The 57,671-nt window shown below is 39.3% G+C and carries 47 protein-coding genes and 3 pseudogenes (2 of these 50 running past the window's edge); 29 read left to right on the top strand and 21 right to left on the bottom strand.

All coding sequences use genetic code 11. The features are described 5' to 3' along the window. The 5 genes from tssK to FY048_RS07440 all read left to right on the top strand — a co-directional run. Window positions 1–873, top strand: the 3' portion of a protein-coding gene (gene tssK, locus FY048_RS07460) for a type VI secretion system baseplate subunit TssK (RefSeq protein ID WP_005041639.1). The gene continues 492 nt to the left of window position 1, outside the view; the window shows 873 of its 1,365 coding nt (coding positions 493–1,365); its start codon lies beyond the left edge, outside the window; the stop codon is at window positions 871–873. Between the two features lie 17 nt (window positions 874–890). After that, a complete protein-coding gene (gene icmH / locus FY048_RS07455; protein WP_446090706.1) occupies window positions 891–1,697 on the top strand; it encodes a type IVB secretion system protein IcmH/DotU in 807 nt (268 codons plus the stop codon). Window positions 1,698–1,709: 12 nt separating this feature from the next. Further along, a complete protein-coding gene (locus tag FY048_RS07450; protein ID WP_446090705.1) occupies window positions 1,710–2,330 on the top strand; it encodes a hypothetical protein in 621 nt (206 codons plus the stop codon). Window positions 2,331–2,337: 7 nt separating this feature from the next. Beyond that, entirely contained in the window at window positions 2,338–3,291 is a 954-nt protein-coding gene (locus FY048_RS07445) for a M15 family metallopeptidase (RefSeq protein ID WP_446090704.1), read from the top strand. Window positions 3,292–3,375: 84 nt separating this feature from the next. Continuing rightward, a complete protein-coding gene (locus FY048_RS07440) occupies window positions 3,376–4,533 on the top strand; it encodes a winged helix-turn-helix domain-containing protein (protein WP_446090703.1) in 1,158 nt (385 codons plus the stop codon). A gap of 38 nt (window positions 4,534–4,571) precedes the next feature. Here FY048_RS07440 and FY048_RS07435 read toward each other — a convergent pair whose 3' ends face one another. Next, window positions 4,572–5,027, bottom strand: coding sequence for a GNAT family N-acetyltransferase (locus tag FY048_RS07435; RefSeq protein WP_446090702.1), 456 nt, complete (start codon window positions 5,025–5,027; stop codon window positions 4,572–4,574). Window positions 5,028–5,138: 111 nt separating this feature from the next. Between FY048_RS07435 and pdxR the strand changes: the two genes are divergently transcribed. After that, window positions 5,139–6,617, top strand: a complete 1,479-nt coding sequence (gene pdxR / locus FY048_RS07430; protein WP_446090701.1) for a MocR-like pyridoxine biosynthesis transcription factor PdxR — start codon at window positions 5,139–5,141, stop codon at window positions 6,615–6,617. 277 nt (window positions 6,618–6,894) lie between these two features. Here pdxR and FY048_RS07425 read toward each other — a convergent pair whose 3' ends face one another. After that, window positions 6,895–7,554 carry an epoxyqueuosine reductase QueH gene (locus FY048_RS07425; RefSeq protein ID WP_446090700.1) on the bottom strand — a complete coding sequence of 220 codons (660 nt, stop codon included), beginning with the start codon at window positions 7,552–7,554 and terminating at the stop codon, window positions 6,895–6,897. Window positions 7,555–7,992: 438 nt separating this feature from the next. Here FY048_RS07425 and FY048_RS07420 point away from each other — a divergent pair, with 438 nt between their 5' ends. The 3 genes from FY048_RS07420 to FY048_RS07410 all read left to right on the top strand — a co-directional run bounded on the left by FY048_RS07420 (window position 7,993) and on the right by FY048_RS07410 (window position 9,546). Beyond that, on the top strand, window positions 7,993–8,286 hold the full coding sequence (locus FY048_RS07420) for a hypothetical protein (protein WP_016138574.1): 294 nt from the start codon (window positions 7,993–7,995) through the stop codon (window positions 8,284–8,286). 198 nt (window positions 8,287–8,484) lie between these two features. Then, a complete protein-coding gene (gene soxR, locus FY048_RS07415) occupies window positions 8,485–8,952 on the top strand; it encodes a redox-sensitive transcriptional activator SoxR (RefSeq protein WP_446090699.1) in 468 nt (155 codons plus the stop codon). Window positions 8,953–9,111: 159 nt separating this feature from the next. Next, the gene (locus FY048_RS07410; RefSeq protein ID WP_446090698.1) at window positions 9,112–9,546 is read left to right on the top strand and encodes an I78 family peptidase inhibitor; all 435 of its coding nucleotides are present in this window, start codon (window positions 9,112–9,114) and stop codon (window positions 9,544–9,546) included. Window positions 9,547–9,615: 69 nt separating this feature from the next. Here the strand turns inward: FY048_RS07410 and FY048_RS07405 are convergent. Then, window positions 9,616–9,723: pseudogene (locus FY048_RS07405) on the bottom strand (hypothetical protein); the annotation flags it as partial. 573 nt (window positions 9,724–10,296) lie between these two features. On the opposite strand from FY048_RS07405, the gene FY048_RS07400 reads away from it, so the two are divergent. After that, the gene (locus FY048_RS07400; protein ID WP_446090697.1) at window positions 10,297–11,676 is read left to right on the top strand and encodes an L-serine ammonia-lyase; all 1,380 of its coding nucleotides are present in this window, start codon (window positions 10,297–10,299) and stop codon (window positions 11,674–11,676) included. Window positions 11,677–11,737: 61 nt separating this feature from the next. Here FY048_RS07400 and pobR read toward each other — a convergent pair whose 3' ends face one another. Then, window positions 11,738–12,553 carry an IclR family transcriptional regulator PobR gene (pobR, locus tag FY048_RS07395; RefSeq protein WP_446090696.1) on the bottom strand — a complete coding sequence of 272 codons (816 nt, stop codon included), beginning with the start codon at window positions 12,551–12,553 and terminating at the stop codon, window positions 11,738–11,740. 141 nt (window positions 12,554–12,694) lie between these two features. On the opposite strand from pobR, the gene pobA reads away from it, so the two are divergent. Continuing rightward, window positions 12,695–13,909, top strand: coding sequence for a 4-hydroxybenzoate 3-monooxygenase (gene pobA / locus FY048_RS07390; protein ID WP_446090695.1), 1,215 nt, complete (start codon window positions 12,695–12,697; stop codon window positions 13,907–13,909). A gap of 147 nt (window positions 13,910–14,056) precedes the next feature. On the opposite strand, the gene alr is transcribed toward pobA, so the two are convergent. Beyond that, a complete protein-coding gene (gene alr, locus FY048_RS07385) occupies window positions 14,057–15,349 on the bottom strand; it encodes an alanine racemase (protein WP_446090694.1) in 1,293 nt (430 codons plus the stop codon). A gap of 920 nt (window positions 15,350–16,269) precedes the next feature. Between alr and FY048_RS07380 the strand changes: the two are divergent. Continuing rightward, window positions 16,270–16,615 (top strand): annotated as a pseudogene (locus tag FY048_RS07380) (phosphonoacetaldehyde hydrolase); the annotation flags it as partial. Window positions 16,616–16,833: 218 nt separating this feature from the next. Here FY048_RS07380 and FY048_RS07375 read toward each other — a convergent pair. Next, window positions 16,834–18,085 (bottom strand): annotated as a pseudogene (locus tag FY048_RS07375) (MFS transporter). Window positions 18,086–18,146: 61 nt separating this feature from the next. After that, window positions 18,147–19,298, bottom strand: coding sequence for an acyl-CoA dehydrogenase family protein (locus FY048_RS07370; RefSeq protein ID WP_446090693.1), 1,152 nt, complete (start codon window positions 19,296–19,298; stop codon window positions 18,147–18,149). A gap of 331 nt (window positions 19,299–19,629) precedes the next feature. Here FY048_RS07370 and FY048_RS07365 point away from each other — a divergent pair, with 331 nt between their 5' ends. Then, window positions 19,630–20,847 (top strand): CaiB/BaiF CoA transferase family protein, encoded by a 1,218-nt coding sequence (locus FY048_RS07365; protein WP_446090692.1) that lies wholly within the window; start codon window positions 19,630–19,632, stop codon window positions 20,845–20,847. Window positions 20,848–21,034: 187 nt separating this feature from the next. Continuing rightward, window positions 21,035–21,880 (top strand): IclR family transcriptional regulator, encoded by an 846-nt coding sequence (locus tag FY048_RS07360; protein ID WP_017389939.1) that lies wholly within the window; start codon window positions 21,035–21,037, stop codon window positions 21,878–21,880. Between the two features lie 71 nt (window positions 21,881–21,951). Here the strand turns inward: FY048_RS07360 and FY048_RS07355 are convergent, their stop codons facing one another. Beyond that, on the bottom strand, window positions 21,952–22,761 hold the full coding sequence (locus FY048_RS07355; RefSeq protein WP_446090691.1) for an enoyl-CoA hydratase: 810 nt from the start codon (window positions 22,759–22,761) through the stop codon (window positions 21,952–21,954). 230 nt (window positions 22,762–22,991) lie between these two features. Between FY048_RS07355 and FY048_RS07350 the strand changes: the two genes are divergently transcribed. Next, window positions 22,992–23,963: an NAD(P)H-dependent flavin oxidoreductase gene (locus tag FY048_RS07350; protein ID WP_000850369.1), complete on the top strand. Its 972-nt coding sequence runs from the start codon at window positions 22,992–22,994 to the stop codon at window positions 23,961–23,963. A 60-nt stretch (window positions 23,964–24,023) separates the two neighbouring features. Here FY048_RS07350 and FY048_RS07345 read toward each other — a convergent pair whose 3' ends face one another. The 6 genes from FY048_RS07345 to FY048_RS07320 form a co-directional block, all read right to left on the bottom strand. Continuing rightward, window positions 24,024–25,196 carry an MFS transporter gene (locus FY048_RS07345; protein WP_446090690.1) on the bottom strand — a complete coding sequence of 391 codons (1,173 nt, stop codon included), beginning with the start codon at window positions 25,194–25,196 and terminating at the stop codon, window positions 24,024–24,026. Between the two features lie 64 nt (window positions 25,197–25,260). After that, window positions 25,261–26,103: an IclR family transcriptional regulator gene (locus tag FY048_RS07340; protein WP_004793097.1), complete on the bottom strand. Its 843-nt coding sequence runs from the start codon at window positions 26,101–26,103 to the stop codon at window positions 25,261–25,263. Window positions 26,104–26,214: 111 nt separating this feature from the next. Continuing rightward, window positions 26,215–27,420 (bottom strand): 3-oxoadipyl-CoA thiolase, encoded by a 1,206-nt coding sequence (locus FY048_RS07335; protein ID WP_446090689.1) that lies wholly within the window; start codon window positions 27,418–27,420, stop codon window positions 26,215–26,217. Window positions 27,421–27,434: 14 nt separating this feature from the next. Continuing rightward, on the bottom strand, window positions 27,435–28,958 hold the full coding sequence (locus FY048_RS07330) for a 3-hydroxyacyl-CoA dehydrogenase (protein ID WP_446090688.1): 1,524 nt from the start codon (window positions 28,956–28,958) through the stop codon (window positions 27,435–27,437). A 58-nt stretch (window positions 28,959–29,016) separates the two neighbouring features. Further along, window positions 29,017–29,778, bottom strand: a complete 762-nt coding sequence (locus tag FY048_RS07325) for an SDR family oxidoreductase (protein WP_446090687.1) — start codon at window positions 29,776–29,778, stop codon at window positions 29,017–29,019. A 29-nt stretch (window positions 29,779–29,807) separates the two neighbouring features. Further along, a complete protein-coding gene (locus tag FY048_RS07320) occupies window positions 29,808–30,596 on the bottom strand; it encodes an enoyl-CoA hydratase (RefSeq protein WP_446090686.1) in 789 nt (262 codons plus the stop codon). 311 nt (window positions 30,597–30,907) lie between these two features. Between FY048_RS07320 and FY048_RS07315 the strand changes: the two genes are divergently transcribed. From FY048_RS07315 to FY048_RS07290, 6 genes are read left to right on the top strand one after another with little or no spacing between them, the layout of a single operon-like run. Then, a complete protein-coding gene (locus tag FY048_RS07315) occupies window positions 30,908–32,062 on the top strand; it encodes an acyl-CoA dehydrogenase family protein (protein WP_446090685.1) in 1,155 nt (384 codons plus the stop codon). Window positions 32,063–32,119: 57 nt separating this feature from the next. After that, window positions 32,120–33,403: an MFS transporter gene (locus FY048_RS07310; protein WP_446090684.1), complete on the top strand. Its 1,284-nt coding sequence runs from the start codon at window positions 32,120–32,122 to the stop codon at window positions 33,401–33,403. Between the two features lie 47 nt (window positions 33,404–33,450). Continuing rightward, window positions 33,451–34,119, top strand: a complete 669-nt coding sequence (locus FY048_RS07305; protein ID WP_446090683.1) for a 3-oxoacid CoA-transferase subunit A — start codon at window positions 33,451–33,453, stop codon at window positions 34,117–34,119. Then, the gene (locus tag FY048_RS07300; RefSeq protein WP_446090682.1) at window positions 34,119–34,772 is read left to right on the top strand and encodes a 3-oxoacid CoA-transferase subunit B; all 654 of its coding nucleotides are present in this window, start codon (window positions 34,119–34,121) and stop codon (window positions 34,770–34,772) included. The genes FY048_RS07305 and FY048_RS07300 overlap by 1 nt, the downstream gene beginning before the upstream one ends. Window positions 34,773–34,809: 37 nt before the next feature. After that, a complete protein-coding gene (dcaP, locus tag FY048_RS07295; protein WP_446090681.1) occupies window positions 34,810–36,126 on the top strand; it encodes an outer membrane trimeric porin-like protein DcaP in 1,317 nt (438 codons plus the stop codon). An 18-nt stretch (window positions 36,127–36,144) separates the two neighbouring features. Further along, the gene (locus FY048_RS07290; protein ID WP_151826537.1) at window positions 36,145–37,362 is read left to right on the top strand and encodes an MFS transporter; all 1,218 of its coding nucleotides are present in this window, start codon (window positions 36,145–36,147) and stop codon (window positions 37,360–37,362) included. Between the two features lie 20 nt (window positions 37,363–37,382). Here FY048_RS07290 and FY048_RS07285 read toward each other — a convergent pair whose 3' ends face one another. Further along, entirely contained in the window at window positions 37,383–37,832 is a 450-nt protein-coding gene (locus FY048_RS07285) for a PaaI family thioesterase (RefSeq protein WP_446090735.1), read from the bottom strand. 305 nt (window positions 37,833–38,137) lie between these two features. On the opposite strand from FY048_RS07285, the gene FY048_RS07280 reads away from it, so the two are divergent. Both FY048_RS07280 and FY048_RS07275 read left to right on the top strand, forming a co-directional pair. Continuing rightward, window positions 38,138–39,940 (top strand): acyl-CoA dehydrogenase C-terminal domain-containing protein, encoded by a 1,803-nt coding sequence (locus FY048_RS07280; RefSeq protein WP_446090680.1) that lies wholly within the window; start codon window positions 38,138–38,140, stop codon window positions 39,938–39,940. A gap of 196 nt (window positions 39,941–40,136) precedes the next feature. Beyond that, window positions 40,137–40,940: a thioesterase family protein gene (locus FY048_RS07275; RefSeq protein WP_446090679.1), complete on the top strand. Its 804-nt coding sequence runs from the start codon at window positions 40,137–40,139 to the stop codon at window positions 40,938–40,940. A gap of 72 nt (window positions 40,941–41,012) precedes the next feature. Here FY048_RS07275 and FY048_RS07270 read toward each other — a convergent pair whose 3' ends face one another. Then, a complete protein-coding gene (locus FY048_RS07270) occupies window positions 41,013–44,495 on the bottom strand; it encodes an indolepyruvate ferredoxin oxidoreductase family protein (protein WP_446090678.1) in 3,483 nt (1,160 codons plus the stop codon). Between the two features lie 205 nt (window positions 44,496–44,700). On the opposite strand from FY048_RS07270, the gene FY048_RS07265 reads away from it, so the two are divergent. After that, window positions 44,701–45,642, top strand: coding sequence for a LysR family transcriptional regulator (locus FY048_RS07265; protein ID WP_446090677.1), 942 nt, complete (start codon window positions 44,701–44,703; stop codon window positions 45,640–45,642). A gap of 251 nt (window positions 45,643–45,893) precedes the next feature. Here the strand turns inward: FY048_RS07265 and FY048_RS07260 are convergent, their stop codons facing one another. From FY048_RS07260 to FY048_RS07240, 5 genes are read right to left on the bottom strand one after another with little or no spacing between them, the layout of a single operon-like run. Continuing rightward, complete coding sequence (locus FY048_RS07260; RefSeq protein ID WP_446090676.1) at window positions 45,894–46,796, bottom strand: hydroxymethylglutaryl-CoA lyase; 903 nt, start codon at window positions 46,794–46,796, stop codon at window positions 45,894–45,896. Next, a complete protein-coding gene (locus FY048_RS07255; RefSeq protein ID WP_446090675.1) occupies window positions 46,793–48,784 on the bottom strand; it encodes an acetyl/propionyl/methylcrotonyl-CoA carboxylase subunit alpha in 1,992 nt (663 codons plus the stop codon). The genes FY048_RS07260 and FY048_RS07255 overlap by 4 nt, the downstream gene beginning before the upstream one ends. A gap of 11 nt (window positions 48,785–48,795) precedes the next feature. Then, window positions 48,796–49,599, bottom strand: coding sequence for an enoyl-CoA hydratase/isomerase family protein (locus tag FY048_RS07250; protein ID WP_045125312.1), 804 nt, complete (start codon window positions 49,597–49,599; stop codon window positions 48,796–48,798). Between the two features lie 9 nt (window positions 49,600–49,608). After that, on the bottom strand, window positions 49,609–51,210 hold the full coding sequence (locus tag FY048_RS07245) for a carboxyl transferase domain-containing protein (RefSeq protein WP_446090674.1): 1,602 nt from the start codon (window positions 51,208–51,210) through the stop codon (window positions 49,609–49,611). A 24-nt stretch (window positions 51,211–51,234) separates the two neighbouring features. Next, window positions 51,235–52,407 (bottom strand): isovaleryl-CoA dehydrogenase, encoded by a 1,173-nt coding sequence (locus FY048_RS07240; protein ID WP_446090673.1) that lies wholly within the window; start codon window positions 52,405–52,407, stop codon window positions 51,235–51,237. A gap of 144 nt (window positions 52,408–52,551) precedes the next feature. On the opposite strand from FY048_RS07240, the gene FY048_RS07235 reads away from it, so the two are divergent. The 5 genes from FY048_RS07235 to FY048_RS07215 form a co-directional block, all read left to right on the top strand. Further along, window positions 52,552–53,178, top strand: a complete 627-nt coding sequence (locus FY048_RS07235) for a TetR/AcrR family transcriptional regulator (RefSeq protein ID WP_446090672.1) — start codon at window positions 52,552–52,554, stop codon at window positions 53,176–53,178. A 100-nt stretch (window positions 53,179–53,278) separates the two neighbouring features. Then, window positions 53,279–54,973, top strand: coding sequence for an AMP-binding protein (locus FY048_RS07230; RefSeq protein WP_446090671.1), 1,695 nt, complete (start codon window positions 53,279–53,281; stop codon window positions 54,971–54,973). 71 nt (window positions 54,974–55,044) lie between these two features. Next, on the top strand, window positions 55,045–55,716 hold the full coding sequence (locus FY048_RS07225) for a class I SAM-dependent methyltransferase (RefSeq protein WP_446090670.1): 672 nt from the start codon (window positions 55,045–55,047) through the stop codon (window positions 55,714–55,716). A 278-nt stretch (window positions 55,717–55,994) separates the two neighbouring features. Then, a complete protein-coding gene (locus FY048_RS07220; RefSeq protein WP_446090734.1) occupies window positions 55,995–57,278 on the top strand; it encodes a DcaP family trimeric outer membrane transporter in 1,284 nt (427 codons plus the stop codon). 100 nt (window positions 57,279–57,378) lie between these two features. Beyond that, on the top strand, window positions 57,379–57,671 hold the 5' portion of the coding sequence (locus tag FY048_RS07215; RefSeq protein ID WP_446090669.1) for an aromatic acid/H+ symport family MFS transporter. The gene runs 1,063 nt beyond the window's last position; 293 of the gene's 1,356 nt are visible here — the first part of the coding sequence; its start codon is at window positions 57,379–57,381; its stop codon lies off the right edge, out of view.

Genomic DNA, 57,671 nt, shown 5'->3' with positions numbered 1-57,671 from the left:
AATCTGGATGGTTTCTTATATCTGCCGATTGGGAAGATTAAACGTCAAAGTTCAGGTGCTTTTGAAATTGACCGAAAGTTTATTCCACCAATTTTACACGTGGATGCATCTGAAACACTTATTTCAAATTTGAAAAGAACACTGAACGTTATTAAGGCAAAAATTAAAACCATTCAAACCAATAACCGAGAAAATGAACAGAAATTAATTGAATTCCGTTCTGGTGATATTGTTTCGTTCTGGTTAGTGAATGCCTTAAATACAGCTCATGCTGGTCTTAATCATTTTGTGCAATATCCACAAATTCATCCAGAGCGTTTGTTCTTCGAATTATTGCGTTTAGCAGGTTCATTATTAACTTTCTCGACGGCGTATGATGTCGACCAGTTGCCTGCCTATAAACACCATAATTTACAAGAAAGTTTCTCGCAGTTAGACACGATTCTACGTGATTTGCTCGATACGATTATTTCAAGTCGTTATATCAGCATTGCTCTTAAAGAGATCCGACCTTCATATTGGGTGGGAAGTCTTGAGACCGATAAGATTACTCGAGATACTCGACTTTATATTGCAGTATCAAGTAGCGCAATGCAGACACATGAATTGATCCAGATTGTGCCTTTACGATTCAAGATCGGTAGCACTTTAGATGTAGAACAACGCGTAGTTGCTGCATTGCCTGCGATTCCATTACATCACTTGATTCAAGTTCCAACTGCGATACCAGTACGTTCTGGTGTGAGCTATTTCGAAATTGAACCGCATCATGAGCTTTATCAGCGCATGTTAGATTCAGAAACGATTTGTATTTATGTTCCGGCTGGTTTCCAAGATATCAGTATTGAACTGATTGCGGTCATGAACGCTTAAGGGTAAAGGAGAGAAAAATGTCACAATCCACAGGTGCTCCTTCTTTATTTGATGATGGGCAGATTGGAACGGGCGGGAACAACAATAGCCAGTCTCAAGCAAAACTACAGGCAATCAATCTTATTGATTTATTGCATGACGGCTTTTATTTAGTTTTCTTGATTCGAAATCAGTATGTGCCAGCAGATGCTCAGCAGTTTCGTGAAAAAATCTTAAATTTACTCAATCAATTTGAGCAACAAGCCAAAAAGTTGCAATTTTCAGCTGATGATATTCATGATGCTAAATATGCATTCTGTGCTTTGATTGATGAAACGATCGTAACGCAACAAGACCCAAGTTATTTTAATTTGCAAAATGCTTGGTTAATTAGCCCATTGCAATTGAGCTTGTTTGGTTCTCAGTTAGCGGGTTATCGTTTCTTTGAAATATTGGAACAATTACGTAGTCGTGGAAAAGAACGCCTAGCTGCTTTAGAGGTATTTCATTACTGTCTTTTATTAGGTTTTCAGGGTAAGTACCGAATTGAATCTACGGAAAGTCTCAACCATTTAGTATCAAGAGTGGGTGATGAAATTGACTACTTAAAAGGAAAAAAAGTTGCCTTTTCGCCGTTCTCGGCTATTCCCGATCAGATACGAAATATTATTCATCGCGAAGTACCTTTCTTCTGGATTTTGATCTTTTTATTGATTTTTGCATTCCTTACCTTTGCAGGGCTAAGATTTATGCTGAATAATCAAAATGATAAAGCATTATCTAATTATCAAAATGTGATTTCTGCTCCTCAAGAGCAAGCACATATTACAATTTATTTACCTTGATGATGGTACGAAATGGCTCAGGAAAAACCAACTTCTATTCGAGTTTTACAGTCGAATAAAAAAAAGCCGAAATCACCAATACTTTATATTGTCATTGGTGTTATTGCCGGGGTGTTTGTAAGCATCTCGCTATTCCTGTTCTTGTCTCAACCGCATTCGTCAGAATCAACAGCAATTGAGAGTAAATCAACAGAAGAACAGATTTTAAATCAAGAAACTGCTCATTCTGCTGATGAACAAAATCAGGTTGCTGTCAGTCAAGACAATGAAACAGATTCAATGAGCCGTGATGGTTTTGAACAACCTAAAGATAATGAATTAAGTAATATCTTTAAACCTGCTCAGCATAAACCTGCTACGACCAATCAACAGCGAGTTTCTCCATTTGATGAACAGCTCACGGGTGAAAAGAAAGTTCAGCCTGTGCCTCAACTACAAACAGGGACGATACCTAAATCAACTCAACCTAAAGTTCAGCCTGCTCAACAAAAAACAGTGAGCAAACCGCAACAAGTAGCGCAGACTAAACCTGTTGTTGAGAATAAAGCTCCAGCCGAACCAGAAGCTGAGGTTGAACCACCTAAGGCATCGGTTGATATTAAAATTACACGAAGTCCTTTTGCTGTGAATTAATGAATAGATGATGATTTTTCTCATTTTCTTTTGCTTTACATGCTTAGCAATTGGTTTAGCGTTTTTAATGTCTTATGAGCTAAGAGTTAGAAGCAAAGATTTTGTTTTGTCATTACTGCCACAAGGCCGTAAACAACTTAATCAGGTTAGACAATTTGCTCAAACAATGAATCAGGCGGCTGCGCCTGAAAAGCTGCAATCCCATTGGCATTTACAGCAGTGGTGGATTGTTATTGCAGGTTTTTTCTTGTTTGCCAGCATTTTAGTGTTTGCTTTTACTCGGCCTATTAGCTCAACTCGAATTGAAGCTGAATATCTCAAAAAAACAGATCCTCAAATCTACGCGCTTTTGAACGGTGAAATATTATCGCCACCACCAGAAGTGGATGAAAGCCTAATTGAAGCCGCAATTGTAGAGGCTACACAATTAGAGCAACAATATTCTGCTCAAAATAGTGGAGCTATTAATTCTTCACCTATTGATAATACGAGTTTTGATGGGCGGGCTATTTTAGATACCAGTTTAGTAGATCGTAAATGGAGCAAAATGAACCCCCGTTATAAGCAGCGTTTACTCATGGTTTTTAAAATCATGAAAGAACAATATGGCTATGAGTTGGTTTTATTAGAGGGATATCGTAGTCCTGTACGTCAGAATATGTTGGCAGGTAATCCGAATACGACAAAAGCAAAAGGGTATCAGAGTTATCATCAATTTGGTCTGGCAGCAGATGTCGCCTTTAAACGAAATGGTAAAGTAGTTATTTCCGAAAGAGACCCTTGGGCTATGCAAGGCTATCGTTTATATGGGCAAGTTGCTGAATCGGTTGGGCTTACCTGGGGTGGACGTTGGAAATCTATTCAAGATTATGGTCATACCGAGTTCCGTATGCCGGGCTTAAGAAAAACACAGGAAATGGCTGAAAAACTGATTGCTGAAAGTTTGAATGATATAAATTAAAAAGAGAAAAATATGTTTACAGAGCCTAAAATAGTTCGAATGAGTAGTAGCCCATATCAATATCATTAGCCAATTGAGCTTTCAATGATTTCATCTTTAAAACGTTTGGCTTTATTTAATCAAGGCTTAGGAAAGGTTAGTCCATTTGCAAAAGGTGTGGAGGGAACTCTACAGGCTATTGAGCATCTGGGTTATGTGCAGATTGATACCATATCGGTCGTCGAGCGTGCTCATCACCATATATTGTGGAGCCGAGTGCCTGACTATGATTTAAATCATTTAAATAGTTTGGTTCGTGAGCGCCAAATTTTTGAATATTGGTATCATGCTGCGTCTTATCTTCCTATGAAAGATTATCGCTATGCGTTGCCTGCCATGATGTCTGTCAGGAACGGAGAAAGTCGTTATTTCAATAGAGGTGATCAGCACCTTATGAATGAAATTTTGGCCCGTATTCGTGCTGAAGGTAAAATTCGACTGCGAGACATTGATAAGAATAATAAGAAAAGTTTGGGAAATTGGTGGAATACAGGTCCAGGTCGCCGTGCTTTTGAGCAGTTATATATGCAGGGTGACTTGATGATCTGTGAGCGTAACGGCATGGAAAAAGTCTATGATTTGACTGAGCGTTGCCTACCTGAAAATATTGATTTAAGAATGCCCCCGCTTTATGAATATGCGCAGTATTTATTTAATAATACGCTTCGAGCACATGGAGCATTTACATGGAAGCAATTAGTTCATTTAAAGAAAAATGATTTAAAAGAGGCTATGCGTGTTGTGCTAAAAGAGCAGATTGATGCTGGTGTTGTATCAGCGGTTAAACTTGCCGATGGTCAAACCCTATATGTGGATGTAGCTGCAATAGAACAAAAAGTGGAGACTGATTTTGGTTTAAAAATACTTTCACCTTTTGATAACTCGCTTATTCATCGTGACCGTTTAACTTCTTTATTTGAATTTGATTATCGGATTGAATGCTATGTACCAGCAGCCAAACGGGTATATGGTTATTTTTGCTTACCTATTCTGTATCAAGATGAGTTAGTAGGCCGACTAGATTGTAAAGCTCATCGGTCTATAAAAGAATTAGAAGTGATTAGCCTACATCTAGAAAAAACAATCAAAGATAAAGAGCTTTTCTTTTTCGAATTGGAACAAGAGCTAAAGCGTTTTGCTGTGTTTAATCAATGCTCAACTATTAATGACAAAGTGATTAAGCTTATTGGTACTAAAATTTAAACACCAAAAGAATTAAAGCTTTTGGTGTTGTCACTTTTTTAGTTCAAAGGCATACGATATTCAATAATCCCTGGTTTTTGTGCAATCCAGTCATAGAGTTTTTGAGCTGTGTGGTTGGTTTCTTGCGTGTGCCAATATAAACGATCACAGTTGTGCTCAATTGCCTTCTTTTGTACATACTCAATGAGTTGCTTACCAATGTGTTGTCCACGAACTTCAGGTGAAACATACAGGTCTTCTAAATAACAATAATTATTTTCTGCCCATGTTGAACGATGAATAACATAATGCACAATTCCCAAAACTTGTTCACCTTGTTTGGCAACAGCACAATAAACGGGTTCATTTTCATCGAAAAAGCGTTCCCAAGTCACTTTAGTGACATGAAGAGGTAAATTTACCTGATAAAAATTTTGATAAGCAAGCCAATATTTTTCCCATTGTGAATAGTCCTGCTGTTGAACTGGGATGATTTGAATATCTTGATTTTGCATAATAATTACACTCTATTTTAAAGTAATGGAAAATGGACAACTAGAGTGTAGTTTTGATAGTGGTATTTTTATAAGATACACTTTTGATATTTTTCACAGTACCAGTTTGTTATGGCAGCTTCGTTTTCGGCATCTTTCCCACATTTGATTTTGCCAAAGGGCCAGATTAAGGATGGGCTATATTCAGCTTTGCGTGATGCTATTTTAGATGGAAGGCTGACTGTCGGAACAAAATTACCCTCAAGTCGTGCCCTAGCAGAGATGATGTCAATTTCAAGAAACTCTGTATTGGCAGCTCTTGAACGATTACTTGATGAGGGATATTTATTTACCAAACCAAGTTCGGGTACCTTTGTTGCTGAGGTTGTGCCAGATCAGTTAATACATGTTCACGAAAATTCAGAAAAAACTACGCTAGCCAATCATCATTCTTTAACTATTAATCCGAACATAGAAACATTATTAACTTCATGGCGAGAGCAGGCGTGGTTAAGTCAAAAGAAAAAAATGTTCCATGTGGGTGTAGGTTGTGTTGATTTATTTCCTCATCAACTTTGGGGAAAGTTATTAAATCAAGCTTGGCGACAGTCGTACTATCAGCTTGGTCAATTTCACGACCCGCGTGGCTATCTGCCTCTACGTCAGGCAATTTGTGAATATGTCCGCTCCACTCGAGGGCTGAACTGCAACGAAGACCAAATTATTATCGTAAATGGGACGCAGCAAGCTATTCATTTAACGGCCTATGCTTTACTTCAAGCAAATGATGAGGTGTGTTTAGATGAACCAGGGTATGACGCTGCTTTTAACATTTTTCGAAGTTTTGGTGCACATGTAAATTTAATTGAAAGTGATGAAGAAGGAATGCAAATTTCGGACATTATTCATCGTTATTCAAAAAGCAAACTGGTCTATACAGCGCCTTCACATCAGTTTCCTGTAGGTGGAACCTTAAGCCTCGCCCGCCGTTTTTCGTTACTCGATTGGGCATCTCAACAAGGAAAATGGATTTTTGAAGATGACTATAATAGTGAGTTTCGCTATGGCACACATCCTATTCAAGCTCTACAAGGTTTAGATCAGCAGCAAAGAGTCATTTACTCTGGTACTTTTACCAAAATGATGTTTCCAGAGTTTCGTTTAGGGTTCATGGTTGTGCCTGAAGCATTGATCGAAACCTTTAGTGCAGCTAAATACTATACCGATGTTCGAAGTTCTTATTTAGAGCAGGTGGCTTTGTTTCAATTTATACAAAAAGGCCACTATGCCCGACATGTACGTAAAGTTCGAAAAGCTTGCTATGAGCGCCAACAAGCATTGATTAAAGCGATTGATGAGCATCTTTCAGATGTGCTTAGTGCTCAACCCACAGATTCAGGTATCCATGCAGTGTGCTGGTTAAAAGGTGAGTGGACAGAGCAAGAATTTATTGATCAGTGTTCAGCTCTAAATTTAGCTGTTCAACCCCTATCAAGATATTGTCAGATGCCAACCAAAAAGGCCGCGGTACTTTTTGGCTACGCAGCCCACACACCTAATGAAATTATTGAAAACATTCAAAAAATTGCACAATCTTTACAAGAAAAATAATAGCCTAAGTTTTGTTATTTAGATAAATTTAATCACTGTTCAAATACTTAAATACGAATTTTTATGATGATTAATTGGTTATATGAAAATAGAGATGTTGTTAAAATTTTTAAAAATTAATTTAATTAATATTATTTTAAGCTAGCCCAATTAATCTAACTACATCAAAGCTTATTTAGTACACCTTTTGGCCATATTCTCCAGATGTGGCCGTTTTTTTTATCAAAAATAAATATAGCTCGGAATAACTTAATTAATTTTTAAAGAGAAATAAAAATTAATCTTCTTCCATGGCATTACTATAAAACTTAACACCCAGTTTAATACGATCACGCCCATTACCCATACGCCAGCGGTTAGTATCTCTTAAAGAATATACACAGCCACAATATTCTTGTTGATAAAACTCTTCTCGTTTACTGATTTCAATCATACGGCTTGAGCCACCGTTTTTACGCCAGTTGTAATCCCAGTACTGAATTTCAGGATAGTGCGCAGCAGCACGAATTCCGCAGTCATTGATTTGCGCCATGTTTTTCCAGCGAGAAATTCCTAGCGAACTACTGATGAGACTAAAGCCGTGTTCATATGCGTAAAGGGCAGTTCGTTCAAATCGCATATCGAAACACATGGTACAACGAATACCACGCTCAGGTTCATCTTCCATACCTTTTGCTCGAGCAAACCAATTCTCAGTGTCATAGTCTGCATCAATAAACGGAATATTATGCTTTTCGGCAAAACGAATATTTTCTTCCTTACGGATGAGATATTCTTTTACTGGATGAATATTAGGATTATAAAAAAATATTGAAAATTTAATATCTGAGTCAATCAATGCTTCCATAACTTCTCCTGAACAAGGAGCGCAACAAGAATGAAGTAATAATTGATCATGTCCTGACGGAAGTTCTATTTTTAAACGTTGAGTTGACATAATAAAAAAATTAAATTGTAATTCGTTTAATTATATATTTATTTTTTATATAATGTGAAATGAATTATTTTCAATTTTACTGTGAAATTAATTTAATATTTTCTATTAATATATTTAATGCCAAGTTAAATATAATGAAATAAATGTGGTATTAAATATTAAAGTCATATGTTCGGCTAAATTTAAAGTTATTGCTAAATATACTATATGATTAAATAAATTATAGGTGAGTTTTATATTTTAAAAAATAATAGACTCTAAAAATTTTTTGATAAGTGATTGATGTATCTAAATATAATTTGATGTTTTTATTGTGATATATGTCACAAATAAACCTTATTTTTTCAATTAAAATATTTCTTTAGATTTATATCTTTAATAAATTTATACTATAAAATTCAGTGTGTTTTTTAATTTAAGCGTGTGATAATTTGAGATATGGAAGATTGGCAATGTAAGTATTGTAATGGTTACATTATGGTTAATCATTCAAAGATCAGCGTAGGAGAAAAAGTTTACTTTTTGGTATATAAATTTGATGCAAAGAATGAAAGGAAAAAATTATATAAAAAGGGAATTGTGATTGCACGTCACGATAATATATTACACATTGAGTCACGTAAAAAAACTTATAAAATCGAGCAAATTAAAGTCTATCCATTAGGCGCCCCAATGCCTTTCGTTTACAACATGTTTTGGATTTGCGGATGTCCTTGTACTCTACAAAACTAATTTCTTAAATTTAACTGACAGCAAGTTATTTTATAGATCAAACTGGATTAAACATCAGATCCATTTTTGCCATTGGCTTTTACAGAGAAGACTTATAACTTGGGAAAAGCGGCTCATAACATATAACAAAATCTCTGTTATTTATTTGACAAAATAAAAGCGCGCTCTTATAAACCTCAAGTAAAGTAGAGGTCAATCATGATGAGTGAAAATAAAAAAGCTGACCCTAGTCGAGTTTTGACTGTGGGTGAAGTTGCAAAAAGGAGCGGAGTTCCTGTTTCGACTCTTCATTTTTATGAAGCGAAAGGGCTTATAAAAAGTATAAGAACAAATGGTAATCAACGTCGCTATCCCTTAATTATTTTAAGATATATTGCGATTATTAAAGTTGCTCAAAGGGTGGGGATTCCTTTAAATGAAATCAAAGAAGCTTTAAGTCAATTTCCTATAGGTAGCAAATTAACAGCTAAGCAATGGAAGGATTTATCGAGTCATTGGCGAGAAAATTTAGATGATCGAATTCAAAAATTAACTCGGTTAAGAGATGAAATGGACTGGTGCATTGGCTGCGGCTGTTTATCATTAGAGCAATGTCCATTAAGAAATCCTGAAGATATTTTAGGACAAGACGGATCAGGCCCACGAATTTTAGAAAGACCTGAATAGAATAGTTCAAAAAATGGCTTTTAATTGGGAATATCTTAATTTCCAATCAATTAAATTTATTTTGCTAGAACATTCAAGTGAGTTTTTTATTGTAAACAAGTCATATGAAACATAAGTTTTTTTGATATCTTTAGTTTTTTTAGTAAGAAGCAAAAAATTATGAAAAAAATTCTTTTTCTTGGCTTGGCACTTGTTTCGTTAACGGCTTGCTCGTCTGTACAACATAAAGATTTAACTCCACCAAAAATTGGTTCACCAAATCCAGCTAGTCAATATTGTGTTGAACAAGGTGGAAAATTAGAAATTAGAAATGAAGCAAATGGTCAGGTTGGGTATTGTCATTTACCAAATGGCCAAGTCGTTGAAGAATGGAAGTTATTTCGTGACAATCAAGCGAACTGTGTAGCAGAAGAAGCTCAGAAATTGGTGGGGCAATCTGGTCTTACTGACGATCAAATTAAACAAAAAACTCAATCGGAGATTGTGCGTAAAGTAGCGCCAGGTCAACCAATGACTATGGATTATCGTACAAACCGAGTTACAGTGACCATTGATCCAGCTTCTAAAAAAATTACTAATGCAACCTGTGGTTAATTTTTTGAATTAAATTTGCTAGTTCAAATTGAAATAAAAGCCTGCTGAAAAGCGGGCTTTTTTATTAATTTAATTTTGGGAATAGTGAATAACTGGATATTCTTTTTGTTGAGGCAGTTGTTGCAAAGCCTGATTAATTTTGATGAGAAAAATATCAACTTTATCTTGGCTTGGGTTAAGGTGAATCATCACGGTTACAACCTGTTGGGTGATAACAGCCAATACAGCCACTCAAGAGTAGAACCAGAAAACTTAAAATGCTCAATCTTAAAATATGATTCATTTTTCTTCTCTTTCATTATTTCTATAAGTTTAATATATCAGGCTTTAAATCAAGAATAAAAAAAGCCTCTAGCGGACTAGAGGCTGAAAAACATCAGATGCGGTAACAGGTGAATTATGCATCTGAGTTAAGTAGGTTGTATCAAACCATGTAAAACACTTTACCAGCAAAAATGAATAAAAATAGAGAGGTGCGACTAATGGCTAATATTTGTGGTTTTTTTATTTATACAAATTGGCGCGCTTATTTAAACACGAGTTTTAAAACATCGATTAGGGGCCATAAAAGCTCCACAATTCATGTTTTTGATTAAACCGACCGATGTTGATTGTTCAACCGTTGTCTTTTTGTGCTACTGCCCAATAGTTATTCGTGATTTGTACCAGACTTAATGATAATTTTAATGTTATCCGAAAGGACACAATAACGACGAACATACGAATAATAATGATTGAAGGTAGGATCCCGTGTTTATTAGTGTATTTGATCTTTTTAAAATTGGTATAGGCCCATCTAGCTCCCATACAGTTGGGCCAATGCGAGCAGCATACAGTTTTGTGGATGATTTATTGAAGCAAAATGATCTACAAAAGACGCTCAGAATTCAGGTTAAGTTATATGGTTCGCTTGCAGCAACAGGTGTTGGTCATGCGACAGACAAGGCTATTCTTTTAGGCTTAATGGGTTTTGATCCTGAACATATCGATACTCAAGTAAGTACAAACTTGATTGAAGATGTTTTAGAAAAGAAAGCCATCCAGCTTAATCAGCAAAAGAGTATTTCTTTTGACTATAAGCGCGATGTACTTTTTTTAGATGAATCTTTGCCTTATCACTCCAATGCAATGGAGCTGATTGCTTATAGTGAGGCTGAAGAAATTTTATATACCGAAACTTACTATTCGGTCGGTGGTGGTTTTATTGTTAGCCAAAAGCAATTAATACAAACCCAATCTGAAACCAGTGATGTTAAGGTTCCATATCCATTTCATAGCGCGGCTGAACTTTTAAGCTTATGTAAAACTCATCATTTATCGATAAGTGAATTAATGCTTGAAAACGAAAAAAGCTGGCGTAGTGAAAGTGAAATTCGTACCAAAATTATGGATATCTGGAAGGTGATGCAGCAATGCATTCACAATGGATTAATTAATGAAGGAATATTACCGGGTGGATTAAACGTAAAACGTCGAGCCAAAAAAATTCATGATAAGTTATTAAATAAAGAAAATTCAAATCTGATTGTGACGACTTTTCACGCCATGGAGTGGGTTAATTTATTTGCTTTAGCGGTAAATGAAGAAAATGCTGCTGGTGGCCGAGTGGTGACCGCCCCAACAAATGGTGCGGCAGGGATTATTCCAGCAGTTTTATATTATTACGTGACTTTTTCTAAAGATTTTTCCGAAGACAAAGTTGTCCGCTTTTTTCTCAGTGCGGCAGCAGTCGGCATTTTATGTAAACTCAATGCATCTATTTCTGGGGCAGAGGTGGGATGTCAGGGTGAAGTTGGCTCAGCGTGTGCAATGGCTTCGGCTGGTTTAGCTGAGATTTTAGGAGCATCACCTGAACAAGTGGAACATGCGGCCGAAATTGGCCTTGAACATAACTTAGGTTTAACGTGTGATCCAATTGGTGGCTTGGTTCAGGTGCCTTGCATTGAGCGAAATGCAATTGCAGCTGTCAAAGCGATTAATGCAGCACAAATGGCACTTCATGACGACGATGAACACTTTGTGACGCTAGATAAAGTCATTCAGACTATGAAGGAAACAGGTAGAGATATGTCTGAGAAATATAAAGAAACTTCAAAAGGTGGCCTCGCTGTTAATGCAATTGAGTGCTAAAAAATGAGATGGGGCGAGATATGCCCCATCTTATTATAAACATTTACTATTTATCTTTTATTCAAATCACATTTCTGAGTTCATTTGCTGTGTTACGCAGCAATGGCAAAATTTGCTGAACCAAATAATCTTCTTGTACACGGTTAGTTTGAGACATGCAGTTAAGCGCTGCTATGGCTTGACCTTGAGCATTAAAAACGGGCACTCCAATCGCAATCACGCCAAGCTCATGTTCTTCTTTGGAAAGACAATAATCTGATAATGAAATGCCCTTAAGCACTTCAAAAAACTTTGACTCATCTACTAGGGTAAATGGCGTTAAGCGTTTTAAACCGTAAGTTTTGACCCACGCATGCTGAGCTTCTTCAGACAGTGCTGCTAGCAATACTTTACCTGTAGACGTTGCATGGGCAGGGAGTCGGTTTCCTAAGTGCATGCCATAAGGACTAACACGCAAATTATCTTGCTGCGGTAAATAGCTACGGGCAATCGGCACCACTTCGTTATCATCCAGCACCACAATCGAAAAAGTCAGAGACGTCTGCGCGCACAAAAGATTTAAAAATGACTGAGCAACTTTAGGCAAGTGGGCAGAGCTTAAATAAGAACTCGAAAAGCGCAGCACACGATGCGTTAGCCAAAAGTAATGTTCATCGGTTTCTAAATAGCCTAAGTATTTTAAAGTTTTCAAATACCGCCTTGCCGCGGTACGGCTAATACCGGTTCGCTCGGCTACTTGAGTGACATTAAGCCGTTGCCGATCTGTTCCAAAAGCTTCGAGTAAAGCTAAGCCTTTTGCTAACCCTGCAATGTAGTCATCTTGACGAATTTTCTCATGCGAGTTCGGGTGCTCTAAAAAAGCATCGAGAGAAGGCATCCTTTCATTCCTGTTATTTTGATTGTTTTTGTCCGCTATTCGGACAAACTAAATGATAAACGGTTATTTTCGTCTTGCATACATAGTGAACAAAACTTAAAGCCAGTAATTTAAAAGTCAGGATGAAACAAGGATGAAGTTATGGATATTTTAAAAACACAGGTTGCAATTATTGGTTCTGGGCCAGCAGGGTTATTGCTTGGACAACTTCTATATAAAGCTGGAATCGATCATATTATTGTTGAGCAACGTAGTGCTCAATATGTGGCTTCACGGATTCGTGCAGGAATTTTAGAGCAAGTTTCGGTCGACTTACTGAAACAAGCAGGCGTTGACCAAAACTTAAAAGAAAAAGGCTTACCGCATTCGGGCATTGAAATTTTGACCAATGGTGAATTGCATCGAGTTGATTTAGCCGCACTAACGGGCGGAAAACAAGTGACCGTATATGGTCAGACCGAAGTGACTAAAGATTTAATGACTGCGCGTGAAGCAGCACAGCTCACTTCATTTTATGAAGCTCAAAATGTACAGGTTAAAGATTTCTACACAGCACCAAAAGTTGAGTTTGATTACCAAGGTAAAGCCTTTCAAATTGAGTGTGACTTTATTGCAGGTTGCGATGGTTACCATGGTGTCTGCCGTGCCAGCGTGCCTGAAGACAAAATTAAGACGTTTGAAAAAGTTTATCCGTTTGGCTGGTTAGGGGTGTTGGCAGATGTTCCACCTGTAGCCGATGAACTCATTTACGTACAGTCAGAACGTGGATTTGCTTTATGCAGTATGCGTTCAGAAACACGTAGCCGTTATTATCTACAAGTTCCTTTAACAGATCACGTAGAAGACTGGTCGGATGAAAAGTTCTGGGATGAGTTAAAAAAACGCCTAGACCCTGAAAGCCGTGAAAAGCTAGTGACGGGAGCTTCTATTGAAAAAAGTATCGCGCCGTTACGTAGCTTTGTGACTGAACCAATGCGCTTCGGAAAACTATTTTTAGCAGGTGATGCAGCACATATTGTTCCGCCGACTGGAGCAAAAGGCCTGAATCTAGCAGCATCTGATATTGCTTATTTATCAAGCGCAATTATTGAATATTATGTGGAAGGTTCAGAGCAAGGAATTGATGAATATTCTGAAAAATGTTTACAACGTGTGTGGAAAGCAGAGCGTTTTTCTTGGTGGATGACTCATTTATTACATCGCTTTGAAACAGAAAGTGAGTTTGATCATAAGATTAAACAAGCCGAATTAAATTACGTACTTGGGTCTATTGCAGGTAGAACGACATTGGCCGAAAACTATGTTGGTTTACCTTATGAAATTAAGCAGATTGATAGTTTTAAGCATGCAAGTTAAAGACTAGATAAAAATAAAAAGGGCATGAAAATGTCCTTTTTTTATCTAAAAACTTAAGTGGGATAAAATAGCTTAAGAGATGTGGTCATGCTAAAAGTAGCCCGATATTTTTAGAAATATAGGGCTACCTATCAATTAACCAAAAGTTTACTCAGCGGTTGCTGTAACTTTACTATTAGTTAATATCACTTGTTGCTGAGATTGAAGAGGTTTAATCACTTGTGGGTTAGAGTTACTCCACGGGATATAGGCTTCTGTCAAAATATGGCCTGTAAGACTCGTTAAATCACTAGATTTAACCTCAGCATCCCCTTGACGACCATATAATACAACTTCATCGCCTGCTTTGGCTTGAGGAATATCTGTTACATCCACCATAACAGTATTCATTGATACTCGACCAACCACTGGCGCTTTTTGCCCATTTATTAAAACAAAAGCTTTATTACTAAAACTGCGACGGTAGCCATCCGAATAACCTACAGGTAAGTTTGCGAGTCTAGAGTCACGTGTCAACGTATAAGTTTGGTCATAACCTACAGTTGAATCTTTAAGGTAATTATTAACTGCAGCAATTTGTGTTTTAAATGCCATCATGCGTTTATATTCTGGGTGATTAGGAAAATCCCCATATATAATTGCACCTGCACGGACCATATCTAAATGTGATTCAGGAACATTTACCGTAGCAAATGAATTAGCTGTGTGTAATGTTAATTCTTTACGATTCAGTTTGGCTTTTTTAATCAACCATGCTGTTTGTTCATTAAATTGAGCCAGACGCTCACGGACATATTTTTCATCTTCTACAGCATAATGGGTCATAATGCCGTCAATTTTAAGATGGGGAAGCTTGGTGATTGCAACAGCTTGTTCTTTACCTTGAGCTGTAGACATTTCAAGACCATTACGATCCATACCGCCTGAATTTAAAGCTAAACTATAATGTACAGTTGTATTATTAGCTGCTGCCCACTGTGAAAGACGAGAGGCTTGATCATAGTTGCCCAAAAGCTCTTCAATATTTAACGCTTGTGCGTTGATGATTTCACTATCAGTTGCTGTACGTAAACGTGTAATTTTGCCTTTATAGCCATGCTTACGGACCATCGCCGCTTCAGCATTACTAGTAATACCAATACAAGATACATTTAACTTCATCACACTCGGCATCAGTAGATCAATACTATGACCATATGCATTCGCTTTCATAACCACACAAAGCTGTGTTTTGTCACTAAGTAACTGATTTGCCTTTTTAATATTATCTTCAAACGCTTGAGTATCAATTTCAATCCATGCATTGGCTGTAGGTGCAGGACTGACTTCATTTGTGATGTGTGATGTGAGTAAAGGTGCGGCATGAGCAAATTGCATTGAACCGAATAATACGAATGCACAGCTATAAGCGAGATGAGTAAATTTTGTTTTAAGTTTCATAAGTTTTTTAATCTTTCCTGGCTGAATACGATTTAACGCTGGGTGGATTTTTATGGTTAAGTACAGAAATATAATTGATTTAAAATGTTACATGATTTTATCGTAATAATACTTTCTCCTTAAAATATTATAGTCAGTGTTAAGTAAAATTTAATTTTGCTTAAGATGTATTAAGAAAATGCAAATGTGATTTTAAATAATCTTAATTAAATCTAAATATACATTCATGAAAAAACAAGAAGAAAAGTTATTATATTTTTTTGAATGTTATTTTTTTAATCTATTTGTTGGTGCTATTTTTAATAAAAATTTTTAAAATATAACATTTGATAAATAATTAACTTTATTATTACAAGAGTTTTTTTATTTTTATTATCTATTTGATAGTATTTTTTTATCATTCGGTAAAATATGGAAAATATATAGGGAGAAATATCTGTAAATTTATTTTATAGTAGGGGTAACTTTAAAATTATTATATTTTTCATATATTTATAAATTGTTTATTAAAGTTGTTTAGAAATTTTTGGTTATATCATGACAAATTTTTAAGCATCTAACGTCATATTTAATAGTTTTTAATAAATTAATTTAAATTTTATAAATGAAATATTAATTAGATTGAGTAAATGGTTGAGTAGAATTTAACCTTAGGGTGGTGGTTGTGATTTTTGTTTAATAAATCGACGAATGTTCCTTATCTTATTTTTTTTAATTAAATTTGTTGTTTGGAATTTTAGCTAAATTAAAATGTTATGTTTATTTTTAAATCAAGAAATTTTCTTAATATATTAGTTTTTATTAAATTGGTGGTTTTATATTAAGAGTTTTTAAATATAAGATGGTGGTGGTGTTTTTTAATTACTCAAGAAGGTTTGGGGTTTTATTGACCGTACTATTCTAATTCTACAAGGCAGTAATATAGCCGTCCATATCCTGAAATGCTATGGAAAAACGTAATTCAATTCGATGTGTCTGACATTAAAACTGTTGTAAAAGTGGATGATACCGTTGTAGGTATAGATGAAGGTTTAAATGCTGGATGCTGGATGCTGGATTGTGGGTCTTGCAGTTAGCGGTAACGAAGTCGGTTTAAGCTTTGAGGAGCGGAGTGCATTATCGGCAGATAAACAAATTGTGCTAAAAGATAAGGTCTATCGAAAAATGAATGCTTCGGGTGCTCACTATGAGATTGATAGAGTCGCTGATTTGCCAAATGTTTTAGATGATATTGAACGCCATTTGAAACAGGGTGAAAGACCTTAAACAAAGTTTAGGTCAATATCTTTTTAAGCGTAGCTCCCTTGGGAGTTACGCTTACCTAAAAAATTAAAATGAAGAGTAATAAACTCTACATATGTGGAAATAAGGAATAACTTACGTTGAGTAGTAGATTCCTTATTTCCTACTAACCCTCTAAAACACTTGTTTAGAGGGTTAGAACCATTACCACAGATAGGTCTATAACCTATGCGATAATCTGTTTACGACTTTTGTGGGTCGTATAATTTCTCTTTAATGAATAGGGCTGGTATCACACCACAAATCAGATAAGCTGCACCCATTACGACAAAACCTAAACCAATAGACCCGCCAGAGGCTAAGAAACCAATCGTTGCAGGGGCTAATGCAGCACCTAAACGTCCGACGTTATAAGCTCCACCAATGGCTGTACCGCGAATTGCTGTTGCAAAGCTTTCGGTCATATAAGTTGCATTTACGCCATAAGGGATGCCGTATAGAAAACCGAAGGTGACCAGTAAATATAGAATGTTGCTTGGTGAGTTATAAAAGACGATGAGTGGTAGAAAAATAGCAGTACCGATTGCTCCAAAGGCGTAGGTAAAACGACGCCCTAATTTATCTGCCATCATACCTGCAAGAACTTTACCTAAAATCATGGCGGTATATGTACCTACCATATAGGCAGTCATTTCCTTAAACTTCATACCCAGTTCACTTTCAAGGTATGACGGCATCCAGTTATTTACGCCATAGTAACCAAACTGTAAAAAGCCTGCTGTTAAAGCCCACAAGATAAACATCTTGCGGTTTCGTTTATCTTGGAAAATAAGTTTAAATGCCGAAGTTTTCGATGCGTTTTGATCCACAACTGGTTGTTGTAGTCGAGATTTTTGCCATGCTTCTGGTTCGGGTACCAAAATATGCATGAGAACAGCAATAATGACTGGAATAATCGCAACATAAAACAGCATGCGCCAGCCATGGTCAGGAATAATCCAGCCTGCAAGTAAAGTCGCAACAATATAACCTACGGTCCAGCCCGCTTGTAGCGTGCCTAGTACCGTGGTGCGGAAACGAGTGGGTACATATTCAGCCATGAGGGTATTACAGGCAATATAAAGTGAGCCCAAACCCAGTGAGGCAAAAAATCTTAAAATACCAAATTGAAGAAAGCTCTGAGTAAAACCTAAGCCACAGGTGAGGAGTGAGAAAATTAAAATAGAAATAACAACAATGCGGACGCGACCAAATTTATCGCATGCCCATCCCCCCAAAAATTCCTCCAACAGCCATACCTGCTAATGTAAAACTGCCCAGCATACCTGCTTGTACTGAACTTAATCCAAAATCTGCCTTAATACTATTTAAGCTATAAGACAGCATCATCAAATCTGCACCATCTACTAATAGTGCTAGAAATGCAAAAATAAATGCTATTTTCCACGTATGAGGCTGTATACGAGAAAGACCTTCTTTGTAATTTGTAGCCATAATCCATTACCTACATTTGATTGAAAGCACTTCAAGTCGTTTTAAAGTGCTTAAAATTTGATTAAGACGCAGCGCGAATCATGTTTCGGGCAATAATCACTTGTTGAATTTGAGTAGTCCCTTCATAGAGACGGAACAAGCGAACATCTCGATAAAAACGTTCAATTGCATATTCACTGATGTAGCCTGCGCCGCCATGAATTTGTACGCAGCGATCAGCGACTCGACCACACATTTCGGTTGCAAACATTTTTGCGCAGGAAGCTTCAGTGCTGACGTTTTGTCCTGCATCACGTAGGCGTGCAGCATCTAAAACCATGCATCTGGCTGCATAAATCTCGGCTTTTGAGTCAGCAAGCATGGCTTGAATAAGTTGAAACTCGGCAATCGGTTGCCCAAATTGCTTGCGTTCGATGGCGTACTTTAAAGAATCGTCTAGCATTCTTGTCGCGGCTCCAACACTTAACGCAGCGATATGCAATCGACCCTTATCAAGCACTTTCATGGCAGTTTTAAAGCCAACGCCTTCAACTCCACCAATGAGTGCTGAAGCAGGAATACGGCAATTTTCAAAAATCACATCACAAGTGTGAGCGCCTTTTTGTCCCATTTTTTTATCGCGTTTGCCAAGAGAAATACCCGGTGTTTGACTGTCGACAATAAAAGCAGAAATACCACCAGCACCCTTAATATCAGAGCTTGTGCGTGCCATTACTGTAAATACGCCAGCATGAGGGGCATTGGTAATAAAGCGTTTGGTGCCATTTAAAATATAAAAGTCGCCATCTTTTACTGCACTAGTCTTTAAAGATGCAGCATCAGAACCCGCATCTGGTTCAGTTAAGCAAAAAGAGCTAATCACTTCACCACGTGCTAAACGTGGCAAGAAAAATGATTTTTGACTTTCAGTACCGTCAATAATGAGACCACTTGAACCAATGCCATTATTGGTACCAATAAGCGAACGAAAAGCAGGAGAGGTCCGTCCTAATTCAAAAGCCACATAGACTTCTTCTTCCATTGTAAGTCCAAGGCCTTCGTACTCTTCAGGAATGGTTAAACCAAATAAGCCCAGCGTTTTCATTTGCTCAATAATATCTTGAGGAATCTCATCCGTTTCAGCGACTTCATTCTCATGAGGAATTAATACACCTTCAACAAATTGTCGAATCATATCAACAAGTTGATTTAGTGTTTCCTGATCTCGAATCATAGTCTCATCCTTTTACGACATGCTAAGAACATCAATGTGATGTTCGTAAAATCATCAATATTTGAAGCGATAGTAATCAAAGGATGAATGCAAAACAATATATTTTGAAAATTAATTTCGCAATGCGATATATTGTTATTGATTTTTAGTAAGCTAATTTATTGATTTATTTAAGCTATATTTTCTTATAAAAATTCATCATTTTTAGTGGAAAATTAAAGTTTGATTTTTAAAATGAGGTGTGTATATTAAAAATATATATCGCTATGCGAAATTTTAAATGGATAAATTTTCCTATAGGAAATGAATCACCAGATAGAGTGGGATGAAGATGGGTGCTTTAAATGGAATTCGGGTGCTTGACTTAAGTCGGGTATTGGCTGGGCCTTGGTGTGGACAGACGCTGGCCGATTTAGGTGCAGAGGTCATCAAAATTGAAAGACCCAAAGTAGGTGACGATACTCGTTCGTGGGGACCACCTTGGATGAAGGATGACTCAGGGTTTGATACTCAAGAGGCTGCTTATTATCAGTCTACAAACCGCAATAAACTATCGGTTGCCATCGATATTGCCAGTCCCGATGGTCAAGAATTGATTAAAGCTTTAATTCAAGATACAGATGTGGTGATTGAGAACTATAAAGCGGGTTCTTTGAAAAAATATGGTTTGGATTACGAGTCTTTATCTGCAATTAACCCGAAATTGGTGTATTGCTCGATTACAGGTTTTGGTCAAACTGGCCCAAGAGCAGAAGAACCTGGTTACGACTTTATTATTCAGGGAATGGGCGGACTGATGTCAGTCACAGGTGAGCGTGATGATTTACCGGGCGGTGGCCCCCAAAAAGTAGGGGTGGCTTTTTCTGATTTAGCTACAGGACTTTATTCTACGATAGCCATTCAAGCTGCTTTACTTAACCGTCATGTGACGGGTTTAGGACAATACATTGATATGGCTTTGCTTGATGTCCAAATTGCCACAATGGCAAATCAGGGAATGAATTATCTTTCATCGGATAATATCCCTAAGCGTTATGGCAATGCACACGCCAATATTGTGCCTTACCAAGTATTTAAAGCTTCTGATCGTGATTTTATTATTGCATGTGGAAATGACACTCAGTTTATTCAGCTCTGTAGAAGTATTGGCTTACCCGATTTACCTAATGATGTTCGATTTACCCGAAATGCAGACCGAATCAAACACCGTGATGAAATTATCGAAATTTTATCAAACCATTTCTTAACTAAAACTGCAGATAAATGGGTAGATGCGATTTATGCTGCTAAAGTTCCAGTAGGTGTAATCAATAACTTGGAACAAGCTTTTCAAGAGCCACAAGTGATTGCCCGAGAAATGTTGGTCGAGATGAATCACCCGCAACGTGAAAAATTGAAGGTAATTGGTTCGCCAATCAAACTTTCAAGAACACCTGTTGAGTACAAAACAGCTCCTCCTTTATTGGGTGAACATACGCAAGTGGTTTTAGGTCGAATCGTTTCTCTGGAAAAATTAGATGAGCTTAAGAAAAAAGGCGTGATTGCATAAGCTGGCCTGAAAGCGAAGGGTTAAAATTATTTTTAAAATTAGAAAATAAAGTATTTAGCCTTTCGCTTGAATGGTTTAAATCAAGTTATATTTTAGATGCAGACTCGGACGTTTGCTTTTTTGCTATTTATAGAAAAAATAGATTATAATTTTCGCAGTGCGAAACAAAATGTGGATTGGTATAGATATGAATGATGCAGTAGATGCAGAGCAAACAGAAAAATTATTAGCGCCTTTAAGACATGAATTATTACATCCGATTCAAGACATGCAGGATGAAAATGATCGCCAATTTATTACTGCATTAGCCCGTGGTTTAGAGCTATTACGTTGTTTTACCCCCAAACATCAGCATTTAGGAAACCAAGAACTCGCACAAATGACGGGTTTACCTAAGCCAACCATTACTCGTCTAACGCACACTTTGTCTCGTTTGGGTTATATCAAACAAGTCCCAAATTCGAGCAAATTTCAACTTTCAGTTGGGGTTCTTGCTTTTGGTTACTCGATGCTTTCTAACGTGTCAATTCGTTCTATTGCTCATCCATATATGAAAAATCTGGCAGACTATGCTGGCGCTGCGGTTGCAATGGCAACACGTGATCGACTCAATATGATTTATCTTGACGTGGTACAAGGTAAAGGAAATATGACCATGCGCCGTCAGGTCGGAACTTATTTACCCATTCATTTAAGTTCGATGGGACGTGCATGTTTAGCTGCAATGCCTGAAGATGAAAGAGAGTTTTTGCTTGACGCGATTCGTACCAAGCACAAAGAAGACTGGATCAAAATTAATCGTGATTTAGACAAAGCTTTTAAAGACTACCAAGATTTTGGATATTGTTTTTCAATTGGCGAATGGCATAAAGATGTGAACTCAGTTGCAGTTCCATTGATTCATGAACAACATGGTTTGCTGGTGTTCAACTGTGGCGGTCCAAGCTTTATTATGAACCGTGAAAAACTTGAAGAAGATATTGCACCACGTCTCTTACATATGGTGAATAACATTCGTACTGAGATTAGTTAATTGTTCTGAATTAAAAAATCAAAAAAGGCCAGCAAAGATATTGATTGCTGGCCTTTTTCATAAGTTATATTTCAAATGACGTGCTTATGAAAGTTCGGTTTTCTTTTTTCTTTGAAGGCGCTTAGGGCTTCTTTAAATTCTTCACCTTGCAAACAATGAGAAAAAATAGTCGACTCATGATCAATACGATTTAATAGATCATCAATAGGCATATCTCTTAATAATTTTTTGCTGAGCTGTAAAGCTTGACTTGGTTTATTTGCGAGTTTGGTTGCCATATCTTCAACAAATTGATCAAGCTCATTTTCTTCGCATATGTTATTTACTAAACCATAATTTTTAGCTTGTTGCGCCGAAAATTTCTCGCCCAGTAAAATAATTTCAGAAGCTCGAGCGAAACCTAATAATCTCGGTAAGATGTAACTAGAACCTGCTTCAGGCACAAGTCCGAGATTCACAAAAGGAAACTGAAAAATAGAGTTTTGACTTACATATACGAGGTCACAATGTAAAAGCATGGTGCTGCCAATGCCAATTGCAACACCATTTACTTTAGCAATAATCGGCTTTGGAAACGTTGCTAAGCTTTTTAGAAACACAATTGAAGAGGGTGGTTCGGTACTGGTTGTATTACGCGTTTCGAATGCATTTACGTCATTGCCGCTGGTAAATGCAGACCCTTCGCCTGTGAGTATAACAACATGAACTTCTTGATTGATTGCTGCCTCATCTAATGCCTGACTTAGGGCCGCATACATTTCATAGTTAATCGCATTCTTTTTGCTAGGGTTGCTCATGGTGAGCGTTAGTATATTTCTATCTAAACGTTGTTGAATTGTGCCTGTTTTAAGCTCGCTTTGGGTTTTATTGTCCTGTTGCATTCTTCATCCCTTTAAATAACTTTCCGTCTAAAATTTAAACTCATTAAAATGATGCTATCGGAAAATAATTCCGTTATCAATTATTTTGTTTTATATTGTGGTATAAGATTTTGTATTGTGAAATTTTTAACTTAAATCACTTTGAAAGGCAACAGGATTTATATGTAAATAATCATCTAGCTCCGTGAAGGAAATAAGAAGCTAGCTATAAAACAGTGAGTGGAAATAATATGAAGACCAAAATTACAGAACTATTTGAAATCGAGCACCCAATTATTCAAGGTGGTATGCATTATGTTGGTTTTGCAGAGCTTGCGGCTGCGGTTTCAAACGCGGGTGGGTTAGGCATTATTACTGGCTTAACTCAGCGTACACCTGAAAATCTGGCAAAAGAAATTGCACGTTGCCGAGAAATGACCGATAAGCCTTTTGGGGTAAATTTAACCTTTTTGCCTACGGTAAATACCCCTGATTATCCAGGTTTTGTAGAAGCAATCATTAAAGGCGGAGTCAAGGTTGTAGAAACAGCAGGGCGTAATCCTGAACAGGTCATGCCATATTTAAAGGCTGCTGGCATTAAAGTAATTCACAAATGTACTTCGGTTCGACATAGCTTAAAAGCACAGCAAATTGGGTGCGATGCGGTTTCTGTAGATGGATTTGAGTGTGGTGGGCACCCCGGTGAGGATGACGTGCCAAATATGATTTTATTACCTTTAGCAGCTGATGCTTTAGAAATTCCATTTGTTGCCTCAGGTGGGATGGCGGATGGGCGCTCACTCGCTGCTGCTTTAGCGATGGGAGCCGATGGAATTAATATGGGAACCCGTTTTATTGCGACTCAGGAAGCTCCTGTACATGCAAATGTGAAACAGGCGATTTTGAATGCAACCGAACGAGATACGCGTTTAATTATGCGAGCTTTGCGAAATACTGAACGTGTCATGAATAATGCTGCTGTAGAAAAAATCGTGGCAAAAGAAAAAGCGCTAGGCGATAACATTAAATTTGAAGATATTATTGAAGAAGTTGCTGGCGTCTATCCAAAAGTCATGATTGATGGTGATGTTAATGCAGGTGCATGGTCATGCGGTTTAGTCGCAAGTTTGATTCATGATATTCCGACATGCGATGAGCTGGTCAGCCGGATTGTCAAAGAGGCAGAAGATATTATTCGTGGTCGGTTATTAGGGCTTTTATAGGATTTAGCCTAGCTCCTAAAATTAATTATTAACCAACTTTATATAAGATCAGCACAAGTTTTAATTGTGCTGATTTTTTGTATCACGCATACAATAATAAAGACATAGCACAGCAAAAATTAAGCCTAAAATGCAGACACCTGTCCATCCAAAGTGTTTCCAGGCGTAGCTTCCTGCTGTTGTGCCTAAAGCACCGCCAGCAAAGTAACCTGTCATATAAATCGCGTTAAACCGTGAGCGTAATTCTTGATTAAGTTTAAATACAATACTTTGGTTGGTGACATGTACAGCAGAAAGAGAAGCGTAAAGAATGAGTAAGGCAATAATGTAAAAAGTGAAATGGTAGGGTAAAAGTGAAAATAGTATCCAACTTAAAATTAATCCGATACCGCAATAAATCGAAATTTTATGGATATAGCCTTGGTCAATAAATTTACCTGAAAAATTGGCAACGAAAGTTCCTAGCACGCCAACAAAACCGAAAAGACCAATGGTAAAGTCGCTAAAAAAATAGGGTGCCGGAGCCAGAAGCAGTGACATGGTGGTAAAGGTTAAACTCACACAAGCAAATGTAAAACCACCAATATAAGTTCTGGTTCTTAACCGTCGATTTTGAATAAAAATCTGTAGAAGAGAGCGAATAGTTTTTGCATAGTTTTCAGATTTAGTCGGTGGAAATAATCCGATATTACGATGCAAAATAAAGGCAATAATAAGTAATAGAAAACCACTGACCAGATAAATAATATTCCATGCAAAAAGCGTAGACATCAGCCCAGAAAGGGAACGGGCGAGTAAAACCCCCATCATCAGTCCGCTCAGTAAAAAGCCAACCACACGGCCGCTTTGTTGAATCGGAACCAGACTTGCAGCAAGCGGTAATAACAGTTGGGCTGAACTGGAAAATAGACCAGTAATGACGGTGCCAAGTAGTAAAAGATAAATATTGTGTGAAAAACCGCTAATAATTAAACCGCTTGAAGCCAATAACATAAAGATAAATAGTAGCTTGCGCTTTTCTATTATGTCCCCTAATGGCATTAAGAAGAGTAAGCCACATGCGTAGGTGATTTGGGCTAGAGTCGGCACCCACGCTGTAGTCGTTTCAGTTAAATTTAGGCTTACACTAATTGAATGAATGAGTGGCTGACTAAAATAATTTCCGCCTGTACAAATGCCTGCTGCAATTGCCATTAAAATAATGGTTGGGGTATAGAGTGCGTTTTTCATCATGCCTATAGTCATAATGAAAGTGGAACTTTAATCAACACAACCATGACTTTTTAAAGTATGGTTATTAGTGCGTTTCATTCAATGCATCTTGAATATTGTGCACCATGTGGATTAAACGTGGTCCAATTTCACCTTCAAGTTTTTCTGGATTTAAATGAAAACTTGGCGCACCACAGTTAAAAACATAAAGACCATGTTTGGAGCTGACCAAAGGTACAGCCACCGAGTTCACTTCTTTATGCCACTCGCCTAAAGACAAACAATATCCATAATCTTGATAATCACGGAAAGCGCGTTCTAAAGAGCGTTTTATGGCTGGCCAGTTTTCGGGGTTCTTTTGTTTCAACGCATCAAGTAGAAAATTACGTTCACGTTCAGGAGTTGCAGCCAAACAAGCTCGTCCCATTGAACTACTATGAATTGGCAAAGTCGAACCAATTGGACGGCGCATATTTAATGCAGTTTCAATTTGCACAACATCGATATACACCATATTTAATCGGTCACGTGTTGCCATCGCCACAGGGGCTTGGACGTACTGACTCAATTCTTCCATATATTGATGAGCAATATTACGAATCGAGATATTAGATAATGCTGCGTATCCTAAAGATAAAACACCAATGTCTAATGTGTATTTGGTTGAGTTAGGCAATTGTTTTAAATAACCTAATGACACAAGGGTATTGGTAATACGTGCAATGGTCGGTTTAGGTAAACCCGTCATTTTTGCTAATTCTTGGTTACCAAGCACCTGATTATTTGCAGAAAAGCATCTTAAAAGTTCTAAGCCGCGCGCTAAAGAAGCAATAAATTGCGGGTTATTTTCCCGGTGTATATGCGAAATAGGATCTAAACGTATCTCATCAAAATTTATTGGTTTTTCAGTTTCCGTGTTTTGAGACATTCGATCCTCAAATATAATTAAAGCAAAATAGTTTTGCTATTATATTTCGCTATGCAAAATAAATCCATTCATCACTGCGCTGTTGTGATGAATGGATATCTGGTTCAATGCTTATGAAACGTTTTCAATCACCATCGCAAGACCTTGGCCTACACCAATACATAGGCTCACCACTGCATATTTCTTTTTACGGCGAATTAACTCACGAGCTACTGTTAAGCTAAGACGAGCGCCAGAGGCACCAAGTGGATGACCAACCGCAATCGCACCACCATTTGGATTTACGCGTGGGTCATTAAAATCAACATTTAAACCGTTTAAACAAGATAAAACCTGTGAAGCAAAGGCTTCATTAATTTCAATAATATCCATGTCATCTAAAGTAAGCCCCGCACGCGCAACTGCTTTTTTAATGGCTTCGATCGGGCCTGCACCCATAATGCGTGGCTCAATACCCGCTGCTGCTGCTGACAAGATTTTTGCCATTGGTTTTAGGCCATATTTTTGACCTGCTGCTTCTGAACCAATCAAGAGGGCTGCTGCACCATCATTAATACCTGAGGCATTACCAGCAGTGACCACGCCACCTTCAAAGAGTGGTTTTAACTTTGTAAGTGCTTCAACAGTTGAGCTTGGACGAGGGTGTTCATCTTCAGAAACGAGTTTAGGTGGTAATTTTTTGCCTTGGAAAACTTCAATTGGCGTAATTTCATCGGCAAAGAAACCTTCTTCTTTAGCTTTCTGATATTTGGCTTGTGATTGAGCTGCAAATAAGTCTGCTTGCTCACGGCTAATACCAAAATCAGCTGCAACGTTATCGCCTGTTTCAGGCATTGAATGGCCGCCGTACTGAGCAATAATTTTTTTATTTGGAAAACGAGAGCCAATGGTGGTGTCATAAATTTTTGCATCACGGCTATAAGCACTTTCCGCTTTACCCATTACAAAGGGAGCACGTGACATACTTTCTACACCACCTGCAATATAGAGCTCACCTTCACCACAAGTAATAGCACGTGCTGAGTCAATCACAGCACCTAAACCACTAGCACATAAGCGGTTTACTGTCTGGCCCGGCACAGTGACTGGTAATCCCGCAAGTAACAGCGCGTTGCGTGCCACATTACGACTATCTTCACCCGCTTGGTTGGTGTCGCCTAAAATCACATCTTCAATATCAGCACCCGGAACACCAGTTTTTTCTAGTAGTTTTTGAATGACAGTTGCTGCTAAATCATCAGGGCGAATTGAGGCAAGTTCACCTGCATGACGGCCAAATGGGCTACGTAAACCATCATAGATATATGCATTTAACATTGAGAAATTCCTTTTCAAGACTCGTGAGTAAAAGTAAGAGGTAAATGAAGTGCGACACGACGCTGTAACCACGGGCTAGGGCGGTAACGTGGGTCATGCGTAAGTGCTGTTATACGGTTCAGAATGAGTAAGATTTTTTCGCTGCCGACTTGATCACCCCATTCAATTGGGCCAAATGGATAGCCTAAGCCTAGACGTACTGCGGCATTAATATCATCTACCGTGGCAACATTTTGCTGTGCAATATCACAGCCTAAATTAATGACCATTGCTAAAACGCGCTGCGCAACAAAGCCAATACTTTCATTAATCATGCTCACCAGATTTCCGTCTAGATTGAAAATAGAGTGAGCTGCTTGTCTGTATTCAGATTTGGTAACAAGTGAAGGCATTAAGGTTCGATGCTTTGCAATGCCATAAAGCATGTCTATAGCAACAGCTTGTTCAGGGTTAACCCCTAGACGGGTAGCCGCTTGAGTTGTATCTTCACCATAACAAGCAAGTAAACATAAGCTATCTGTTTGTGGTTCAGGATGAGTGTCTAAGACAATATTTTGCTGAGTTAAATAATCTTCGAGCTGTTTTTTATCGTCTAAGAAATCTGCGGCAATCCAAACTTTTGGATATTGCGCTAAACGCTCTACAAACTGAGCAGGTTGTTCACCTGTTTTTGAACCGGTTTCATAATTATAAAAACCTTGATTAACCTTACGTCCAAGTTGCTTGGCATCTAGCATTTGTTTGGTGAGCGGGTTTGGTTTGTAGCGGGCTTCTTCATAGTACTGGTGATAAATCGACTCCATGACTGGATGAGAAACATCAAGGCCAGTTAAATCGAGAAGTTCAAATGGTCCCATTCTAAAACCAACGCCGTCACGTAAAATTCGGTCAATTTCACTAATGTCACAAACGTTTTCATTTAAAATTTTGAGTGCTTCAGTTCCATAAGCTCGACCCGCATGATTAATAATAAATCCAGGGGTATCTTTTGCCACAACAGGACGATGACCAAATGCACGAGACAGATCGTTTAAGGCATCAATAATAAGTGGATCAGTTTTTAAACCACGAATCACCTCGACCACTTTCATGAGTGGAACTGGGTTAAAGAAGTGATAACCCACAACACGTTCAGGTTTTTTGCAGTTTGCCGCAATGGCTGTAATAGACAGAGAAGAGGTGTTCGAGGCTAAAATGGCATTTTCTGAAACGACGTCTTCAAGCTGCTGCATCAAGCTTTGTTTTATATCTAGACGTTCAACAATTGCTTCTACAATCAGGTCACAATTTTTTAAATCTTCAATTTGATGAGCAATAACTAAATGACTATTTGCTAGAGCTGCTTGCTCAAGTGTAATTTTATTTTTGTCGACTAACTTTTGAAATGTGGCAGCCAGTTTTTCTTTGGCCTGTTCTGCTGCACCTGCTTTGGCATCATATAAATAAGTGGTATGACCTGACTGTGCAGCAATTTGAGCAATGCCGCTGCCCATAATACCGACACCAATCACAGCCATGCTTTTAATATCATAAGTCATGTCGATCATCCTGATGATTAAATATTTGAAATTAGACGGAAAAATAAGGTTTCGTGATTTAGCTTAAGCATTGTTTATCACCATCAATTGGTAAGATTTGCCCTGAAATTGAGCGGCCACTGTCTGACGCTATAAATAGGCATAAATCTGCAATATGCTTTGGATTGACAAAATATTTGAGCGACTGATTTTTTAGTGCGTTTTGAGTCACTTCTTCAAGTGAGGTATGCGCTACATCGGCACGGGCCTGTAATACACGTTGAACCCGATCACCATCTACCGCACCAGGAAGAATAGCGTTAACTCGAATATTGTCTGCACCGAGTTCCATAGAAAGCGTTTTGGTAAAACCGATCAGTCCCCATTTTGAGGTGGAATAGGCCAATCGATATGGATAGCCTAAGCGTCCGGCAATAGATGACATATTAATAATCACGCCTGCTTCTGCTCGCTTTAAATAGGGAATTGCTAACTGGGTAATTAAAAAAGTGCTATTCAAGTTTAAATTAATGACCGTATTCCAATCTTCAAAACTTAGTTCATCTGCGGCAATGGTTGGGCCTGAAATGCCTGTGTTATTGACTAAAATATCAATACCGCCAAGTTTCTGAATTGCATGACTAAACATGAGTTTAATTTGCTCATGATCAGCTAAATCACAGGTATATATATGCAGCTTTGGATAGTCTTTCTGAAACTGCTCTAGGCTTTTAGTATTAATATCACAAACGAAAACTTCATCATGATTATTTAAAAATGCTTCGGCAATGCATCGTCCAATCCCTGAACCACCTGCACTAATCAATACTTTTCTGGCCATTTTCATTCCTTTGTTATTATCTTTTTAAATTATTTACCTTGATACGACGGTTTACGCTTCTCGATAAAAGCTTGAACGCCTTCATTTTTATCTTCGGTCGAAAACAGTAACTGGAATGCTTTTCGTTCTAGGGTTAAGCCTGCATTTAATGGAACATCTTCGCTCATCAGCGCAACTTCTTTAATTTGTTGTAGGGCAATAGGAGGCATTTTGGCTAGGCTTTGCGCCATTTGAATTGCCGTTGGAATAGTCTGGTCATCTTCTGTGACTTGTGAAACAAGACCAATGATATAAGCTTCTTCGGCTTTTACCATGGCACCCGTCATAATCATGCGCATGGCATGAAATTTACCCACAGCACGGAATAAGCGTTGTGTACCGCCAGCACCCGGCATTAAACCGACTTTAATTTCCGGTTGACCAAAAGTCGCACCTTTACCCGCAATAATAATATCGGCATGCATTGCAAGTTCACAGCCACCACCCAGTGCATAACCATTTACAGCAGCAATGACTGGTTTAGGGCATTGAGCAATCACGTTCCAATAACGTTCCGTATGACGCAATAGCATTTCTGTGGAGGTTGCTGTTGCCATTTCCTTTAAATCTGCACCTGCGGCAAAGACTTCTTCGCCACCTGTGAGCACAACTGCATTGATCTCATCGTTAAAACTTAATTCGGTAAAAGCTTGTGCTAGTTGTTTGCGAACCTCTGTATTCAGTGCATTTTTTGCTTCAGGTCGGTTTATTTTTACAATCGCTATTTTTTGAATAGAAAAGTCGACTTCTACGAAATTATTCCCTGTTGATATACTCATTTTTGAATTCCTTGTTTCGCACATCAAAACTATATTCCTTTTATGATGCTTATTTTGGAATTTATTTCAAGTCTTATTTAGCCCATTAGAGCAATTATGATTTATTAAATAAGCTAAGTGTTTGATATTACGTAATGGTGTATTTTTAAATTTCGTTTAACGAAATTAATTTTCAAAAAAGCTTGAAATTTGTATTTTCGTTCTCGTACTATGAAACACATCCGCAGTAAACAAGATTTAAAACATGGTATCCAGACAAGCGGGAGATGGCTGATGGGTACGATGGAAATACATAAAAAGGGAGATCACAGATGATCCGTGATGAAGGGATGTTGGAGCAGTTACTTTCAACAATTCGAGATTTTGTAAAAAAAGAATTGATCCCTCGTGAAAACGAAGTGGTAGAGAAAGACAAAATTCCAGATGACATTGTGCAGCAAATGCGTGAGCTTGGTTTGTTTGGTCTCACCATTCCTGAAGAATATGGTGGCCTAGGCATCACCATGGAAGAGGAAGTCAGAGTTGCATTTGAACTTGGGCAAACTTCACCAGCTTTTCGCTCTTTAATTGGTACTAATAACGGTATTGGCTCAAGTGCAATTTTGATTGATGGTACAGAAGAGCAAAAGCAAAAATATTTACCGCGTTATGCAAGTGGTGAAATTATTGGTTCATTTTGTTTAACCGAGCCTGAATCTGGCTCTGACGCTGCCTCTTTAAAAACCAGTGCCGTAAAAGATGGTGATTTTTATGTATTAAACGGCACCAAACGTTTTATTACCAATGCACCTCATGCTGCAACTTTCACTGTAATGGCTCGGACAAATCCTGAAATTAAAGGGTCAGGCGGTATTTCAGCTTTTTTAGTTGAGGCTAATACACCGGGCATTACATTGGGCAAAATTGACCAAAAAATGGGACAAAAGGGTTCGCACACCTGTGATGTGATTTTTGAAAACTGCCGTGTACCTGCTTCAGCACTCATTGGTGGGGTAGAAGGTGTTGGTTTTAAAACGGCCATGAAAGTGCTTGATAAAGGGCGCTTGCATATTGGTGCATATAGCGTGGGCGTTTCTGAGCGTATGTTAAACGACGCACTGCACTATGCAATTGAGCGCAAACAGTTCGGTCAGCCTATTGCGAACTTCCAGTTGATTCAAGCCATGCTTGCTGACTCAAAAGCCGAAATTTATGCGGCTAAATGTATGGTCCTAGATGCAGCTCGCCGCCGTGATAATGGCGAAAACATTAGTACAGAAGCATCTTGCGCAAAAATGTTTGCAACTGAAATGTGTGGCCGCGTTGCCGACCGCTGTGTACAGATCCATGGTGGCGCAGGCTATATCAGTGAGTATGCCATTGAGCGTTTTTATCGCGATGTCCGTTTGTTCCGTTTGTATGAAGGGACTACGCAAGTTCAACAAATTATTATTGCCAAAAACATGATTAGGGAAGCTACTACCTAATAAAAAACAAATGCCATGAGGCATTGGATGCCTCATGTTCCTTCTGAGGATATGGACATGACAACAGAAACAGTTGCACAAAATACGGCTAGCAGTGAAGCTATCCAGACACCAAAAAAGATTTGGATTACCGCATTTATATTCGCTTTTTTAACATTGTTGTGTGATGGGGCAGACTTAGGTTTTTTGGCATTAAGCTTGACCAGTCTTAAAACAGAATTTCATTTAACGGGTGTACAAGCTGGAACATTAGGCAGTTTAACACTTTTAGGTTCAGCAATTGGTGGCCTGATTGGTGGTTGGGCTTGTGACCGTTTTGGGCGGGTCCGCATTATTGTGTTCTTTATTGCTTATTCTTCAGTTTTAACCAGTGCATTGGGTTTTACAGATTCTTATATGCAATTTGCAGTTTTAAGAACTTTTGGAGCGATGGGTTTAGGTGCGCTTTATATTGCCTGTAATATTTTAATGTCTGAAATGGTGCCAACAAAACATCGCTCGACTGTTTTGGCTACTCTCATGACGGGTTATACCTTAGGTTCGTTGCTAGCGACTTTATTAGCAGGACATATTATTCCTGAACATGGCTGGCGTTTCCTATACTGGATTGCGATTACTCCTTTGGTATTGTCAATTTTAATGCACTTTTGTGTACCTGAACCTGAGTCTTGGAAAAAAGCACGTCAATTAAAAGCGCTAGAAGTCGCTCAAAGTAATCAACCTAAAAAACGTCAAAACCCATATCTTGAAATTTTAAGAGATAAGAAACACGGCACCATGTTTGTACTTTGGATTATTAGTACAGGTGCATTGCAGTTCGGTTATTACGGGGTAAGTAACTGGTTACCAGCTTATTTAGAGTCTGATCTTGGCATTAAGTTTAAAGAAATGGCGATGTATATGGTCGGTACCTTCCTGATCATGATGTTTGCCAAAGTGATTGCAGGGATCGTTGCCGATAAATTAGGGCGCCGCGCTGTATTCGCTTTCGGAACCATTGGTACAGCTTTATTTATTCCGGTCATTGTCTATTTAAATACACCTACTAATATTTTATGGATGATGCTGTTCTTCGGTTTCCTTTACGGTATTCCATACGCAATTAATGCCACCTATATGACGGAAAGTTTCCCGACTTCAATTCGAGGTTCGGCAGTGGGTGGTGCTTATAACATTGGTAAAGTACTTTCTATTTTCTCTCCATTAACAATTGGTTATCTATCGCAAAACGGTTCTATTGGCTTAGGGCTTTTGGTGATGGCTGCGGCTTATTTTATCTGCGGTGTAATTCCATTGTTATTTATTAAAGACCGACTATTTAACCCGCAAAAGGCAGAGTGACAGATCAATCTGTCACCTTAAATTAAGGATGAAAAGGGACAAGTGAGATGATAAATAAAATCACCAGTGACATTGAACCGATTTTAAAAGCTATTCCTGATGGTGCAACCATCATGACAGGCGGGTTTGGTGTGACGGGGCAACCTGCTGAATTAATTGAAGCCTTAATCGATTTAGGAAAAAAAGAACTGATCATTGTAAATAACAATGCGGCTTCTGGTGATCGTGGTTTAACAAATCTGATTATTGCCGGTTGCGTTAAAAAAATGATTTGTTCATTTCCAAAATCTGCTGGATCAACCGTTTTTCAAGACTTATATAGAGCGGGGAAAATTGAGTTGGAACTGGTTCCACAAGGTAATTTGGCTTGTCGTATTCAGGCCGCAGGTGCGGGTCTCGGTGCTATTTTTACTCCAACTGGTTATGGCACCAAAGTTGCCGAGGGCAAAGAAACTCGAACCATTAATGGTAAAAACTATGTACTTGAATATCCCCTCGAAGCTGATTTTGCACTGATTTATGCCGATGAAGCTGACCGCTGGGGCAATTTAACTTACCGCAAAGCAGCCCGTAATTTTGGACCGATCATGGCAAAAGCCGCCAAGACCACCATTGTTCAAGTGAATGACACCGTAGAGCTAGGAACGCTTGACCCTGAGTGCATTATTACACCGGGAATTTTTGTTCAGCACGTTGTAAAAGTAGGAGATATCTAATGTCAGTTCAAAAGCGTTCTCGTGAAGATATTGCCAAACTCATCGCCAATGACATTCCAGAAGGTTCTTATGTCAATTTAGGTATTGGCTTACCGACCAACGTTGCTAAATTTTTGCCTAAAGACAAAGAAATTTTTTTACATTCGGAAAATGGTGTCTTGGCTTTTGGGCCGCCGCCACAACCTGGTGAAGAAGACCAAGATTTAGTCAATGCTGGAAAAGAACTCGTCACTTTATTAGATGGTGGTTGTTTTATGCATCATGGTGACTCGTTTGACATTATGCGCGGCGGTCATCTGGACATTTGTGTAATTGGTGCATTCCAAGTTGCTGTAAATGGAGACTTGGCAAACTGGCATACCGGTAAGGCAGATGATGTACCCGCAGTCGGTGGTGCTATGGATTTGGCGGTCGGCGCAAAAACGATTTATGTCTATATGGAACACGTCACTAAAAAAGGTGAGTCCAAAATTGTAAAAGAACTGAGCTATCCAATGACTGGTGAGCAATGTGTCAATCGTATTTATACCGATTTATGCATTATTGAACTCAAAGACCAAAAAGCTTATGTCACAGAAATGGTGGAAGGTCTTAGTTTTAATGAATTACAAGCAGTCACAGACTGTGAACTAATCGATGCACGTGTAGCTTAAATATACACGGAAAAAACGCTTCTTTAAGGATTAAAAGATGAAAAAATTAATTTTAGCTGCAGCTTGCGCTGCGGCTTCAGGGACTATTTTTGCAAATTCTACAGATACCACAGAACAAAGAATTAATTTGCTAGAAACCGAGCTGCAAAAATTAAAAGCAGAACTTGCCGCTCAGAAACAAACTCAAAATAATTTACAGGTCAAACAGGTAAAAATTGAAGAGAACATCGAAAAAACTAAAGCGACTGTAACAGAGAAGCCTGTTGCTCCTTCGTGGGTCACTTGGACGGATAATGTGAAGGTTTACGGTATCGCCCGTATTGATGCGGCGGTTGATTTTAAATCATCACCTGATTCGGGCGGTAGAACGACCAGCAGTTTGTACAGAACACCTTTTGAAAGTGAAAAACGTTCAAACCATGCACGTTCCGATGCCATGATTAATGCAAGCCGACTCGGTGTTTATTTTAATAGTCCAAATAAAGCTGTGACGGGAAATATTGAAGCCGATTTTTTTGATAGCTCTAACATGGGAACAGGGGACGGTAAATTCCGTATCCGTCATGCTTTTTTCACCTATAAAGACTGGACCTTTGGTCAAACATGGTCACTCATGTCTAACATGGAAACCCGTACCGAAGCTGTTGATTATACCCAATTTGTGGGAACCTCGTATACGCGGACTCCTCAAATTCGCTATGACTGGAAAATCGATGCCAATAATGATTTAAAAGTAGCCTTGGAATATACAGGTTCGAGAGTCTCGGCATTTCCAACTTTAACGGGACGCTATAGCTTTAAACAAGGGCCTTTAACGGCACTTGCTCAAGGCTTTATTAATGAAAAATCCGCAGATGTCGCAACTGCCACGGTTAAGAAAGTAAGCTGGGGCGCTGGAGGCGGCTTAAAATATCAACTCACGCCACAACAATCGGTACAAGCAAATTATCAATATATTGTCGGTGATCAAAAATTTATGCCGTACACCACCCAAAGTGGTTTGGCAAATTCAACAAATTTAAATGCCGCGGGTGATTTTTCTTTAAATGAAGATAAAACAGATTTGGTTATGAATAAGTTGAATAGCATCAATATTGGTTATTCATATAAATTTAATGAGCAATGGCGTGCAAACTTATCGGCTTCAATGTTTGATTATGATGACGACACGGCTTATGCCAAACTCAACCCAGATGCCAACAAACGTCTAACGGACTACGCAGCTAACGTTTTCTATTCACCGATTGAGCAAATGGATATTGGTATGGAATATCATCAAGGCAAAAGAGAAGTATTTGATGGCAGAACCGCGGATGTATCACGCGTAAACTTTGTATCGATGTATAAATTCTAAAATGGGACGTAGTTAAAAATGGAAAAAATAGTTGAGCCCAATGCAGAAAATATACTGTCAAAAAGCTTTATTTTTATCATGGCAATGACATGTGGAATTTGTGCGGGTTCAAACTATTATAACCAGCCCTTAATCTATTCAATTGCAGAAGCATTAAAAGTTAATGCTGATCAAGTTGCTTTAACTATTGTGATTAGCCAACTGTCATATGCAGTTGGTCTTTTTATATTGGTTCCCTTAGGCGATTTTTTTGAAAAACGTAGTTATATTTGCTTGCTCATGTGTTGTACGGGGCTTGCACAAGTAGGGCTATCCTTAAGTCAAACCTTGCCAGTTTTATATGGCTTTACCTTTTTAGCCACATTCTTTTCGATTGCAACTCAAGTTTTAGTTCCTTTCGCCGCAGGTCTAGCTAGCCCGAAAAAAAGCCCTCAAGTTGTAGGCACTCTCATGAGTGGTTTGTTTTTGGGAATATTATTGGCACGTTCTATTGCAGGCCTACTTTCTACAGTTTGGTCTTGGCATGCGGTTTATTTAATTAGTGGAATTGTCATTTTAGTGTTCGCTTGGGTGATGTGGGTGAAGTTACCAATTGCGCGTAAGTCTCACCAACTCAATATTCTACAGATTTATGGTTCATTATTTTCATTAGCAGCTCACCAGCCTCATTTACTGCGCCGTGGTTTGGCAGGGGGAATTGGCTTTGGTATTTTGGCTCTGATTTTTACCACCATGACTTTTATTTTGGCGAATGAGCCTTATCACTTTAACGATTTCCAGATTGGTTTATTTGGGATTGTTGGACTGGCAGGTGTATTTGCGACCCCTTGGGCAGGTAAAAAAATTGCGGCAGGGCTTGAGAATAAAATTGCAGTGATTTGTATGGGCTTATTAATAAGTGCATGGATACCACTATTTTTTGCACAGCAGTCTCTGGTTGCCTACGCTGTAGGGGTTGTTATGGCGTACTTTGGTTTATCGGCATTTCATGTGCTTAACCAAAATCTGGTCTACCGAATTTCGGCCGAGGCGCGTTCGCGTATTAACTCAATTTATATGACCTTATATTTTGGTGGAGCTGCCTTAGGTTCTTTTATTGCAGTTTATGCATGGAAACATTGGGGGTGGGAAGCGTGTGCTGCTTTAGGTTTAGCGATGGCAATATTAAGTTTTATGATTGATCGCTTAGATTTTTATGAAATGGGTAAGATTGCAAAGCAAGAAAAAGCTCCATAAACAGGAGCTTCAATATTTTATTATTTGCGAATAATCATTAAGGTTGCCGAGGCAAAGGCATATATTTTGCCGTTCTCATCTACGATTTTTCCTTCGGTACTAATAATATTCCGGCCTGCATTAATCAACTCGGCTGTCGCATAGTAAGACATATCAACCTGCATGGGGCGGATCATTTTTACATTTAAATCAATGGTTCCATAGCCAACGCCATGTTCAAGTAATGTATGAGCTGCACTGCCAGTTGCTGTATCTAAAGCTGTGGCGCAAAAGCCGCCGTGTACACCACCTTGTATATTTCTATGTTCTTTGCGAGGGGTAACTTTATAAGTTGCTTTACCTTCGGATACTTCAATGAGTTCCATCGGTATGGTATGAGCCATAGGTGATGGGGAAACTTCACCATTTTTTAAAGCGGTTAAAAACTCAAGACCTGTGTATTTCGGGCTTTCCATGAATCGTCCTTGGATGATTAAGCAATCTAATTACGATACTATAAATTGAATTTTTACGGAATAAAATTTTGCAATACAAAATTAAAATTTATTCTGATTAAGCAGTGCCAATTACTTTTCATTCTATATTTGTATTTTAAAACATGTGTTTATGTTTTATCTCTATTTCTTAGTTGCGATAATTTTGTTAAATTAGTGGAAATATATTTTGCTATAAGAAATTTTTTGATATTTTGGTGAGATTGAAACAATAAAAGTCCATTTTAAGGAAAAAACGATATCTGCCCATGACACAGGCAGTGAAGTGAAAGGAAAAAACTATGCCTTTATACAAAGCTCCATTACGCGATATGCAATTTGTGCTGCATGAAATGCTTCAAACAGAACAGAACTATCAAGGTTTAAGTAAATATCAGGAAAGCGTAAATCGAGAATTAATTGATCAATATTTAGAGGCAGCCGCAGATTTTTGTGAAAATGAGTTGGCGCCTATTAATCAAAATGGCGATCAGGAAGGGTGCCATTTAAATCAAGGCGTAGTCACAACGCCGAAAGGTTTTAAAGAAGCCTACCAAAAATATGCTGAGCTTGGATTTACCTCTTTAACTGCCGACCCAGAATATGGTGGACAAGGCTTACCGACCTTATTGCGGATTGCCATTTCTGAAATGTTATGTGGTTCTAATTGGGCTTGGGCAATGTATCCGGGCTTGTCTCATGGGGCAATGAGAACCATTGAGCATCATGGCACCGAGCAACAAAAACAGAAGTTTTTGGCTAAGCTCGTTAGTGGTGTCTGGACGGGAACCATGTGTTTAACCGAATCACATGCGGGCTCGGACCTTGGGCTAATTAGAACGAAAGCAGAACCAAATCCTGACGGTAGTTACTCCATTACGGGTGAAAAGATTTTTATCTCGGCAGGTGAGCATGATCTGTCTGAAAATATTATTCATATTGTTTTAGCCCGTTTGCCTCAGGCACCTGCAGGGACTAAAGGGATTTCTTTATTTATTGTGCCTAAATTTAATGTGAGTGACGACGGTCAGGTGCTGGACCGTAATAAAGTCGTTTGTAGCGCGATTGAACATAAAATGGGGATACATGGAAATGCCACCTGTGTATTGAATTTTGATGGTGCGAAAGGTTATCTGATTGGCCCTGAAAATCGTGGGCTCAATTGTATGTTTACCTTTATGAATACTGCACGTATTGGAACCGCGGTACAAGGGCTCGCTGCTTCTGAGATTTCATTTCAAGGCGCATTAAGTTATGCCAAAGGGCGTCTTGCTATGCGTTCGTTATCAGGTCCTCAATATCCTGAGAAAAATGCTGACCCAATTATTGTGCATCCCGCTGTGCGTTCAATGTTAATGACACAAAAAGCTTTTTCTGAAGGTGGGCGTGCGCTGGCTTACTTTCTGGCTCAGCATGTCGATATTGTTGAAAGTTCAAACGATCGGGAACAGCAAAAACACTCCGATGAATTACTGGCTTTTTTAACACCAATTGCTAAGGCCTTTTTAACAGAATCAGGCAATGAATCTGCAAAGCACGGCGTTCAGGTGTTTGGCGGCCATGGCTTTATTGTTGAGCATGGAATGGAGCAAATTGTACGTGATGCGCGTATCTCAACATTGTATGAGGGAACAACCGAGATTCAGTCTTTAGATCTGCTGGCACGTAAAGTCCTCAAGTCGGAAGGCAAACTTCTAAAAAATATGACGGACTTAATTGATCAATTTATTGGTCAACAGCAATCTAGTGAAACCCTGAAACCTTATCTGGAAAAATTAGCTGAGCTTAAGCAACAATGGCTGTCACTGACTAAAACGATTGCAGAGAAAGCGAAGAACAACCCAGAAGAAATAGGGGCAGCTTCGGTAGATTATCTTTATTTTTCTAGTTACGTCGTGTTCGCTTATTTGTGGGCTCGAATGGCACAAGTTGCCCATGAAAAATTAGAGGCAGGTACACAAGAAGAAGCTTTTTATAAAGCAAAGTTAACGACAGCTAAGTTTTTCTATCAAAAACTTTTGCATCGTACACAGAGCCATGCTGCTTCTATTGAGTCTGGAGCTGAATCTGTGATGGAGCTCGATCAAGACGCTTTTGCATTTTAGTGACTAGTAATTTTTAGAATTACTGGGTGATATTTATATGTGTAATCTTACTCAGTGATTAAATTTGTAATTTTAGACTCATGAGTTTTTGGTATGAAAAACCAGTTGAGCCGAAGAAATAGAGGGTTAACATAAGCATTAAAACGTGAATTTTCATCAAATATAGATGTTGGATAAGGACTACGGAAAGAAAATCATGAATGCTTATTATCAATTACTGAATAGAACAATTGGTCCTCAAGGCGAAGTTATTGCTCATTATTGCTCAACTGTTCATGCACAAGGGGCATGGAACCCTCATGAACAGCATATGGCCCCTGCAAGTGGCGTAATCGCAGCTGAGTTAGAGCAATTTTCACCACGACAAGATATGCGAATTGGTCGAATTAGTTTTGATATTTTTGGATTGATTGCATTTGGTGAATTTACGATTAAGACACATGTGATTCGTGCCGGTAAAACCATTGAATTGATTGAAGCCGAAATGCAAGCACAAGGTAAAACCTGTATTGTGGCTAGAGCATGGCGAATGTGCACTCAAGATAGTTCCGATATTGCTGGGCTTGAAGATCAGCCAGTTCATCATCCAGATACCTTTACCGAATGGACAGGTATGAAAAGATGGCCGGGTGGTTTTATCCAGACACTCGTCACTAAAACTGATGATCAGCATCGTGCTGGCAAAGGCATTGTTTGGCTCAATAATGATAAAGAAATGGTTGAAGGGCAGCCGACGACAGATTTTTCCCATTTGATTGGCATGGTAGATACCGCAAATGGAATTGTGCCTAGACAAGAAGGCGAATTTACGTGGGGCTTCCCAAATCTTGATTTGCAAGTTCACATGCACCGTTATCCGCAAGGGAAATGGCTAGGTCTGGAAACCGTTCAGCAATATGGTTCGGATGGCATTGGTTTAACCAGTGCAGTTTTACATGACGTGTATGGTCCATTTGGTCGAAGCGAGCAGATTTTAACTTTACGTAAAATGGCTAAATAAATTTTAAGCCAATAAAAAAGTCATCCCTAAGGATGACTTTTTTATTTTCAGATTTTCATTCTAAGCAATTTCTTAGCTACGCACTTTAATGAGTGTTGGTGTAAGTTCATCCCAACGTTGTTTTGCTGCGTCCATTGCTTTCATTTTGATATGACCATAACCACGAACTTCTGCTGGTAATTTTGCAATTTGTTCAGCAACTGCCAAGTTATGATTGTCTGGTGCTTCAACAAGTGCTTCAACAAATGCGATGTAACGGTCACGCCATGCTTGTTCGTGTTGACGTTCTTCTTGACGTGCAAATGGATCAAGGAAAGTTTCACGAAGCCATTGTAAGCGCGCAAGCATCATCATTGGGAAGCGCATCCAGTAACCAAACGCACGTTTACGAACATTTTTCAGGCCACCAAGTAACGCTGGGGGAGCAAGATGATATGTTAAACGTAGGTCTTTACCGAATTGTGTTTCAATCGATTCTTTGAAGCTTTTACCTGTTAAAAGACGTGCAACTTCATATTCATCTTTATACGCCATGACTCTGTATAGCTGAGTTGCAATCGTACCTGTTAATTCTTCTGGTAACTTTTTAGCAGCCAGCTCAACAAGGGTACGATATTTAGCTGCATAAGCTTCATTCCAGTAGTCTGTTAGACGAGCAGAACGGTCTTCAACAAGTTCAGCTAAAGTTTGCGGAGTTTTAGTTTTTGGCATTGCCGCAACTAAACGTGCAGCTAAAGTTGGGTCACTTGCAAGATGACAACCCACACGGAAAGCTTCTAGGTTCTTTTCAACAGCCGTACCATTTAAGCGAATTGCTTTTTCAATGCTTTCACGTAGTAATGGAATACGACCAGATTGCCATGCCATACCGAGTAATAACTGGTTGGTATAAATTGAATCACCTAAGAGTTGTGTTGCAATGCGAGCTGCTGGCAGAGAAACCAGTTGACCTTGACGAACACGACCACGAAGACGATCAACTAAATCGCTAATCGGTGCATACCAGTCACGAGATTTAATAAACTCAGAAGTAGGTGTACTGTCTTCATTCACAATAACTAAAGCATCATCTTTTAAACGAGATAGAGCAGCGCTACCACCCGCGACTACGGCATCTGCACCGATCAGTAATTCACATTGACCTGCTGGAATTTTGGTAGAAGAAATTTGCTCATCAGTTGCTGCAAGTTGTACGTATGAATAAACCGTACCGCCTTTTTGGGCAAGACCTGCCATGTCCATAACACGTGTTGCTTTACCTTCGAGGTGAGCCGCCATACCAAGGAGTGCACCAATAGTCACAACACCTGTACCGCCAATACCACCAACCATAATACGACTTGGAACATCGTATAACTGAGGAATGATTGGTGAGGTTGGCCAGCCTGCACTAATTCCTTCAAATTTAGCTGGACGTTTCATATCGCGTGTATGAACAGTCACAAAACTTGGGCAGAACCCTTCGGCACAAGTGAAGTCTTTATTACAGCTACTTTGGTTAATTTGACGTTTAGTGCCTAAAGCTGTTTCTACTGGCTCAATAGATAAGCAGTTTGATTTTTTTGAACAGTCGCCACAGCCTTCGCAAATATCACTGTTAATGTATAAACGCTCAGCTGGGTCAGGGTAGGCATCGCGTTTACGGCGACGGCGTTTTTCACTTGCACAGGTTTGTACATAAATTAAAGCAGTAACACCTGAAACTTCACGCAACTCGCGTTGAACAGTATCGAGTTCATTACGGTGGCGAATTTCTATACCTGGTGCAATGCCATCTTCTTCATTTAATAGTTTAACTTCATCAGTCACAATGACTTGTTTTTTAATACCTTCGGCAGCGAGCTGACGAGTTAACTGTGCAACGCTCAAATGTCCGTCTACATGCTGACCACCTGTCATAGCGACCGCATCGTTATAGAGAATTTTGTAGGTAATATTAATTTTTGCAGCGATAGATTGACGAATTGCTAAGTAACCTGAGTGGAAATAGGTTCCATCACCAAGGTTAGCAAAAATGTGTTTTTCATTGGTAAAGTGAGATGCACCTACCCAACTTACACCTTCACCACCCATTTGCGAGAACGTTTCAGTACCGCGGTCAAGTGAAACGGCAATATAGTGACAACCGATACCGCCTAATGCACGGCTACCTTCAGGAACGACTGTTGATGAGTTATGTGGGCAACCACTACAGAAATATGGTTTACGCTCAGCAAGATCAATAACACGTTTTGATTCTTGCTCTGCTTTTAGCAGTAAGTCGATTCTATTTTGGATTTGTACTTTTAAGCTTTCTGGAATATCTAGTTTTAAGAAGCGAGTAGCCAGCATTTTTGCAATAGGTTCAGGCTGAAACTCATAGTGACCAATGAGTGGTGCTTCTTCAATAGAGGTACTCCATTCACCTTTACCATCGGTGGCTTTACCAATCACATGTGGGCGTTTGCCATCAGGAAGTGAATACAGCTCATCTTTAATTTGTGCTTCAATAATTGGACGTTTTTCTTCAATAACGATCAGTTCTTGCAAGCCTTCTGCAAATTCACGAACGCCTTGAGGTTCTAAAGGCCAAATTAGACCAACTTGATAAACACGTAGCCCAAGTTGTTGGGCAGTTTCATCTTCAATACCTAAAATGCGTAAGGCTTCAATCGTATCTAAATAGCCTTTACCACTTGCGGCAATACCAATACGGGCATTTTCACAAGGCCATGTTACGGTGTTGATTTTATTCGCGCGGGCATAGGCCAAAACAGCAGGTAAGCGATATTTATAAAGACGTTCTTCTTGCTGAATGCCGTGATCTGGCCAACGGATATTAACGCCGCCCTCTGGGAAATTAACATCTTCTGGTATAACTGGAGTAACACGGTCTAGATCAACATGAACTGAAGCGGAAGTTTCCACAATTTCACTGACCAGCTTCATTGAAGACCATAGGCCAGAAAAACGTGAAACGGCAATGGCGTGTACGCCAAAGTCTAAAATTTGTTGAACGGATGTTGGGTAGAAAATTGGGATACCACAACCAATCATGACATGTTCAGACTGGTGAGGGATTGTAGAAGATTTACAAGAGTGGTCATCACCAAATAAAGCAACGACACCACCACGTTCAGAGGTACCAGCTAAGTTAGCATGGCGGAGTACATCGCCTGAACGGTCAACACCCGGGCCTTTACCATACCACCATGAAGACACTCCATCATATTTGCCTTGGCCTGAAAGATTAACTTGTTGGGTACCCCAGATTGCGGTAGCAGCCAAGTCTTCATTTACACCAGGTTGAAATACAACATTATGGGATTTAAGTAATCCTTGAACTTGCCAAAGGAAACTATCATAGTTACCAACAGGAGAACCGCGATAACCAGAAATAAAACCAGCAGTATGATAACCATTAATCGCGTCACGGCGAGTTTGGGCAAGAGGCAACCGTACAAGTGCCTGAATGCCGGTCATATATGCTGTACCGTTATCACTTATATATTTATCTTCAAGTGACACATCCTTTGTTGCAATAATATTTGGAGTGACTTTTGTAGCTATGTTCATTTATATCTCCTTAGAATTTTTAGTAGCTCGGACTACTTTCTTTTTTCAACATCCAGTTGAATATTTGGAGCAAGTGACATACGAAATAAAAAAAGATCGGTTCCTCTTCTTAAAAAAGAATTAGTGCCAATGTATGTACATTTAGTCATTGTGGTTGATCTAAACTGGTGCAACAATCCGTAATTTAGGAAAACATATTTACGTTATGCGCAAAAATCTCGATGGTGGACTATTGCATGCAATGCATGCATTCCTGAAAGTGATTGATAGCGGGAGTTTCACAGCAGCAGCTGAGCAGATGGATCTGACCACAGCACAGGTTTCACGTCTTATCAGCGAGCTAGAAACACGCTTAGGTACAAAATTAATACAACGCTCAACGCGCCAGCAGGCTCTGACCGATATTGGTGCGACTTATGCAGAGCGCTGTCGCCAAGTCATTTCAATAGTGGATGAGGCTGAGTCAGAAGTCGCTGGAACCGCCTCAAAACCCAAAGGACGTTTACGTGTATTGAGTATGGGAAGCTTTGGGCATCATTACGTATTTCCAGTCATGGCCGAGTTTTGCAAAAATTATCCCGAGTTAACAGTAGAATATACGACATCGCAATACGTTCCAGATCTGTTGGCAAAAGGGGTAGATGTCAGTCTCTATCTCACTGAGTCTTTAACAGATTCCCGCTTTGTTGCTCGCAGAATTGGCACTATTTTTTCTGTTTTATGTGCTTCACCTGCTTATCTTGAGAAACATGGTGTTCCTAAGTCACCAGAAGACTTAAAAAATCATGCTTGTTTACGATTAGTTAATCCATCGATTACAGCAGATTGGCATTTGTTAAATGCAAATGGTGAGTCTTACCAAATTGATATTGGTGGGCAACTCATTGCAGATAACCCAGAATTATTATTAGATGTGGTGCAACAAGATATGGGCGTGGCGTTATTACCGATGTTTTCGGCTTTAGATGCAGTTCAGAATGGAAGATTATGCCATATCTTGCCAGAGTGGCGTTCGCCCGATATAGGGGTTTATACGCTATTGCCTTCACGCCATTTTATCGATGCAAAAACACGCGCATGGTTAGACTGGGTGGAGGAATATATTTCGCCAAGAATTGAAATGGATGCTTCTTATTTTTATAAATAATGAGATAAATTTTTAAGGACTACAATTGAAAAAGGATAAAGAACAATACGGATTTAGAATAAAAATAGGGTAGAGAATGCTTCTGTTGAGAGGGGCATTTAATACAGAGATGAATAATAGATTTTAAATAAATTGCATGAGGGATTTAGTCCCAATTCCTAAACGAAATGAGATAAAGATGAGATAGGATGATCTGGTACTCTGCCTAATATTAAGCCTTATACCAGATGCTGAGCTATTTTAATTTATGATTAGGCACACTTGGTTTGCCAATAAGCATTTGCATAATTTGACAAGCTTTTTCGGTTTAATACATTGCTAATATTTTGGCTGGCTTGCATCAGTTTTTCTAAGTCGATGCCAGTTTCAAACCCCATGTGCGACAGCAAATAAAACAGATCTTCGGTCGATACATTACCCGAAGCTCCTTTGGCATAAGGGCAACCGCCAAGTCCTGCAAGAGACGAGTCAAAAACTCGAATGCCTTGCTGTAAGGATTGGTAAATATTGGCAATCGCCATGCCATAGGTATTGTGGAAATGTCCAGCTAAAACCTTGCTGTCGAGTTCAGCGAGGCATGCTTGCCAAACCTTTTGAACATGATCTGGTGTAGCCGTACCAATGGTTTCACCTAAAGATACTTCATAGCAGCCCATGTCATAGAGTCGTTTAACAACTTTTACGACTTGCTCAGGAGCAATTGCGCCTTCATAAGGACAATCGACAATACAAGAGACATAACCTCGTACACGTATGTTATGTGCTTTTGCAGCAGTCATGACATCAATAAATTTTTCAAAGCTCTCGTCGATTGAGCAGTTAATATTTTTACGGGTAAAACTCTCAGAAGCTGCCGTAAACACCGCAACCTCTTTGCATCCTACCGCTTGAGCAGTCTCAAAACCTTTGCTATTGGGGGTGAGCAGACTAAATTGCACATCGCTTGTTTGGGGTAACAGCTTAAATAGCTCATCACTTTGAGCCATTTGAGGCACCCATTTTGCCGAAACGCATGAACCGACTTCAATCGATTTCAGACCTGCATGAATCAGGTCGTTAATAAAGTTTAAGCGTTGTTCGACGGTTAAAGCCTGCTTTTCATTTTGGAGGCCATCTCTGGGACCGACCTCCACGATTTTGACAAACTCACTCATGCAACTTCCTCCTGAGCAGGCTGAAATTCCACAAGCTCGTCGCCAGCTTTAACCTGATCACCGACTTGGAAATAGGAGTCTACAATCAAGCCGTCTTTAGGGGCGCGAATGGTGTATTCCATTTTCATGGCTTCAAGCGTCATTAAAATATCGTCTTTTTTCACGCTATGATTTGCACTCACCAACACTTGCGTGACTACACCTGGCATTGGTGCTTTTAAGTGACCTTCATCGGCTTGGCTATCTGCTTGATTAAAGTCTTGGCGAATATAAGCAAATTTATAGCTTTGCCCATTTTGGAATAGCGTAATGCCTTGCTGACTTTGATTAAAAGATAGCTTTTGCTGAGTACCAGCAATTTGAACAGAGGCAGTATGCGCATCAATTAATTGACCAGAAATAGGGTAGCTTTGTCCGTTATATTCTGCAGTGAAGCCATGCTCAGATGATGCAAATTTGATTTGAATATTTTGGTTTAAATAATTCAGTTTAATGCTGTGCTGATAGGCAATATTTAAGCGCCATAGCGGTTGAGCCTGCCAAAGCTGTTTTTGGTTTGAGCGATTGTTTTCGAGTTTACTTAAAAACTCAATAAATGCTGCTGAGACCACAAGTTCTGGCTTGATCTCTTCAGGACTAAACAAGAAGTTTTGTTCGCGTTGAATCAGGTCGGTATCAAGCTTGGCTTGTTTGAATGAGTCGCTGCGAACAATCTTTTCAAGAAAGGCAATGTTGTTGCCTAAGCCATCAACATGGAATTGGCTTAAGGCATGTTGCATTTGAATGAGTGCAGCTTCACGGTTTTTACCCCATACGATGAGTTTGGCAATCATTGGGTCGTAATACGTCGTGATTTCATCGCCTTCAACAATACCGCTGTCTACACGCACATATGGGTTTTGAGTTGGGTAGTGCAAATAGTCAATTTTACCAATCGCAGGTAAAAAGCCTTTTTCAGGTTCTTCGGCATAGATTCGTGCTTCAAGCGCATGCCCGTGAATTTGTAATTCGTTTTGTAGTTTAGGTAAAGGTTCGCCATAAGCTACACGAAGTTGCCATTCAACCAAGTCTTCACCGGTAATCATTTCAGTCACTGGGTGTTCGACTTGTAAGCGGGTATTCATTTCCATGAAATACGCCGTGCCGTCTTGTTCCACAATAAACTCGACCGTACCGGCACCGACATAGTCTACTGCACGTGCAGCATCAATAGCAGCCTGACGCATCGCATCAAGCTTCTCGCTTGGCATTTGTGGAGCAGGGGCTTCTTCCAGTACTTTTTGGTGGCGACGTTGCACAGAGCAGTCGCGCTCAAATAAATGCACATAGTTGCCGTGTGTATCGCCAAATACTTGAACTTCAATGTGACGCGGTTGAATCACATAACGCTCAATTAAGACATCATCATTACCAAAGCTCGATTTAGCTTCGCGCTTACAAGAAGCTAATGCATGCAGAAAATCTTCACTGCGCTCAACCAGACTCATGCCTTTACCGCCACCGCCGGCACTAGCTTTGATTAACACTGGATAGCCAATTTGGTCTGCCTGTTGTTTTAAAAAGTCAGCGTCTTGGTTGGTTCCGTGATAACCCGGTGTTAAAGGGACGCCTGCTTTTTCCATTAAAGCTTTAGAGGTTGCTTTTAAACCCATAGCTAAAATGGCATCGACTGGTGGGCCAATAAAGCAAATATTGTGTTGCTGGCAAGCAAGTGCAAACTGGTCATTTTCGGATAAAAAGCCGTAGCCTGGATGGATCGCTTGGCTTCCAGTATCAATGGCAGCTTGAATAATGCGGTCAGCTTGTAAATAACTTTGAGTCGCAGGCGACTGACCAATATAAATCGCTTCATCTGCAAGTTTGACATGTTGTGCATTTGCGTCTGCATCAGAGTAAACAGCAACTGTCGCGATACCTAATTTTTTGGCAGTACGAATTACGCGGCAGGCAATTTCACCACGGTTCGCAATTAAAATCTTTTCAAACATGATGATCGTCCTTAATTGTTGTTATTCGAGTTAGAAACCCAAGCAGGCTGTTGTTTATTTAAAAAGGCACTCAGACCTTCTTTTGCCTCGCTACCTTGACGGACTTGAGCAATATGATGTGCCGTCTGTTGCAGCAAGTCATTGCTCATGGTCTGGTTGCTCACCATTTGAATGAGTTGTTTAGATGCAGCCTGAGCTTGTGGTCCACCAAGTAATAGAGCATCAATAATTTCTTGAACTTTTCTGTCTAAGTCTTCCGCATCTGCGACTTCATGTGCCAAGCCAATTTGTTTGGCGTCACGTGCCGAAATACGTTCAGCAGTTAAGAAGTAACGAGATGCTTGTCTTGCACCAATCGCACGAATCACATAAGGACTAATCGTAGATGGGGCAAGTCCTAAACGAACCTCAGAGGTTGCAAATTTGGCATCTGTGCTGGCAATACAAATGTCACAAGCCGATGCCAAGCCCATACCGCCACCAAAGGCAATGCCATGAACGCGGGCAATAGTCGGTTGTCTCAATGTTGCAAGTGCATCTAACATTTGTGCGAGTTTTAGAGCATCCGCTTCATTTTCTGCTGAAGATGCCTGACCTGCCTGTTTCATCCAATTCAGGTCGGCACCTGCCGAAAAGCTTTTGCCACGACCAGCTAAAACCACAACACGAATATCATCACGTGTATTAATTTGCTTAAAGCAAGCGTGCAATTCTTCAATCACTGTAGTATTAAAGGCATTATGTAGTTCAGGGCGATTCAGCCAAACATAGGCAACTTGACCTTGTTGTTCGAGTTGTAAAAATTGATAGCTCATATACACCTCTTACATGCGGAACACGCCAAATTTGGTTGGCTGGATAGGGGCATTCATTGCAGCAGCAAGGCTTAAACCAAGTACTTGACGGGTTTGAGCTGGGTCAATTACACCGTCATCCCAAAGGCGGGCAGAAGCATAATATGGATGGCCTTGGCGCTCGTATTGCTCACGGATTGGTTGTTTAAACTCATCTTCTTGTTGAGCTGACCACTCGGCACCTTTTTGCTCAATTTGATCGCGTTTTAAGGTTGAAAGTACGCTGGCTGCTTGTTCTCCGCCCATCACTGAAATACGAGAGTTTGGCCATGTCCATAAAAAGCGTGGTGAATAAGCGCGTCCGCACATACCGTAGTTACCCGCACCAAACGAACCACCAATAATCAAGGTGAGTTTTGGTACATTGGCGGTTGCAACTGCCATGACCAGTTTAGCGCCATTTTTTGCAATCCCTTCGTTTTCATACTGGCGACCGACCATAAAGCCCGTAATGTTTTGTAGGAATAACAAAGGAATATTGCGTTGTGTGCAAAGTTCAATAAAGTGTGCACCTTTTTGTGCAGACTCTGAAAATAAAATCCCGTTATTGGCAATAATTCCGACTGGCATACCATAAAGCGAAGCAAAACCAGTAATGAGGGTTGAGCCAAAACGTGCTTTAAACTCATCAAAACGAGAACCATCTACAATGCGTGCAATCACTTCGCGGATGTCAAAAGGCTTACGTGCATCACTTGGCACCACGCCGTAGAGTTCAGATGCATCAAACAATGGTTCATCAACTTGTTTATTTAAATCATTTGGCTTTTTATTTAAGTTGGCAACAATGTTCCGTGCAATCGCAATTGCATGTTCATCATTTTCAGCTAAATGGTCAGCCACACCTGAAAGACGTGTGTGTACATCACCACCACCTAAGTCTTCACTGCTCACCACTTCGCCAGTTGCAGCTTTTACCAGAGGAGGGCCGCCTAAGAAAATCGTACCTTGATTACGGACAATAATGGTCTCATCAGACATGGCAGGTACATAAGCGCCACCTGCGGTACAGCTCCCCATCACTACAGCAATTTGGGCAATACCTAGACTCGACATGCGTGCCTGATTATAGAAAATGCGCCCGAAGTGATCGCGGTCAGGGAAAACCTCATCTTGCATTGGTAAATAAGCACCGCCTGAGTCCACCAAATAAATACAAGGCAAGTGATTTTGTTCGGCAATTTCTTGGGCGCGTAAATGCTTTTTGACCGTAAGGGGATAATACGTTCCACCTTTAACCGTTGCATCGTTGGCAACGATCATGCAAGTTACGCCGTTCACCTGACCAATACCTGCAATTACACCCGCAGCAGGAACATCATCTTCATAAACGTTGTACGCTGCCAATTGACCAATTTCTAAAAATGCCGTTCCGACATCAATCAGTTGATCAATACGTTCACGGGGTAGAAGTTTCCCTCGAGCCAAATGTTTTTGACGGGCATTTTCTCCACCACCTAAAGCAATATGTTGGGCAACTTGTTTGAGATCTGTGACCAATGTTTGCATGGCTTGCTGGTTTGTTTTGAAGTCTTCACTTCGAACATTAATCTTGCTTTGTAATTGGTTCATAAGATGCGTCCTTATTTATAATTATTATTTGGTTTCATTGAAGAGTTCGCGGCCAATCAACATACGGCGAATTTCAGAAGTTCCGGCACCAATTTCATAAAGTTTTGCATCACGCCATAAACGACCAGCAGGGAATTCATTGATATAACCGTTGCCGCCTAAACTCTGGATTGCTTCGCCTGCCATCCATGTGGCTTTTTCAGCAGAATATAAAATGGCACTTGCCGCATCTTTACGTAGACTGCGGTCATGGTCAGCTTTATCACATGCAGCACCAACGGCATAGACGAGAGCTTTACATGCCAACCAAGTTGAATACATATCGGCAAGTTTACCTTGCATAAGCTGAAATTCACCTAAAGCTTGGCCAAACTGTTCGCGTTGATGTAAATATGGAATTACCACATCTAAACAGGCATCCATAACACCTAAAGGCCCGGCACTTAAAACTGCTCGTTCATAGTCCAAACCGCTCATCAGTACTTTTGTACCGTTACCAACACCGCCAAGTACGTTTTCAGCAGGTACTTCCACATTGTCAAAAAATAGTGGGTAAGTGTTAGAGCCACGCATACCGAGTTTGTCTAAATGGTTGCCGTGACTGAAGCCTTTCATGCCTTTTTCAACTAAAAAAGCAGTCATGCCTTTCGCACCAGCTTTAGGGTCAGTTTTTGCATAAACGACAAGTACATCTGCATCACCGCCGTTGGTGATCCACATTTTTGAACCGTTTAAAACGAAATGATCACCTTTTTGCTCAGCACGTAATTTCATGCTGACCACATCAGAACCGGCATTTGGTTCAGACATGGCAAGGGCACCTACATATTCGCCAGAAATCAGTTTTGGTAAATATTTCTGCTTTTGTTGCTCGTTACCGTTACGGTTAATTTGGTTTACACATAAATTAGAATGAGCACCATACGAGAGGCCAATGGCTGCCGAAGCACGAGAAATTTCTTGCATGGCAATAATATGAGCTAAATAACCCATATTGGCACCGCCATATTCTTCAGAGACGGTCATACCTAAAAGGCCCATATCTCCGAATTTTTTCCAGAGGTGTGCAGGGAATTTGTTGTCTTGATCAACTTGTTGGGCAATTGGTGCAATTTCCTTTGCACAAAATGCGGCTACTGAATCTTGAAGCGCAATTAAAGTTTCATCTAGACCGAAATTCAAGCTGCGGAGGTTCATGATATTTTCATCCTATTGGTTATATTTGTTGTCCATAAAATATTTTGTGGATATCTGATATGTACCATACAATGATTTTTCAAAAAAGTGAATACAGATTCATAAAATGATTTACAATTCATTTTATTTGTTAGAGAATAAATTATGAGCTATAAACGATCATCTTTAATGCAGGAGCGGATGGAGCAAAATCGTAAGTCGATTTTGAGTTCAGCCAGAAAATTAATTTCAGAGGGAGGATTTAAAGACGCGCAAATACAAACAATTGCAGAGCAAGCGGGCGTATCAAGTGGTCTGGTTTATCGCTACTTTGATAATAAAAGCCAAGTGCTGATTGAGGTTTTGTCCGAGGCTATTAATACAGAATTATTGGTGATTGATTCGATTACCGAAAGTGATTTATCGGCAAAACAGAAATTACATAAGGCTGTGGCCATCTTTGTAAAACGGGCACTCAATAGTCCTCAGCTTGCATATTCACTCATGTTTGAACCTGTAGATTCATCAGTTGAACATGAGCGTTTTCGTGTGAAGCAATTGATTAAACAAAGTATTAAAAAAATACTTGCGGATGGAAATGCAAGTGGTGAGTTTGTCTTGGATGATTTAAACACAGCCGCACTTTGTGTTGTTGGTGCCATGACCTATGTGGTCGTTGAACCCCTAGACCCTGCTCAAAATACAAAGTTTGATCATGCACACAAAGACTATTTTTCAAAACAGATTGCTGACTTTTGTGTAGATGCTGTGCAGAAGAAATCGGGCATATAGAGGATAAACATTACAAAGTAGGCGGTTTGGAAAAGTAGTTGCAGTAACAACAATTAGATCAGGTAAGAAGAGAATTAAAAGAATCAAGGAGAATGATTCAATGCAACAAGAACGGTTAAGCTACGCCTCGGGACCAAGCACGCAGCCCTTATTGGGTATGACCATTGGTGAACAATTTGATCAGGCCTGTCGGCAATATGCAGAAAAGGAAGCAATCGTTAGTTTCCATCAAAATAGACGATTAACCTATAAAGCTTTACAGGATGAAGTAAATGCTTTTGCTTGTAGCCTTTTAAAATTGGGATTAAAAAAAGGAGATCGGTTAGCTATCTGGTCGCCTAACTGTGTGGAATGGACGGTAACCCAATTCGCAGCTTTTAAAGCAGGGATTATTTTAGTCAATCTAAATACAGCTTATAAAAGCCATGAACTTGAATATGTGTTGAATAAAGTCTCGTGCAAAGGATTGATTATTGCTTCTCAATTCAAAACGACTGATTACCAAGAGTTACTCACAAAAATTGCCCCTGAGTTAACTAACAGTCCAGATAAAGTGCTCAGTTCAGCGCGACTGCCACATTTAAAATTTGTGATTAAAATTGATGACCAGCAACATACTGGTATTCATCGTTTTAGTGATTTAGTGACAACACCAACTTCTGAGCAGCTTGAACAATTAAAACAATTAGCGAAGCAACATCAGTTTGATGAAACTATTAATATCCAATTTACTTCAGGTACAACTGGTAACCCCAAAGGGACAATGTTGACCCATCATAATATTTTAAATAATGGTTATTTTGTGGGGCAAGGGATTCGTTTAACCCCTCAAGATAAAGTCTGTATTTCTGTGCCGTTGTTTCATTGTTTTGGCATGGTCATGGGGAATTTAGCCTGCGTTACACATGGGGCAACGATGGTCTATCCATCAGCCGTATTTAATCCTTTAGAAACTTTAAAAGCCATTCACCAAGAACGTTGCACGGCAGCTTACGGCGTGCCCACCATGTTTATTGCCACCTTGGAACATGAACGGTTTAATGAATTTGATCTATCAAGCTTAAGAACAGGAATCATGGCAGGTAGTCCTTGTCCACGTGAAATTATGCAACGTGTGATAGACCGAATGCATATGTCTGAAATTACGATTTGTTATGGTATGACTGAAACCTCACCAGTAAGTGTACAAAGTTCGGTAAATGATTCGATTGATAAACGCGTGAGTACAGTTGGACATGTTCATCCGCATGTTGAAATTAAAATTGTCGATTTAGAAGGCCAAATTGTTCCGCAAGGCACTTTAGGTGAGCTATGCGTTCGTGGCTATTCCGTCATGGCTGGCTATTGGGGCGAAGAAGAAAAGACCAAAGAGGTCATTGATTCAGCTGGTTGGATGCATACGGGCGATATTGCAGAGATGGACCAAGAAGGTTTTATTAAAATTAAAGGCCGTATTAAAGATGTCGTGATTCGTGGTGGGGAAAATCTCTTTCCAAAAGAAATTGAAGACTTTTTATATACCCATCCCGATGTGAGCGATGTCCAAGTCATTGGTTTGCCAGATGCCAGATATGGTGAAGAACTCTGTGCCTGTATTATTTTGCATGAGCATCATCAAATTGATGAAGATCACATTCGCCAATTCTGCAAAGAGCATATTTCCCATAATAAAGTGCCGCGTTATGTTCGATTCTTTAATGAGTTTCCAATGACTGCTTCAGGCAAAGCACAAAAGTTTAAATTGCAGGAAATTATGCGAGCTGAACTTAATTTAACAGGAAATGTCTTTGACTAAAGAAGTCAAAAGCCCGTTCAAAGTGCAGCAAATTATAAATTGAAAGGCAGTTTAAATAGAGGATAAGCAAAATGGCAAAAAACTTTAATAACCCTAAAGTAGTTGAAGGATATGACGAACATATTCGTAAATTAATTCCGGGTTATGAAGTGATCCATCAACAGGTGGATGCCATTTTGCAATCGGTGTTACCGCAAAATGCTCATATCTTAATTGTAGGCTGTGGTACGGGTTATGAACTCGAATATTTACTTAAACGACATCCGAACTGGAAATTTACAGCAGTTGATCCATCTTTGACCATGCTGCAAAAAGCCCAAGAACAGGTTGAACTTTTAGATAAATCTTCACAAGTGACTTTTGTTCATGGTGAAACTTCGGCGTTGCCTCTGGAAAATTGCTTTGATGCTGCACTTTCTATTCTCGTGGCTCATTTTATTGTCGATGATATCAAGCCTACATTCTTTAAAGATATTTATGATCGCTTAAAAGAAAACGCCGTATTGCTTACCTATGACTTAATGACTTGTGTAAACCCTCAGCAGCTTCAAGCTTTACGTTATTTATGTTTGGCACAAGGCTTAACTGAGGAGCAATGCCAGAAAATGTTAGAGCGTATGGCTCAAGACTTTTTTAGCCTAACCACAGAAGGTTATATAAAACTTTTGCAAAAGACTGGCTTTGAAAGCGTGCAGTCCTATGCACAGGTTCTGACTTATCAGGGTTTTATTGCAAAAAAATAATGCCAGTAGAGACATAGGAATGTTGTCTTAACACCTAAATATTCTCAATGAGGAAGAGAATATGAAAACTGAAAAAAAATAGAAGAACTCGCTTTACTTAAAACAAATTAAAAAGTGGCCTCAATGCTGCTTAAGGGAGGTTTTGTCTAAAAATATGATGGAAGGTCTTTCTTGAGAAAGAAAGTCAAATTTTCAAGGACCTATCTAAATAGGTACATAACAAAAAGGATGTCGAGATCTTTAAGTCTATTTAAAGATCAAAAAAGGAAAGTTTTATGATAAATGCTTTAAATACAACGGTTCAAAAAAGCCTATTGGCGGTTTCTGTGGCTCTGTTTGTGTCTTCTGCTTTTGCAGGCAAAACAGATCCTGAAATAGAACAACTTCGACAAGAGGTGAAAGAGCTGCGGGCTATGCTACAAGCAAATATACAAGCTCAAAAATCTTTATCGCAGGGAAGAGTGGAACTAGTAACTTCTGCAACTCCTCAAGCTGCACAGCCAATACAGCAAGGTTTAACGAAGTCTGGTGCAGAATTTAACCTTTATGGATATATACGGGCAGATGCTTCTTATCAAATGAAGGGCGCATCTACCATGTATAACAACATTAGTGGGGTTCCACTCGAAAATACTCCTGAAGAGGGCGCACAAAAAGATCAGTTGCACAGTACCGTTAATGTGACACGCTTTGGGTTGAATTTTAAAACCCCAACAGCCGTGGGTGATGTGGGGGGGAAGTTAGAAATGGACTTCTTTGGGGCAGCCACTCGTGATCAGTTCCGTATACGCCATGCCTATTTAACTTTTGATAAATGGCTTATCGGTCAAACGTGGTCGACATTTATTGCACCAGAATATTACCCAGAAACAATTGATGCAGGCACATTTGTAGGTGGAGCATTATTAAGATCGCCGTTAGTTCGCTATAGCGATAACTTAACTGCAAATACAAGCTTTGCAATATCGGTTGAAGACCCTAAATATACAGCGACCTCAGACCCTGATAACAAAATGCGTTTACCAGCTTTGGTAGGGCGCTTAAATCATAAATTTACAAATGGCTCGATGCTATCAGGTCGTAGTTTTGTGGCTGAAAAGAGAACCAACAATGATGAAGAAGTGGCTTGGGGTGTAGGCCTAGGGGGGAAATATCAGATTACGCCAGATACATTACTCAAAGCTGATTATTACCATGTCAAGGGAGATGGACGTTTCCTACTATGGAGTAACAGCGGCTATGCAATAGATGATCAAAACAATATGCATAGCAATGAATTTGACACAGTTTCATTAGGTATAACCCATCAGTTTACGCCACAAATTCGTTCAACCTTAGCTTATGGCTATATGAAAGCCAAAGATGATAACCCTTTTGCCGAATTACAACGTAATAGCACAACCCAAAACAAAGAACTTTGGCAGGGCTGGGTAAATGCACTTTATAACCCTTATAAACCAATTACTTTGGGCGTCGAATATGTTTATGGCGAACGAGAAACTTTTGATGGGCGTAACGGGACCGATAACCGCTTCAACATGATGGCGAGTTACGATTTTTAATTAATTCAATAAAACCTTGAATAATCTGTTTTTTCTTTAGGGTGCAATATGTCGTTTTAAAAAATTGAATATGAATTTATCTCACAGAGGAGGTGGGTAAATGACAACATCTAAATTAAATGTAAATGAAATTATTGATCAGGCCAAATTTAGACCTTATCACTGGAGTATTTTACTTTGGTGTTTATTAATTATTATCTTTGATGGGTATGATCTGGTTATTTATGGTGTAGTGCTACCTTTGCTGATGCAAGAGTGGTCATTGACGGCTGTACAGGCGGGGATGTTAGCAAGTACAGCACTATGCGGAATGATGTTTGGGGCAATGTTCTTTGGAACTTTGGCAGACAAAATAGGCCGTAAAAATGTGATTTTAATTTGTGTCGCTCTTTT

This window comes from Acinetobacter sp. 1124_18A (assembly GCF_052824995.1).
Note: the sequence above shows the minus strand (reverse complement) of the source record. Positions and strands in the feature narration are given on the sequence as shown.

What these genes read in the sequence shown, in the direction of transcription:
- FY048_RS07420 (WP_016138574.1), top strand. Translation starts at nt 7,993, where the DNA reads ATGGAAGATTGGCAATGTAAGTATTGTAATGGTTACATTATGGTTAAT.
- FY048_RS07360 (WP_017389939.1), top strand. Translation starts at nt 21,035, where the DNA reads ATGAATGATGCAGTAGATGCAGAGCAAACAGAAAAATTATTAGCGCCT.
- FY048_RS07230 (WP_446090671.1), top strand. Translation starts at nt 53,279, where the DNA reads ATGCAACAAGAACGGTTAAGCTACGCCTCGGGACCAAGCACGCAGCCC.
- FY048_RS07365 (WP_446090692.1), top strand. Translation starts at nt 19,630, where the DNA reads ATGGGTGCTTTAAATGGAATTCGGGTGCTTGACTTAAGTCGGGTATTG.
- icmH (WP_446090706.1), top strand. Translation starts at nt 891, where the DNA reads ATGTCACAATCCACAGGTGCTCCTTCTTTATTTGATGATGGGCAGATT.
- FY048_RS07335 (WP_446090689.1), bottom strand. Translation starts at nt 27,420, where the DNA reads ATGTTAAATGCATATATCTATGATGGTTTACGTAGCCCATTTGGCCGT.
- FY048_RS07305 (WP_446090683.1), top strand. Translation starts at nt 33,451, where the DNA reads ATGATAAATAAAATCACCAGTGACATTGAACCGATTTTAAAAGCTATT.
- FY048_RS07310 (WP_446090684.1), top strand. Translation starts at nt 32,120, where the DNA reads ATGACAACAGAAACAGTTGCACAAAATACGGCTAGCAGTGAAGCTATC.
- pdxR (WP_446090701.1), top strand. Translation starts at nt 5,139, where the DNA reads ATGGCAGCTTCGTTTTCGGCATCTTTCCCACATTTGATTTTGCCAAAG.
- FY048_RS07280 (WP_446090680.1), top strand. Translation starts at nt 38,138, where the DNA reads ATGCCTTTATACAAAGCTCCATTACGCGATATGCAATTTGTGCTGCAT.
- soxR (WP_446090699.1), top strand. Translation starts at nt 8,485, where the DNA reads ATGATGAGTGAAAATAAAAAAGCTGACCCTAGTCGAGTTTTGACTGTG.
- FY048_RS07265 (WP_446090677.1), top strand. Translation starts at nt 44,701, where the DNA reads ATGCGCAAAAATCTCGATGGTGGACTATTGCATGCAATGCATGCATTC.
- FY048_RS07340 (WP_004793097.1), bottom strand. Translation starts at nt 26,103, where the DNA reads ATGTCTCAAAACACGGAAACTGAAAAACCAATAAATTTTGATGAGATA.
- FY048_RS07355 (WP_446090691.1), bottom strand. Translation starts at nt 22,761, where the DNA reads ATGCAACAGGACAATAAAACCCAAAGCGAGCTTAAAACAGGCACAATT.
- pobR (WP_446090696.1), bottom strand. Translation starts at nt 12,553, where the DNA reads ATGCCTTCTCTCGATGCTTTTTTAGAGCACCCGAACTCGCATGAGAAA.
- FY048_RS07350 (WP_000850369.1), top strand. Translation starts at nt 22,992, where the DNA reads ATGAAGACCAAAATTACAGAACTATTTGAAATCGAGCACCCAATTATT.
- FY048_RS07425 (WP_446090700.1), bottom strand. Translation starts at nt 7,554, where the DNA reads ATGTCAACTCAACGTTTAAAAATAGAACTTCCGTCAGGACATGATCAA.
- pobA (WP_446090695.1), top strand. Translation starts at nt 12,695, where the DNA reads ATGGATATTTTAAAAACACAGGTTGCAATTATTGGTTCTGGGCCAGCA.
- FY048_RS07330 (WP_446090688.1), bottom strand. Translation starts at nt 28,958, where the DNA reads ATGACTTATGATATTAAAAGCATGGCTGTGATTGGTGTCGGTATTATG.
- FY048_RS07450 (WP_446090705.1), top strand. Translation starts at nt 1,710, where the DNA reads ATGGCTCAGGAAAAACCAACTTCTATTCGAGTTTTACAGTCGAATAAA.
- alr (WP_446090694.1), bottom strand. Translation starts at nt 15,349, where the DNA reads ATGAAACTTAAAACAAAATTTACTCATCTCGCTTATAGCTGTGCATTC.
- FY048_RS07255 (WP_446090675.1), bottom strand. Translation starts at nt 48,784, where the DNA reads ATGTTTGAAAAGATTTTAATTGCGAACCGTGGTGAAATTGCCTGCCGC.
- FY048_RS07290 (WP_151826537.1), top strand. Translation starts at nt 36,145, where the DNA reads ATGGAAAAAATAGTTGAGCCCAATGCAGAAAATATACTGTCAAAAAGC.
- FY048_RS07300 (WP_446090682.1), top strand. Translation starts at nt 34,119, where the DNA reads ATGTCAGTTCAAAAGCGTTCTCGTGAAGATATTGCCAAACTCATCGCC.
- FY048_RS07245 (WP_446090674.1), bottom strand. Translation starts at nt 51,210, where the DNA reads ATGAACCAATTACAAAGCAAGATTAATGTTCGAAGTGAAGACTTCAAA.
- FY048_RS07250 (WP_045125312.1), bottom strand. Translation starts at nt 49,599, where the DNA reads ATGAGCTATCAATTTTTACAACTCGAACAACAAGGTCAAGTTGCCTAT.
- FY048_RS07325 (WP_446090687.1), bottom strand. Translation starts at nt 29,778, where the DNA reads ATGGCCAGAAAAGTATTGATTAGTGCAGGTGGTTCAGGGATTGGACGA.
- dcaP (WP_446090681.1), top strand. Translation starts at nt 34,810, where the DNA reads ATGAAAAAATTAATTTTAGCTGCAGCTTGCGCTGCGGCTTCAGGGACT.
- FY048_RS07320 (WP_446090686.1), bottom strand. Translation starts at nt 30,596, where the DNA reads ATGAGTATATCAACAGGGAATAATTTCGTAGAAGTCGACTTTTCTATT.
- FY048_RS07410 (WP_446090698.1), top strand. Translation starts at nt 9,112, where the DNA reads ATGAAAAAAATTCTTTTTCTTGGCTTGGCACTTGTTTCGTTAACGGCT.
- FY048_RS07240 (WP_446090673.1), bottom strand. Translation starts at nt 52,407, where the DNA reads ATGAACCTCCGCAGCTTGAATTTCGGTCTAGATGAAACTTTAATTGCG.
- FY048_RS07440 (WP_446090703.1), top strand. Translation starts at nt 3,376, where the DNA reads ATGATTTCATCTTTAAAACGTTTGGCTTTATTTAATCAAGGCTTAGGA.
- FY048_RS07275 (WP_446090679.1), top strand. Translation starts at nt 40,137, where the DNA reads ATGAATGCTTATTATCAATTACTGAATAGAACAATTGGTCCTCAAGGC.
- FY048_RS07345 (WP_446090690.1), bottom strand. Translation starts at nt 25,196, where the DNA reads ATGATGAAAAACGCACTCTATACCCCAACCATTATTTTAATGGCAATT.
- FY048_RS07260 (WP_446090676.1), bottom strand. Translation starts at nt 46,796, where the DNA reads ATGAGTGAGTTTGTCAAAATCGTGGAGGTCGGTCCCAGAGATGGCCTC.
- FY048_RS07225 (WP_446090670.1), top strand. Translation starts at nt 55,045, where the DNA reads ATGGCAAAAAACTTTAATAACCCTAAAGTAGTTGAAGGATATGACGAA.
- FY048_RS07315 (WP_446090685.1), top strand. Translation starts at nt 30,908, where the DNA reads ATGATCCGTGATGAAGGGATGTTGGAGCAGTTACTTTCAACAATTCGA.
- FY048_RS07370 (WP_446090693.1), bottom strand. Translation starts at nt 19,298, where the DNA reads ATGATTCGAGATCAGGAAACACTAAATCAACTTGTTGATATGATTCGA.
- FY048_RS07435 (WP_446090702.1), bottom strand. Translation starts at nt 5,027, where the DNA reads ATGCAAAATCAAGATATTCAAATCATCCCAGTTCAACAGCAGGACTAT.
- FY048_RS07270 (WP_446090678.1), bottom strand. Translation starts at nt 44,495, where the DNA reads ATGAACATAGCTACAAAAGTCACTCCAAATATTATTGCAACAAAGGAT.
- FY048_RS07445 (WP_446090704.1), top strand. Translation starts at nt 2,338, where the DNA reads ATGATGATTTTTCTCATTTTCTTTTGCTTTACATGCTTAGCAATTGGT.
- FY048_RS07235 (WP_446090672.1), top strand. Translation starts at nt 52,552, where the DNA reads ATGAGCTATAAACGATCATCTTTAATGCAGGAGCGGATGGAGCAAAAT.